This window comes from Kitasatospora sp. NPDC057542, assembly GCF_042801945.1.
Classification (GTDB): Bacteria; Actinomycetota; Actinomycetes; order Streptomycetales; family Streptomycetaceae; genus Kitasatospora.
This window is the reverse complement of record NZ_JBHVFE010000015.1, coordinates 1-46,828: the sequence shown is the minus strand read 5'-3', so window position 1 is coordinate 46,828 and position 46,828 is coordinate 1. Positions and strand designations below refer to the sequence as shown.

Annotated in this window: 42 protein-coding genes and 1 other RNA gene; 24 read left to right on the top strand and 19 right to left on the bottom strand. The window is 74.3% G+C overall.

The genetic code is table 11. The features are described 5' to 3' along the window. Positions 1-86: 86 nt before the first annotated feature. Together ACFU7Y_RS04210 and glnA are read right to left on the bottom strand one after the other, a co-directional pair. Entirely contained in the window at positions 87-1,319 is a 1,233-nt protein-coding gene (locus ACFU7Y_RS04210) for a hypothetical protein (protein ID WP_380766412.1), read from the bottom strand. Between the two features lie 153 nt (positions 1,320-1,472). Continuing rightward, entirely contained in the window at positions 1,473-2,834 is a 1,362-nt protein-coding gene (gene glnA, locus ACFU7Y_RS04205; protein WP_224280893.1) for a type I glutamate--ammonia ligase, read from the bottom strand. Positions 2,835-3,009: 175 nt separating this feature from the next. Here glnA and ACFU7Y_RS04200 point away from each other — a divergent pair, with 175 nt between their 5' ends. Next, positions 3,010-4,791, top strand: coding sequence for an NAD+ synthase (locus ACFU7Y_RS04200; protein ID WP_224280894.1), 1,782 nt, complete (start codon positions 3,010-3,012; stop codon positions 4,789-4,791). A gap of 10 nt (positions 4,792-4,801) precedes the next feature. Here the strand turns inward: ACFU7Y_RS04200 and ACFU7Y_RS04195 are convergent, their stop codons facing one another. From ACFU7Y_RS04195 to ACFU7Y_RS04185, 3 genes are all read right to left on the bottom strand, one after another. Then, positions 4,802-5,863 carry an endonuclease/exonuclease/phosphatase family protein gene (locus ACFU7Y_RS04195; protein WP_224280895.1) on the bottom strand — a complete coding sequence of 354 codons (1,062 nt, stop codon included), beginning with the start codon at positions 5,861-5,863 and terminating at the stop codon, positions 4,802-4,804. 146 nt (positions 5,864-6,009) lie between these two features. Then, a complete protein-coding gene (locus ACFU7Y_RS04190) occupies positions 6,010-6,639 on the bottom strand; it encodes a TetR/AcrR family transcriptional regulator (RefSeq protein ID WP_224280896.1) in 630 nt (209 codons plus the stop codon). Between the two features lie 154 nt (positions 6,640-6,793). Beyond that, the gene (locus ACFU7Y_RS04185) at positions 6,794-8,401 is read right to left on the bottom strand and encodes an MFS transporter (protein WP_224280897.1); all 1,608 of its coding nucleotides are present in this window, start codon (positions 8,399-8,401) and stop codon (positions 6,794-6,796) included. A 300-nt stretch (positions 8,402-8,701) separates the two neighbouring features. Here ACFU7Y_RS04185 and panB point away from each other — a divergent pair, with 300 nt between their 5' ends. From panB to ACFU7Y_RS04170, 3 genes are all read left to right on the top strand, one after another. Next, on the top strand, positions 8,702-9,571 hold the full coding sequence (panB, locus tag ACFU7Y_RS04180) for a 3-methyl-2-oxobutanoate hydroxymethyltransferase (protein WP_224280898.1): 870 nt from the start codon (positions 8,702-8,704) through the stop codon (positions 9,569-9,571). A gap of 146 nt (positions 9,572-9,717) precedes the next feature. Continuing rightward, a complete protein-coding gene (locus ACFU7Y_RS04175) occupies positions 9,718-10,746 on the top strand; it encodes an ATP-binding cassette domain-containing protein (RefSeq protein ID WP_224280899.1) in 1,029 nt (342 codons plus the stop codon). After that, on the top strand, positions 10,743-11,573 hold the full coding sequence (locus ACFU7Y_RS04170; RefSeq protein WP_224280900.1) for an ABC transporter permease: 831 nt from the start codon (positions 10,743-10,745) through the stop codon (positions 11,571-11,573). Before ACFU7Y_RS04175 ends, ACFU7Y_RS04170 begins: the two co-directional genes overlap by 4 nt. 142 nt (positions 11,574-11,715) lie before the next feature. Here ACFU7Y_RS04170 and ACFU7Y_RS04165 read toward each other — a convergent pair whose 3' ends face one another. Continuing rightward, positions 11,716-15,081 carry a BTAD domain-containing putative transcriptional regulator gene (locus ACFU7Y_RS04165; RefSeq protein WP_380766410.1) on the bottom strand — a complete coding sequence of 1,122 codons (3,366 nt, stop codon included), beginning with the start codon at positions 15,079-15,081 and terminating at the stop codon, positions 11,716-11,718. A 215-nt stretch (positions 15,082-15,296) separates the two neighbouring features. Here ACFU7Y_RS04165 and ACFU7Y_RS04160 point away from each other — a divergent pair, with 215 nt between their 5' ends. Then, a complete protein-coding gene (locus ACFU7Y_RS04160; RefSeq protein ID WP_224285084.1) occupies positions 15,297-16,112 on the top strand; it encodes a site-2 protease family protein in 816 nt (271 codons plus the stop codon). A 14-nt stretch (positions 16,113-16,126) separates the two neighbouring features. On the opposite strand, the gene ACFU7Y_RS04155 is transcribed toward ACFU7Y_RS04160, so the two are convergent. Beyond that, positions 16,127-16,318 carry a hypothetical protein gene (locus ACFU7Y_RS04155; RefSeq protein WP_224285083.1) on the bottom strand — a complete coding sequence of 64 codons (192 nt, stop codon included), beginning with the start codon at positions 16,316-16,318 and terminating at the stop codon, positions 16,127-16,129. A gap of 112 nt (positions 16,319-16,430) precedes the next feature. Next, positions 16,431-17,123 (bottom strand): NADPH-dependent F420 reductase, encoded by a 693-nt coding sequence (gene npdG / locus ACFU7Y_RS04150; protein WP_380766409.1) that lies wholly within the window; start codon positions 17,121-17,123, stop codon positions 16,431-16,433. A gap of 47 nt (positions 17,124-17,170) precedes the next feature. Here npdG and ACFU7Y_RS04145 point away from each other — a divergent pair, with 47 nt between their 5' ends. Next, the gene (locus ACFU7Y_RS04145) at positions 17,171-17,830 is read left to right on the top strand and encodes a hypothetical protein (RefSeq protein ID WP_380766408.1); all 660 of its coding nucleotides are present in this window, start codon (positions 17,171-17,173) and stop codon (positions 17,828-17,830) included. Positions 17,831-17,924: 94 nt separating this feature from the next. After that, entirely contained in the window at positions 17,925-19,262 is a 1,338-nt protein-coding gene (locus ACFU7Y_RS04140) for an MFS transporter (RefSeq protein WP_380766407.1), read from the top strand. Positions 19,263-19,314: 52 nt separating this feature from the next. Here the strand turns inward: ACFU7Y_RS04140 and ACFU7Y_RS04135 are convergent, their stop codons facing one another. After that, complete coding sequence (locus tag ACFU7Y_RS04135) at positions 19,315-19,542, bottom strand: hypothetical protein (protein WP_224284299.1); 228 nt, start codon at positions 19,540-19,542, stop codon at positions 19,315-19,317. A gap of 112 nt (positions 19,543-19,654) precedes the next feature. Between ACFU7Y_RS04135 and map the strand changes: the two genes are divergently transcribed. Continuing rightward, positions 19,655-20,500, top strand: coding sequence for a type I methionyl aminopeptidase (map, locus tag ACFU7Y_RS04130; RefSeq protein ID WP_380766406.1), 846 nt, complete (start codon positions 19,655-19,657; stop codon positions 20,498-20,500). Between the two features lie 29 nt (positions 20,501-20,529). Here the strand turns inward: map and ACFU7Y_RS04125 are convergent, their stop codons facing one another. Next, positions 20,530-21,222 carry a bifunctional DNA primase/polymerase gene (locus ACFU7Y_RS04125; protein WP_224284297.1) on the bottom strand — a complete coding sequence of 231 codons (693 nt, stop codon included), beginning with the start codon at positions 21,220-21,222 and terminating at the stop codon, positions 20,530-20,532. A gap of 501 nt (positions 21,223-21,723) precedes the next feature. Between ACFU7Y_RS04125 and ACFU7Y_RS04120 the strand changes: the two genes are divergently transcribed. Together ACFU7Y_RS04120 and ACFU7Y_RS04115 are read left to right on the top strand one after the other, a co-directional pair. Further along, complete coding sequence (locus ACFU7Y_RS04120) at positions 21,724-21,954, top strand: hypothetical protein (protein ID WP_224284296.1); 231 nt, start codon at positions 21,724-21,726, stop codon at positions 21,952-21,954. Positions 21,955-22,005: 51 nt separating this feature from the next. Beyond that, a complete protein-coding gene (locus ACFU7Y_RS04115) occupies positions 22,006-22,203 on the top strand; it encodes a hypothetical protein (RefSeq protein WP_380766405.1) in 198 nt (65 codons plus the stop codon). 72 nt (positions 22,204-22,275) lie between these two features. Here ACFU7Y_RS04115 and ACFU7Y_RS04110 read toward each other — a convergent pair whose 3' ends face one another. After that, entirely contained in the window at positions 22,276-22,941 is a 666-nt protein-coding gene (locus ACFU7Y_RS04110; protein WP_380766404.1) for a PadR family transcriptional regulator, read from the bottom strand. A gap of 174 nt (positions 22,942-23,115) precedes the next feature. Here ACFU7Y_RS04110 and ACFU7Y_RS04105 point away from each other — a divergent pair, with 174 nt between their 5' ends. Together ACFU7Y_RS04105 and ACFU7Y_RS04100 are read left to right on the top strand one after the other, a co-directional pair. Further along, positions 23,116-23,514: an ACT domain-containing protein gene (locus tag ACFU7Y_RS04105; protein ID WP_224273954.1), complete on the top strand. Its 399-nt coding sequence runs from the start codon at positions 23,116-23,118 to the stop codon at positions 23,512-23,514. A gap of 125 nt (positions 23,515-23,639) precedes the next feature. Further along, complete coding sequence (locus tag ACFU7Y_RS04100; RefSeq protein ID WP_224273956.1) at positions 23,640-23,897, top strand: Prokaryotic metallothionein; 258 nt, start codon at positions 23,640-23,642, stop codon at positions 23,895-23,897. A gap of 36 nt (positions 23,898-23,933) precedes the next feature. On the opposite strand, the gene rnpB is transcribed toward ACFU7Y_RS04100, so the two are convergent. The 4 genes from rnpB to ACFU7Y_RS04080 all read right to left on the bottom strand — a co-directional run bounded on the left by rnpB (position 23,934) and on the right by ACFU7Y_RS04080 (position 26,713). Next, positions 23,934-24,331: RNase P RNA component class A (gene rnpB, locus ACFU7Y_RS04095), an RNA gene on the bottom strand. 13 nt (positions 24,332-24,344) lie between these two features. Further along, entirely contained in the window at positions 24,345-25,859 is a 1,515-nt protein-coding gene (locus ACFU7Y_RS04090; RefSeq protein ID WP_380766403.1) for an MFS transporter, read from the bottom strand. 144 nt (positions 25,860-26,003) lie between these two features. Further along, positions 26,004-26,375, bottom strand: a complete 372-nt coding sequence (locus tag ACFU7Y_RS04085) for a type II toxin-antitoxin system death-on-curing family toxin (protein WP_224274134.1) — start codon at positions 26,373-26,375, stop codon at positions 26,004-26,006. Then, positions 26,372-26,713 (bottom strand): hypothetical protein, encoded by a 342-nt coding sequence (locus ACFU7Y_RS04080; RefSeq protein WP_224274136.1) that lies wholly within the window; start codon positions 26,711-26,713, stop codon positions 26,372-26,374. Before ACFU7Y_RS04080 ends, ACFU7Y_RS04085 begins: the two co-directional genes overlap by 4 nt. 107 nt (positions 26,714-26,820) lie before the next feature. Between ACFU7Y_RS04080 and ACFU7Y_RS04075 the strand changes: the two genes are divergently transcribed. Then, positions 26,821-27,300, top strand: coding sequence for a DUF3995 domain-containing protein (locus ACFU7Y_RS04075; RefSeq protein ID WP_380766402.1), 480 nt, complete (start codon positions 26,821-26,823; stop codon positions 27,298-27,300). A gap of 43 nt (positions 27,301-27,343) precedes the next feature. Then, positions 27,344-28,129: a peroxide stress protein YaaA gene (yaaA, locus tag ACFU7Y_RS04070; RefSeq protein WP_224283703.1), complete on the top strand. Its 786-nt coding sequence runs from the start codon at positions 27,344-27,346 to the stop codon at positions 28,127-28,129. Positions 28,130-28,150: 21 nt separating this feature from the next. Here the strand turns inward: yaaA and ACFU7Y_RS04065 are convergent, their stop codons facing one another. The 3 genes from ACFU7Y_RS04065 to ACFU7Y_RS04055 are packed head-to-tail and all read right to left on the bottom strand — an operon-like array spanning position 28,151 to position 30,889. After that, the gene (locus ACFU7Y_RS04065; RefSeq protein ID WP_380766401.1) at positions 28,151-29,281 is read right to left on the bottom strand and encodes a bifunctional RNase H/acid phosphatase; all 1,131 of its coding nucleotides are present in this window, start codon (positions 29,279-29,281) and stop codon (positions 28,151-28,153) included. Positions 29,282-29,285: 4 nt separating this feature from the next. Beyond that, positions 29,286-30,029, bottom strand: coding sequence for a zinc ribbon domain-containing protein (locus ACFU7Y_RS04060; RefSeq protein WP_224283705.1), 744 nt, complete (start codon positions 30,027-30,029; stop codon positions 29,286-29,288). A gap of 23 nt (positions 30,030-30,052) precedes the next feature. Next, a complete protein-coding gene (locus ACFU7Y_RS04055; protein ID WP_224283706.1) occupies positions 30,053-30,889 on the bottom strand; it encodes a Nif3-like dinuclear metal center hexameric protein in 837 nt (278 codons plus the stop codon). Positions 30,890-31,488: 599 nt separating this feature from the next. Here ACFU7Y_RS04055 and lanL point away from each other — a divergent pair. From lanL to ACFU7Y_RS04025, 6 genes are all read left to right on the top strand, one after another. Then, entirely contained in the window at positions 31,489-34,401 is a 2,913-nt protein-coding gene (gene lanL / locus ACFU7Y_RS04050; protein WP_380766400.1) for a class IV lanthionine synthetase LanL, read from the top strand. Further along, positions 34,398-36,389 (top strand): alpha/beta hydrolase family protein, encoded by a 1,992-nt coding sequence (locus ACFU7Y_RS04045; RefSeq protein ID WP_380766399.1) that lies wholly within the window; start codon positions 34,398-34,400, stop codon positions 36,387-36,389. The genes lanL and ACFU7Y_RS04045 overlap by 4 nt, the downstream gene beginning before the upstream one ends. A gap of 166 nt (positions 36,390-36,555) precedes the next feature. After that, on the top strand, positions 36,556-36,699 hold the full coding sequence (locus ACFU7Y_RS04040; RefSeq protein ID WP_350630852.1) for a VenA family class IV lanthipeptide: 144 nt from the start codon (positions 36,556-36,558) through the stop codon (positions 36,697-36,699). A 182-nt stretch (positions 36,700-36,881) separates the two neighbouring features. Then, positions 36,882-38,540, top strand: a complete 1,659-nt coding sequence (locus tag ACFU7Y_RS04035; RefSeq protein WP_380766398.1) for an ATP-binding cassette domain-containing protein — start codon at positions 36,882-36,884, stop codon at positions 38,538-38,540. Between the two features lie 386 nt (positions 38,541-38,926). Further along, positions 38,927-40,861 (top strand): ATP-binding cassette domain-containing protein, encoded by a 1,935-nt coding sequence (locus ACFU7Y_RS04030; protein WP_380766413.1) that lies wholly within the window; start codon positions 38,927-38,929, stop codon positions 40,859-40,861. Between the two features lie 166 nt (positions 40,862-41,027). Continuing rightward, positions 41,028-41,201, top strand: a complete 174-nt coding sequence (locus tag ACFU7Y_RS04025; protein WP_224284683.1) for a hypothetical protein — start codon at positions 41,028-41,030, stop codon at positions 41,199-41,201. Between the two features lie 138 nt (positions 41,202-41,339). On the opposite strand, the gene ACFU7Y_RS04020 is transcribed toward ACFU7Y_RS04025, so the two are convergent. Continuing rightward, a complete protein-coding gene (locus ACFU7Y_RS04020) occupies positions 41,340-42,422 on the bottom strand; it encodes an alcohol dehydrogenase catalytic domain-containing protein (RefSeq protein ID WP_380766397.1) in 1,083 nt (360 codons plus the stop codon). Between the two features lie 202 nt (positions 42,423-42,624). On the opposite strand from ACFU7Y_RS04020, the gene ACFU7Y_RS04015 reads away from it, so the two are divergent. The 4 genes from ACFU7Y_RS04015 to ACFU7Y_RS04000 all read left to right on the top strand — a co-directional run bounded on the left by ACFU7Y_RS04015 (position 42,625) and on the right by ACFU7Y_RS04000 (position 46,743). Beyond that, positions 42,625-43,278, top strand: coding sequence for a class I SAM-dependent methyltransferase (locus ACFU7Y_RS04015; protein WP_224284681.1), 654 nt, complete (start codon positions 42,625-42,627; stop codon positions 43,276-43,278). A gap of 130 nt (positions 43,279-43,408) precedes the next feature. After that, entirely contained in the window at positions 43,409-44,620 is a 1,212-nt protein-coding gene (locus ACFU7Y_RS04010; RefSeq protein ID WP_380766396.1) for a hypothetical protein, read from the top strand. A 7-nt stretch (positions 44,621-44,627) separates the two neighbouring features. Continuing rightward, positions 44,628-45,629 carry an N-acetylmuramoyl-L-alanine amidase gene (locus tag ACFU7Y_RS04005; protein ID WP_380766395.1) on the top strand — a complete coding sequence of 334 codons (1,002 nt, stop codon included), beginning with the start codon at positions 44,628-44,630 and terminating at the stop codon, positions 45,627-45,629. A gap of 196 nt (positions 45,630-45,825) precedes the next feature. Then, a complete protein-coding gene (locus ACFU7Y_RS04000; RefSeq protein ID WP_380766394.1) occupies positions 45,826-46,743 on the top strand; it encodes a hypothetical protein in 918 nt (305 codons plus the stop codon). Positions 46,744-46,828 lie beyond the last annotated feature (85 nt).

The following is a 46,828-nucleotide window of genomic DNA, read 5'->3' as shown; positions in this document are numbered from 1 at the left end:
GGTGCGCCGTGCGCGCACCGCCCGTCGGTCACTGAATGCTCCGGCCACCGCCGGTGCTCACCCGGCGCCCTTCGGGCCGGGCCCGGTCATGCGGAGCGTCGGCTGATCCGCATGGCCATCGCGCCCGCCGCGAGGAACGCCGCCGAGAAGCCGAGCAGGGCCGGCGACGCCCCGCTCCCCGTCTCGGCCAGCTCCCCGTGGTGCCGGCTCTTCTGCTCCTCGTGGCCGCCCTGGTGGCTCTGGTGGCCCTTGTGCTCCTCGTGGCCGCTCTGGTGGCCCTGGTGGCCCTTGTGCTCCTCGTGGCCGCCCTGGTGGCCCTTGTGCTCCTCGTGGCCACCCTTGTGGCCCTTGTGCTCCTCGTGGCCCTTGTGCTCCTCGTGACCACCCTTGTGATCCTGGTGGACCGGCTTGTGCGGCTCCTGCTCCACCATGCTGAACTTGGCCTTGTTCACGTTGGTGACGCTGTTGTTCGAGCTGTTGTCGAGGTCGTTCTTGACGGTGTTCTCCACAAGGACCGTCACGTTGACCTGCTGGTCCTGGGTTTGCTGGCCGTTCTGAGCCTGGGCCTGGTCCTGGCTCTGGGCCTGGTCCTGGGCCTGAGCCTGGGCCTGGTCCTGGGCCTGGCTCTCGGGCTTGTGCTCGGGCTTGTTCTCGGGCTTGTGCTCGGGCTTGTTCTCGGGCTTGTGCTCGGGCTTGTGCTCGGGCTTGTGCTCGGGCTTGTGCTCGGGCTCGTTCGACTGGCCGCCGTGGCTCTCGTGCCCCTCGTGCCCACCATGGTCGCCGGGGGGGCAGGGGCATTCGGGGGCGTGGTGGTCCTTGGGGCAGCGCTTGCCGGTGCGGGACGACAGTTCGTCCAGTCCGCCCAGTTCCTTGAGGAACCCGAGCGTCGACGGCCGGGCCGCGGGCCGACCGCGCTCGGAGTCGTCCTCGCCCGGCTGACTCGCCGTCTCGTTCTGCTCGGTTCCTTCCTCGGCCGGCTGAGCTGCCGCGCCCGGCTCGGCGGCGACGGCCGCCTCGGTGCCGACGCCCGCCTCGGTGCCGACGCCCGCCTCGGCGGGGTCGTCCGCCCGGTGGGGCTGACGGGCCGCCAGCTTGGGCGGGAGGACTTCACGATTGCCGAAGGTCCAGGCATGGGTGGCGTTGCCGGTGCCCTCCGCGGCACGGAGGAGCCCGTCGACCCAGTTACCCCGCGCCTCCGCCGATTCGGCGGCTGCGCGGTGGTCGGCGGAGGGCGAGGCGTAGGCCACGGAGCCGGCACCCCACACGAGGGCGGCCGAGGTCAGTCCGGACAAGGCCAGGATGGTGATTCGAGTACGCATGACACTCCAGAATGATCCGCAAAACGGATCTTCTGAATACGCCTCTTCGTCACCCCGCCACGGCTCGCACCGCTGCAGGGTAACCGCATTGGCCCAACGGATTAACGTGCGTGGGGTACACCGCCCACACGGCCCGCACCAGTCGACAAGCCGTCAGAGCACCTGGAGGTTCTTCCGCAACTCGAACGGCGTCACCTCGGAGCGGTACTCCTCCCACTCCTGGCGCTTGTTGCGCAGGAAGAAGTCGAAGACGTGCTCGCCGAGGGTCTCGGCGACGAGTTCACTGCGCTGCATCAGGTCGATGGCCTCGCCGAGGTTCTGCGGCATCGGCTGGATGCCGAGGGCCCGGCGCTCGGAGTCGGACAGCGCCCACACGTCGTCGTCGGCGCCGGGCGGGAGCTCGTAGCCCTCCTCGATGCCCTTCAGGCCGGCCGCGAGGGTGACGGCGTAGGCGAGGTACGGGTTGCAGCCGGTGTCCAGGGAGCGGACCTCGATCCGGGTGGAGCCCTGCTTGCCCGGCTTGTACATCGGCACCCGGATCAGCGCCGAGCGGTTGTTGTGGCCCCAGCAGATGTAGGACGGCGCCTCGCCGCCGGCCCCGGCGGTGCGCTGGGAGCCGCCCCAGATCCGCTTGTAGGAGTTCACCCACTGGTTGGTGACGGCGGCGGTCTCGGCGGCGTGCTTCAGCAGGCCGGCGATGAAGGACCGGCCGACCTTGGACAGCTGGTACTCGGCGCCGGACTCGTGGAAGGCGTTGCGGTCGCCCTCGAACAGCGAGACGTGGGTGTGCATGCCGCTGCCGGGGTGCTCGGAGAACGGCTTGGGCATGAAGCTCGCGTGCACGCCCTGCTCCAGCGCGACCTCCTTCATGACCAGCCGGAAGGTCATGATGTTGTCGGCGGTGGACAGCGCGTCGGCGTAGCGCAGGTCGATCTCCTGCTGGCCGGGGGCGCCCTCGTGGTGCGAGAACTCGACCGAGATGCCCATCGACTCCAGCATGGTGATCGCCTGGCGGCGGAAGTCGTGGCCCACCCCGCGCGGGGTGTGGTCGAAGTAGCCGGACTGGTCGGCGGGGATGGGCGGGGTGCCGTCGCCGGGCAGGTTCTTCAGCAGGAAGAACTCGATCTCGGGGTGGGTGTAGAAGGTGAAGCCCTGCTCGGAGGCCTTCTCCAGGGTGCGCTTGAGCACGAACCGCGGGTCGGCGTAGGAGGGCGAGCCGTCCGGCATCAGGATGTCGCAGAACATCCGGGCGGTGCCCGGGGTCTCCGAGCGCCAGGGCAGGATCTGGAAGGTGGTCGGGTCCGGCTTCGCGATCATGTCGGACTCGTACACGCGGGCGAAGCCCTCGATCGCCGAGCCGTCGAAGCCGATGCCCTCCTCGAAGGCCTGCTCCAGCTCGGCCGGTGCCACCGCGACCGACTTCAGGAACCCGAGCACGTCGGTGAACCACAGCCGGACGAACCGGATGTCACGCTCTTCGAGCGTCCGAAGCACGAACTGCTGCTGCTTGCCCATGGGGACAGTCTCACCTCTGCTCTTTACGCTCGTGTTACGCCCCGGAGGCCCCGGAAAGACCTCGTGAAGCGGTTGCCCCCATCATGGCCGATCCGCACCGGGCACCGCAGTGCCGACCCCCGCCGTCGGGCCCCGCCCAGGACATTGCGTCAGTTAGACGATTAGACTCGGAGGCATGCCCACTCTCCGTCTCGCCCTGAGCCAGATCGACCCCTGGGTCGGTGACCTCGCCCGCAACAGCGATGAGGTGGTGCGCTGGACCAGGCAGGCCGTGGAGGCCGGCGCGCAGCTGGTGGCCTTCCCCGAGATGGCCCTCACCGGGTACCCGGTGGAGGACCTCGCCCTGCGCCGCTCCTTCGTCGAGGGCTCCCGCGGTGCGCTGGTCGAGCTGGCCGGCCGGCTGGCGGCGGACGGGCTGGGCGAGGTCCCGGTGGTGGTCGGCTACCTCGGGCGCTCCGAGCACGCCTCGCCACGTTTCAACCGCCCGGCCGGCTCCCCGCAGAACTGCGCCGCGGTGCTGCACCGGGGCGAGGTGGTGACCCGCTTCGCCAAGCACCACCTGCCCAACTACGGCGTGTTCGACGAGTTCCGCTGGTTCGTCCCGGGCGACCAGCTGCCCGTGCTGCGGGTGCACGGGGTGGACGTCGCACTGGCCATCTGCGAGGACATCTGGCAGGACGGCGGCCGGGTCACCGCCGCCCGCGAGATCGGCGCCGGGCTGCTGCTGGTGGTCAACGGCTCCCCGTACGAGCGGAACAAGGACGACCAGCGGCTGGAGCTGGTGCGGCGCCGGGCGGCCGAGGCGGGCTGCACCCTGGCGTACGTCAACATGGTCGGCGGCCAGGACGAGCTGGTCTTCGACGGCGACTCGATCGTGGTCGGCGCGGACGGCGAGGTCCTGGCCCGCTCCCCGCAGTTCGAGGAGCACCTGCTGGTGCTGGACCTGGACCTGCCGACCGCCGGCCGCGACCACACCGACGGCCTGCTGCTGAGCGACGGGCTGCACCTGGTCCGCACCGAGCTGGACGGCGAGCCGCAGGCCGCGCCCGTCATGGGGGCTCCCCCGGCCGAAGGCCGGGAGAGGCTCACCGCCGAGGTGGCGCCGCGGATCTCGGACGAGGCCGAGATCTGGGCCGCGCTGGTCTCCGGCACCCGGGCCTACGTGACCAAGAACGGCTTCGAGTCGGTGCTGATCGGCCTCTCCGGCGGCATCGACTCGGCGCTGGTGGCCGCGATCGCGGTGGACGCGGTCGGCGCGGCGAACGTGCACTGCGTCTCGATGCCCAGCCGCTACTCCTCCCGGCACTCCCGGGACGACGCGGCCGAGCTGGCCCGCCGCACCGGGCTGCGCTTCCGGACCGTCTCCATCGCCCCGATGTTCGACGCCTACCTGGGGGCCACCGAGCTGACCGGCCTCGCCGAGGAGAACCTCCAGTCCCGGCTGCGCGGCACCCTGCTGATGGCGATCTCCAACCAGGAGGGGCACATCGTGCTCGCGCCCGGCAACAAGAGCGAGCTGGCGGTCGGCTACTCGACCCTGTACGGCGACTCGGTCGGCGCCTACGGGCCCATCAAGGACGTCTACAAGTCGCTGGTCTTCCGGCTGGCCCGCTGGCGCAACGAGGAGGCCGAGCGGCGCGGCGAGGTGCCGCCGATCCCGGAGCACACCATCACCAAGCCGCCGTCCGCCGAGCTGCGGCCGGACCAGGTGGACACCGACTCGCTGCCCGACTACGACCTGCTGGACAGCGTGCTGGCCCGCTACATCGAGGGCGACGAGGGCCGGGACGCGATCGTGGCGGCCGGCTTCGACCCGGCCGTGGTGGACCGGGTGGTCCGGCTGGTCGACACCGCCGAGTACAAGCGGCGCCAGTACCCGCCGGGCCCGAAGATCTCGGTCAAGAACTTCGGCCGGGACCGCCGCCTGCCGATCACCAACCGCTGGCGGCGCGGCTGAAGCGCACGGCCTAGCGGACCGGCTGGTACCGGTAGGTGGCGGCCACCGGAAGGTGGTCGCTGCCGTCCCGCGGCAGGGTGCGGGAGTCCAGCGGGTCCAGCCCGCCCTTGCTCATGATCTGGTCGATCCGGGCCATCGGGAAGGCGGCCGGCCAGCTGAAGCCGAAGCCGTCACCGGCGGCGCCCTGGGCCGAGCGCATCTGCGAGGTGACCGGCGCGAGGCTGCGGTCGTTCATGGTGCCGTTGAGGTCGCCGAGCAGCAGGACCTTCTTCAGCGGCTCGGCCTGGATCGCGTCACCCAGCGCCTGCGCGCTGACGTCCCGCTGGTTGACGGTGAAGCCGCCCTCGGCCTTCAGCCGCACCGAGGGCAGGTGCGCCACGTACACCGCGACCGGGCCCTGCGGGGTGCCGACCTGGGCGCGGAAGGCCCTGGTCCAGCCCATCCTCAGGTCCACCGGGGAGACGTCACTGATCGGGTACTTCGACCAGAGCCCGACGGTGCCCTGCACCTCGTGGTACGGGTAGGCGCCGGCCAGCCCGGTCTCGTACGAGCGCAACGGCTTGCCGGCCAGCTCCTGCAGGGCGACGATCTGGGCGCCGGAGTCCACCAGGGTACGGATGGTGCCGGGCACGTCGGTGTTGGCGGCGGCGACGTTGTGGCTGACCACCGTCCAGTCGCCCGGGCCGCCCCGCTTGTCGCTCAGCAGGCCGCCGAACAGGTTGACCCAGAGCACGACGGGCAGCAGCAGGGCGAGCAGCGCGGTGGCGGAGCGGCGCAGCAGCGCGGGCACCAGCAGCACCGGGACGGCCAGGCCCAGCCAGGGCAGGAAGGTCTCCAGCAGGCTGCCGAGGTTGCCGACCCGGTTGGGCACCTCGGCATGGAAGGCGAACAGCACGGCCGTGAGCACGGCGAGCGCGGCGATCACCAGGCCGCGCCGCCAGGTACTGCTGCCGCGGGTGTCCCGGCCCCAGTGGCGCAGGCCGATGAAGCCGACGCGACGCGGCGCGGGGGCCGGGTCGTCGGCGCCGCTCCCGGGGGCCACGATCCGATCGGTCCTGTCCGCCTGCGCCATCAAGTGGCTCCCGTCGCTCGTGCCGCCGCCGGTCCGGTGCCGGTTTGACCGGATACCCGGCTCAGCCTATGCCGGGACAGACGTCGGCCCCCCGGAGCGGGTTCCGGCGTGGCCCGGTTTGGTGAGCGAGGCCACGTTCGGCCGGATCAGCGGGGCGCGAGTCCTTCGAGCACGGAGTCGACCAGCTTGCGGGCCAGGTCCGGGTCCTCCAGGTCGGAGTCGTCCCACAGGATGCTGCGGTAGAGGATCGGCCCCATCAGCAGGTCGTTGAGCAGGTCCAGGTCGAGGTCGTCACGGATCACGCCCTCGGCGACGGCCTGGCGGATCAGGCCGAGCCCGACCGCCCGGCGCGGCTTGATCACCCGCTCCCGGTAGGCGGTGTACAGCTCGGGCAGGGTCTGCATCTGGCCCATGGCGGCCTTGAGCACCCAGCGGGTGCGCTTGGCCAGGCCGCGCCGGCGGACGTGGTCCACCAGTGCGATCAGGTCGGCCCGGGCGCCGGCGCCGGTGGGCTCCGGCAGTGGCTCCTCCAGCCGGCTGACCACGTCGACCAGCAGGGCCTCCTTGTTGGGCCAGCGCCGGTAGATGGTGGCCTTGCCGACGCCGCCGGCGGCGGCGATGCCCTCGATGGTGAGCTCGGACAGCGCGGTGCCGCCGGCCATCAGGTCCTCGACGGCCGTGAAGATGGCCTGCTCGGCGGCCTCACTGCGGGGCCGGCCACGGCGTACCTCCGCGCAGTGCTGCCCGGTGCCGGCGGTCGGCGTGTCCGTCTTCATCCCCGCTGCCTCTCCCTCGCTCTCCCCGGTCGCGCAGGCGCCGTGGCGTGTCCCTCGATGGGTCCGCGGCAGGGGACCTTGCCCCGGACCCGGGCCCTGCCTCCCGGGGCGTACCCGGGGGACAGGGCCATTGTCACTCAGCTGCGGTGCGGCCTCAGGCGTCCGCGGCCGCCGCCTCCCGCTCCTGGCCGCGCTGCTCGGGGACCTGGCCGCCCGGGCCCGCGGGGGCGGCCGAGCGGCGCGGCAGCAGGAACCAGGCGACCGCGGCGCCGATGACCGAGACGCCCACCGAGAGCGAGGCCACCACGTGCATGGCGTGGATGAAGGAGTCCTTCGCGGGGGTGATGAGCGCCTGGCCGCCGGGAAGGCGGTCGGCGATGGCCAGGGTGGCCTCCAGCGACTCGCCGGCCTTGTCGCGCAGCCCCTCGGGCAGGTGGGTCAGGGTGTCGGCCATCCCGTCGCGGTAGACGGTGGAGAGCACCGCGCCGAGCACGGCGACCCCGAGCGAGCCGCCGACCTGGCGGAAGGTGTTGTTGACGGCCGAGCCGGCGCCGGCCTTCTCCCGGGGCAGCGAGGCCATGATCGCGACGGTGACCGGCGGCATGACGTGCGCCATGCCGGCGCCCATCACCAGGCCGAGCACGACCAGCATCCAGATCGGGCTGGTGGCGGTCAGCACGGCGTAGCCGACGAAGCCGAGCGCGACCAGCAGCATGCCGCCGGCGGCGGTGGCGGCGACGCCGAGCCGGTCGACCACCAGCCGGGCCCGCGGGGCGAACAGCAGCTGGGCGGCGGCCATCGGCAGCATCAGCAGGCCGGCCTGGAGTGCACTGTAGCCACGCACGCTCTGGATGTAGAAGACGCCGAAGAAGGAGACGCCCATCAGCGCGAAGAAGATCACGCCGACGACCACCACGGAGGCGCTGAACACCTTGTCGCGGAACCAGGTGACGTCCAGCGCGGGGAACGGCGTGCGGCGCTCGAACCAGACGAAGGCGGCCAGCGCGACGACGCCGACCAGGGTCGGCGCCCAGGCTTCGACCACGGTGAAGTCGGCCAGCTCGCCGCCCTTGATGATGCCGTAGATCAGCGCGACCAGCCCGACGATCGACAGCAGCACGCCGACCGGGTCCATCCGGCCCGGGTTGGGGTCCTTGGACTCGGGGACCAGGATCACCATCGCGATCACCGCGACGACCACGATCGGGACGTTGACCAGGAAGACCGAGCCCCACCAGAAGTGCTCGATCAGCAGACCGCCGGTGATCGGGCCGATGGCGATGGCCAGGCCGACGGCGCCGGCCCAGATCCCGATCGCCTTGGGCTGCTCGGAGCGCTCGAAGACGTTCATGATGATCGCCAGCGTGGCGGGCATCGCGAGCGCGCCGCCGACGCCCATCAGGGCGCGGTAGCCGATGAGTTCACCGGGCGAGGCGGCCAGCGCGGACAGCAGCGAGGCGACGCCGAAGACCGCCATGCCGGCCAGCAGCGCGCGCTTGCGGCCGAACCGGTCGCCGAGCAGGCCGGAGGTGAAGAGCAGGCCGGCGAAGACCAGGGTGTAGGAGTTGATCGACCATTCCAGGTCGCTCTGGGTGGCCCCGAGGCCGACCGGCGCGGGGGTCGCGATGGTCTTCATCGCGACGTTGAGGATCGAGTTGTCGAGCACGACGACGAGCAGGGCGAGCAGCAGGGTGCCGAGGATCGCCCAGCGCCGGCGGTGGATGGCTTCCGGCACGCGAGGTGGCGCGGCTGCGGTGGTCATTGGTCTTCCCGTCCGTGTTGGCGTTGCACTGGCGGGCATTCCGAGCCGCATACGTCTCGCAACCCCCCGCGCCAGAGTAGCGGCCCATACGATACGAGACGAATCCGTTTCGTAAAGAGAAGGCAAATTCGGAGGCCTCCCGCGCACCCCGGCGCGGGCGGCCCGCCCGCCCGGTGTGCGGCGGATCCCACCGGGACGCACGCACCCCTCTTTGCGCGCGCGCCGGGGCGTGCAAGCATGGAGGGAATCCGGGGACGCCGCACGGCGCCACGAGACGACAACCCTTCAGGAGTCCGTTCGATGAACGCTTCTTCGCCTTCGCCTGCCCAGAACCAGGCGTCGACCACCACCCTCTACGGCGGGGTCACCAACCGCCGGGTCACCGTCCGCGACCTCGCCGCCGCCAAGCAGCGCGGCGAGAAGTGGTCGATGCTCACCGCCTACGACGCCCTCACCGCGGGCGTGTTCGACGAGGCCGGCATCCCGGTGCTGCTGGTCGGCGACTCGGCGGGCAACTGCCACCTCGGCTACGAGACCACCGTCCCGGTGACCATGGATCAGATGGTGATGCTCTCCGCCGCCGTCGTCCGCGGCACCAAGCGGGCCATGATCGTCGCCGACCTGCCGTTCGGCTCGTACCAGGAGTCCCCCGCCCAGGCCATGCACAACGCGGCCCGGCTGATGAAGGAGGCCGGGGTCGGCGCGGTCAAGCTGGAGGGCGGGGAGCGCAGCGCCCGCTCGATCGAGCTGCTGGTCGAGGCCGGCGTCCCGGTGATGGCCCACATCGGCCTCACCCCGCAGTCCGTGCACGCCCTCGGCGGCTACCCGGTCCAGGGCCGCGGCGACGAGGCGGCGCACCAGCTGCTGCGCGACGCCAAGGCCGTCCAGCAGTCGGGGGCCTTCGCGGTGGTGCTGGAGGCCGTCCCGGCCGAGCTGGCCGCCCAGGTCACCGAGCAGCTGGCGATCCCGACCGTCGGCATCGGCGGCGGACCGGACACCGACGCCCAGGTGCTGGTCTGGACCGACATGGCCGGCATGACGGCCGGCCGGGTGCCGAAGTTCGTCAAGCAGTACGCGGACCTGCGGACCGTCCTCGGCGACGCCGCCCGGGCGTACGCGCAGGACGTGCGCACCGGCGCCTTCCCGGCGGCGGAGCACAGCTTCCACTGACGCTCCCCCTCGCGGCCCCGCTCCCTCGCCGGAAGCGGGGCCGCTGTCGTTCCCGGCGCGACCGATGACAGCCGCGTGACAGCGGGCCGACAGCGCGCCGCCCGGGCCGACAGGGAGTTGACGGCCGGGGCGGACAGCCTGGAGGCATGACACGAATCGCGACGGCCCCGAACGACCGGGGAACCACCTCCGGGAACGCCGTGGAGGTGCACGGCATCGTCAAGCACTACGGCAGCACCAAGGCCCTCGACGGGGTCGACCTCACCGTCGAGGAGGGCACCGTCCTCGCCCTGCTCGGCCCCAACGGCGCGGGCAAGACCACCCTGGTGCGCGTCCTGTCCACCCTGATCAAGCCGGACGCCGGCACCGCGTTCGTCGGCGGCTACGACGTGCTGCGCCAGCCCAAGCAGCTGCGCCGCACGATCGGCCTCACCGGCCAGTACGCCTCCGTGGACGAGCTGCTCTCCGGGTACGAGAACCTCTACCTCATCGGCCGGCTGCTGGACCTCCCCCGCCGGGAGGCCAAGGCCCGGGCCGCCGAGCTGCTGGAGCGCTTCTCCCTCACCGAGGCCGCCAAGCGGCCCGCCAAGACCTACTCCGGCGGCATGCGCCGTCGCCTCGACCTGGCCGCCAGCATGATCGGCCGCCCCCGGGTGCTCTACCTGGACGAGCCCACCACCGGCCTGGACCCGCGCACCCGCAACGAGGTCTGGGACGAGGTGCAGCGGATGGTCGCCGAGGGCAGCACCGTCCTGCTGACCACCCAGTACATGGAGGAGGCGGAGCAGCTCGCGAACGAGGTGACCGTCATCGACCGCGGCAAGGTGATCGCCAACGGCGCCGTCTCCGAGCTCAAGGCCAGGGTCGGCGGCCAGACCCTCCAGGTCCGCCCGGCCCACCCGGCCGAGCTGCCCGAGATGGCCCGCTGCCTGCGCGAGAACGGCGTCCTCAACGCCACCGTCTCGCACGACGACGGCCTGCTCGCGGTGCCGATCACCGGCGAGGAGCACCTGACCGCCGTCATCTCGGTGCTCGGCACCCGCGGCTTCGCGATCGCCGGCATCGACACCAAGGTCCCCAGCCTGGACGAGGTCTTCCTCGCCATCACCGGCAAGCCCACCGCGGACGCGGCCACCGCCCCCGCCCCCAGCCTCGCCAAGGAGCCCGTCGCATGACCACCGCCACGCTCACCCCCGCCCGGGTGAAGGACACCCGGGCCGAGGACACCCGGATCGGCCTGGCCGGCACCCTGCGCCACGTCGGCGCGCTGACCCGGCGCAACCTGATGCGGATCAAGGCCGACCCGGAGTCGATGTTCGACGCCGTACTGATGCCGATCGTCTTCACCGTGCTGTTCGTCTACGTCTTCGGCGGCGCCATCTTCGCCGGCAACCAGGACGAGTACAAGCAGTTCATGATCCCCGGTCTGCTCGGGCAGACCGGCATGACCCTGGCGCTGGCCGTCGGCACCGGCCTGAACAGCGACTTCCAGACCGGGGTGATGGACCGTTTCCGCACCCTGCCGATCGGCCGGGCCTCGGTGCTGCTGTCCAAGATCGTGGCGGAGACCCTGCGGGCGCTGCTCTCCTCCGCGATCCTGCTGACCTTCGCGTTCATCCTCGGCTTCGAGCTGAAGACCGGTGTGCCGGAGCTGCTGGCCGCGGTCGGCCTGTCGCTGGTGTTCGGCATGTCGATCGTCTGGATCTCGATGTTGCTCGGCATGTCGATGAAGAGCGCCCAGGCGGTGCAGGGCGTCTCCATGCTGGTCCTGATGCCGATGCAGTTCGGCAGCTCGATCTTCGCACCGACCGACACCATGCCGGGCTGGCTGCAGGCCTTCACCAAGGTCAACCCGCTGTCCGCGCTGGCCGACGCCTCCCGCTCCCTGCTCAACGGCCAGGGGGCGGTGGCCCACCCGGTGATGATCGTGCTGATCTGGTCGGCCGCCGCCACCGCGGTCTTCGCCCCGCTGGCGGTCGCCCGGTTCCGCAAGCGGACCTGACCCCCGCGACCACCGCCGGCCCCGTCGGGGAAGGGCCGGCGGACGGGACGGCCGGCCGTCCGGGACAGGCGCCGGCCGCAGTACGGGCCCGTGCGGGCGGTGACCAGGGGACGGGCACCGGCCGCACGGGCCCACGCGCGGTCTAGCCGATCAGCCCCTCCAGCAGTTCGAAGGCCTGCTCCTGGGTCATCCCGGCCCCGTCGGCCCGGGCCTCCTCGTACCCGGCATCCCCCATCAGCTCCCGCAGGACGGCCTCCGAACGCGCGCGCTCGACCCGGTCCAGGTAGCCGCCCTTGGGGCCGTGCAGCCCACCGTGCGCGCCGGTCAGCGCGGCCGCCACCCGGGCCCGCTCCAGGTCGCCGTCGTGCTGGGCGAAGGCGCACAGCACCGCCGTCACCGCCGGCACCACCAGGACCGTCATGTGTTCGAAGAAGCCGCTCGCGGCCGTCACCGCCCGCAGCTGCCGCCAGCCGTCGCGCAGCAGCTCGAACCCCGCCTCCGGGTCCCCGGCCCGGGCGGTGATCCAGCCGCGGGAACTCAGCAGCATCCCGGTCACCAGGCTCGGCGCGAAACCCCCGACCCGGACCGTGTCCAGCTCGTCCAGCTCGGCCAGCGCCCGCTCGAACTCGCCGCGCTGGGCGTGGATGCCGCAGAGCGTCAGGTGGCCGAACATCAGTGCCCCGGTGGTGGACTGGTTGAGCCCCGGGGTGTCGATCGAGGCCAGCGCCTCGCGGATGACCCGCTCGCCGCGGTCCATGTCGTGCTCCAGCAGGGCGCTGCCCAGGTTCACCCGCAGGATCGGCACCTCCTGCGGCGCCCCCAGCTCCTCGACCAGCTCGATCGCCCGCGCGTACGCCTCGGCGGCGGCCGCGGACTCGCCCCGGTTGGCCAGCGACTCGCCGTGCGCGGACAGCGCCTGGGAGATCCCCCAGAGGTTGCCCGACTGCTCGAACAGCTCCAGCGAGCGCTCGCCGTCCAGGATGCTCTGCTCCTCGCCGCTCGGCCAGTCGTTCATCATCCTGGCCCGCACCTGGAGGATGAACGCCAGGTCGCTCACCCCGCCGTGCTGTTCGCAGCCGCGCACGGCGTCGTCGATCAGGTCCTTCATCTCCTCCAGGCGACCGGACAGGAAGGCCCCGAACACCCGCATCAGCGCCGGGAAGCGGTAGGCCTGCGGCAGATCCGGGGTGTAGACGCCCATCAGCCGCTGGGCGACCTCGATCGCCTCCGGGTCGCCGAGGACGTCCAGGTTGCCCTCGAACAGCCCGATCAGCCGGAACATCGCGAGCAGCCGGCGGGCCTCCTCGACCACCCCGGCGGACAGCGGCAGCTCGTACGCGAACACGCTGCGCTCCAGCGGCACCGGCCGCGGGGCGTCCGGGCCGAACGGGTCCGGGCCGAGCGCGGCGACCGCGTTGTACCAGGAGCGCGCCTCCATGCTGTAGCCGCGCAGCGACCAGTACCAGCTCATGCCGAGGGCGAGGAGCAGCGCCTGTTCCTCGTCCCGCAGGTCGATCGCCCGACGCAACGCGATCCGGATGTTGTCCTGCTCGCGCTCCAGCACCGTCAGCCAGTGCAGCTGCCGGGGGCCGTGGATCTGGCCGTCGGCGACGGAGAGCATGGTGCGGAAGTGCGCGAGGTGACGGGCCTCGGTGGCGGCGCGCTCGGCGGCGGCCCCGGCGAGACGCTCGGCCGCGTACTCGTGGATGGTCTCCAGCATCCGGTAGCGCGGCAGGCTGGCCCCGTCCAGGTCCGCCACCAGCAGGGACTTGTCGACCAGGGACAGCAGCAGGTCGGCGACCTCGCCGGGGGCCACCTCGACGCCGTCGGCGCAGACCGCCTCGGCGTCCTCCAGCTGCCAGCCGCCCGCGAACACCGACAGCCGGCGCAGCACCGCCCGCTCCCGCTTGCCCAGCAGGTCCCAGCTCCAGTCGACCACCGCGCGCAGGGTCTGCTGGCGCGGCAGCAGGGTGCGGCTGCCCGCGGTGAGCAGTGAGAACCGGCCGTCCAGCCGGTCGGCTATCTGGCGCGCCGTCATCACCCGCAGCCGGGCGGCGGCCAGCTCGATGGCCAGCGGCAGCCCGTCCAGCCGGCGGCAGATCTCGGCGCAGGCCTCCGGGTCGCTCTGCGGGTCGAAGCCGGGACGGGCGGCGGCGGCGCGCTCGGCGAACAGCCGCAGCGCCACCGGGTCGGGCAGCGGCTCCACCGGCAGCACCGTCTCCCCGGGCACGCCCAGCGGTTCACGGCTGGTGGCGAGCACGGTCAGCCCGGGGCACTCGGCGAGCAGGACGTCGGCGAGGTCGGCGGCGGCCTGGATCAGGTGCTCGCAGTTGTCCAGGACGAGCAGCATCCGACGGTGGCCGCAGTGCTCGACCAGCCGGCGCACCGGGTTCTCGGCCCGCTTGTCGATCACCTCGGCGACCATGCTGGTGCTGTGCAGCACGATCTCGCGCAGGCCGAGCGCCGAGACCACGGCGGCGGGCACCGCCTCCGGGCTCTCCAGCGGGGCGAGTTCGGCCACCCAGACGCCGTCCGGCCAGCCACCGGCGGACTGCTCGGCGCGGCCGGCCTCCGTCGAGAGGCTGGTCTTGCCGGAGCCGCCGGGGCCGGTCAGGGTGACCAGCCGACGGTCCGCCAGCATGCCGCGCAGCGCGGCGAGATCCTCCTCCCGGCCGACGAAGCTGGTCAGCCGGCCGCGCAGATTGCCACCGGAGCGCGGGAGTTGGGGCGCGGCAGCGGGTGCGAGCGCGGGGGCCGGGGCGCGGACGGGCTCCGGCGTCGGCGCCTCGTGAGCGTCCGGTGCGAGCAACTCGGCGTACAGGGAGCGGAGTCCGCGGCCCGGGTCGACGCCGAGCTCCTCGGCCAGCGCGCGCCTGGTCCGTTCGTAGTGGCGCAGCGCCTCGGCCGTCCGCCCGCTCTCGTGCAGCGCCCGGATCATCAGCAGCTGCAACGGCTCGTCCAGCGGCTGCCCGCCGCACAGCTCGGCCAGCTCGGCGACCAGCTCGGCGGCCCGGCCGAGGCCGAGGTCGGCGGTGATCCGGTGGCGGCGGGCCTCCTCCCGCTGGGCGTCCAGCCGGGCGGCCGGGCCGGTGCGGTCCGGCAGGTCGGCCAGCGCGGGGCCGCGCCACAGCGCCAGGGCGGCGGCCAGCTTCCCGGCGGCGAGCGCGTGGTCCCCTGCGTCGAGGGCACGGCGGCCCTCGCCGGTCAGCCGCTGGAAGTCGGCGAGGTCGGTGGCCGGGCCGGTCAGCCAGTACCCGGCCGGGCCGGAGCCGACCTCGTCCCGGCCGATGGTGCGGCGCAGCCGGCCGACCAGGGTCTGGAGCGCGGCGGAGGAGTCCTGCGGCGGCTCTGCCTCCCACACCTCGTCCACCAGCACGTCGGCCGGCACCGGCCGGCCCTGCCGCAGGGCCAGGGCGGTGAGCAGGGCCCGCAGCCGGGCGCCGCCGATCGGCACCGGGGTGCCGTCGTCGTGGTGGGCCGTCGTCGTCCCGAGAATGCCGTAGTGCACCGGACCATTCTGGTCGATCGGCGGGGCAAGGGCCGCACAATTGTGCAGGGCCGTCCCGGCCCCGGTGCGTGGGGGTGGAACGCCGCGTGGGGCGGAACGCCGGCGCACGCCCGGACGTTCACCCGGAGCGGCTTGTCCGGTCACCGGCCCACCCGGCATGATCGACCCCGGCCCACGCCCGCCCCTCTTCCCCCTGCCCACGGAGCACCCACACCATGACCTTCGCCGCCACGCCGCGCTCCCGCAGCGAGGACCGCCGGATCAGCCCGGTGTTCTGGGTGCTGCTCGCCGTCCTCGGCACCTCCGGCTGGGCGGTGTACCAGGGCTACGGCAACACCTCGTTCGGGGTGTTCCTGTTCGTGGTCGCGGGCTGGATGGTCTCGCTCTGCCTGCACGAGTACGCCCACGCGCGCACCGCGCTGCACGGCGGCGACATCACCGTCGGCGCCAAGGGCTACCTCACGCTCAACCCGCTGAAGTACGCCAACGTGCTGCTCAGCTTCGTGCTGCCGATCGTCTTCGTGATCCTCGGCGGCATCGGCCTGCCCGGCGGCTCGGTCTGGATCGAGCGGAACCGGATCCAGGGCCGGCTCAAGCACAGCCTGATCTCGGCGGCCGGCCCGCTGGTCAACCTGCTCATCGCGGCGGCGCTGCTGATCCCGATCGGCGCGGGCTGGCTGGACGACCCGACCGTGCACGCGTTCTGGAACGGCTACGAGCTGATCATCTCGCCGTTCTCCGGGGCGCTGGGATTCCTCGGCTTCCTCCAGCTGAGCGCGGCGGTGCTGAACCTGCTGCCGGTGCCCGGGCTGGACGGCTACGGGATCGTCGAGCCGTGGCTGTCGTACAAGACCCGGCGCGCGATCGAGCCGTTCGCGCCGTACGGGATGCTCGCCGTGTTCGCGCTGCTGTGGCAGCCCCAGGTGAACCAGTTCTTCTTCGGCATCGTCCACGGCCTGATGAACCTGTTCGGCGTGGACCAGGACTACGCGACGCTCGGCCGGTACCTGTTCACCTTCTGGAAGAACTAGCCCTTCCGGAAGCCTCAGCCCTGCTCGGCCGCGGCGGCGGCCTCGGCGAGCTTCGCGCTGCGGCGGTTCATCCACAGCACGTTGCTGGCCACACCGGCCAGCGGGAGCCAGATCAGGCCCAGCCAGAGGCCCTGGGTCAGCGAGAAGACGGCGGCGACCAGCGCGAGGACGACGACGATCAGGGCGAGCAGGGACGTGCGGGGCATGGCGGCGGACTCCTGGGACCGGGTACGGGCGGCCGGGGTTCGGCCGGAACCCATTGTCGCCGACCTCACCTCCGGAGCAGGTCCGGGGTGAGGTCGACACGGCGTCCGATGGTCAGACGTCGGTGATCCGCAGGCCCGCGTGGGCCTTGTAGCGGCGGTTGACCGAGATCAGGTTGGCGACCAGCGCCTCCACCTGGTGGGCGTTGCGCAGCCGGCCCGCGAAGATGCCGCGCATCCCGGGGATGCGGGCGGCCAGGCCCCGGACGACGTCGATGGCGTCCCGGTCGTCGCCGAGCACCATGACGTCGGTGTCGATGGTCTCCACCGACTCGTCCTGGAGCAGGACCGCCGAGAGGTGGTGGAACGCGGCGGTGACCCGGGAGTCCGGCAGCAGCGCGGCGGCCTGCTCGGCGGCACTGCCCTCCTCCGGCTTCAGCGCGTACGCGCCCTGCTTGTCGAAGCCCAGCGGGTTGACGCAGTCGACGACGATCTTGCCCGCGAGCTCCTCGCGCAGCGCGGTCAGGGTGGCGGCGTGGCCGTCCCAGGGCACCGCGATGATCACCACGTCGCTCTCCCGGGCGACGGTGGCGTTGTCGGCGCCGCGCACGCCGAGGCCCAGCCCGGCCGCCGCGGCCTCGGCCCGGGCGGCGTCACGGGAGCCGATGATCACCTGCTGGCCGGCCTTGGCCAGCCGCAGGGCCAGGCCCCGCCCCTGGTCGCCGGTGCCGCCGAGGACACCGACCACCAGCTGCGAGACGTCCGGCGCCTCGTGGGCCGGGTTCGTCACTGAATCGAGGGAAGTCATGGGCCGATCCTGCCAAATCCCCGGCCCGGCGGGACATCCTGGCCCGCATGGACGCGGTGAGAGTTTCGGCACTCCGGGAACGGCTGGCGGGAACGGGCTGGCTGGAGGCGATCGGCGGCTTCGCCGGATCGCTGCGCCGCTCCGTGGAACGGCGCGGGGCGAGCGGGCTGCTGCTGGTCGGCACCGAGGGGTACGAGCCCTGGCACCTGGCCGCCCATCTGGACGACGAGGCCGCCTGGTCGGACGTCCCCCGGCTGGCGCCCACCCTGGTGCGGCACCGCCCGCCGGCCGACGCCCCCGCCCACCTGACGCACGACCTGCGGCGGCTGACCGAGGCCGGGCGCGGCGCCACCGTGCTGGTGGTGGCCCCGGAGGCGGCCGGGGCCCCGCTGCTGGAGCGGGTGCACGACGCCCGGCGGCACGGCGCGACCGTGCTCGCGCTGGACGGCGGCGCCCCGGCCTCGGCCGGTGGGCCGGGTGATCCCGGCGGCCTCGGTGGCTCCGGCGACATCGGCGACCTCGGCGACCTCCGTGAGCTCGCGCACGAGCGGCTGGCCGTCGGCACCACCGCCGGGGAGCCCTTCGACCTCGCCCAGCACCTGGTCAGCGCCGCCGCCGGGCAGCGGGCCGGCCGCCGCTCCGTCCGGGACCGGCTCGCCGAACTCGCCGGGCGGCTGACCTCGCCGCCCGCGATCAGCCGCTGGTAGCCGGGGCCGGCCCCCGGGTTCGCCGGACGGTCGGTTCGCCGGCGGTCGAAAACCCTTTGCGGAGGCGGCGAGCGCCGTCCGAGGATGACGGTTCGTGAACGTCGACGAACCCCCGCATCCCCCCGTGCCCGGTCGCGCCCGGACGCTGCTGCGCTCGCTGACGCCCGACCTGTCCCCCTGGCGCGCCTCGCGGGACTTCCGCTACCTGTGGACCTCCGGCTGCGTCACCAGCTTCGGCGGCTTCCTGACCCTCATCGCCGTGCCGATGCAGATCAAGGAGCTCACCGGGTCCTCCTTCGCGGTCGGCCTGATCGGCGCCGTCGAACTCGTGCCGCTGATCGTCTTCGGCCTGTGGGGCGGTGCCCTCGCCGACGCCCTGGACCGCCGGAAGCTGGTGCTGCGGGCGGAGGTCGCGCTCGGCCTGCTGGCCGGGCTGCTGCTGCTCAACGCCCTGCTGCCGGACCCGCTGCTCTGGCCGATCTACCTGGTCGCCGCGCTGGTCGCGGCCGCCGACGGCATCCAGCGCCCGGCACTGGACTCGCTCCTCCCCCGGCTCGTCCCGCACCAGCACCTGACCGCCGCGTTCGCCCTCAAGTCGCTGTACCACAACGCCGCTTCGGTGGCCGGCCCGGCGCTGGCCGGCGTCGTGGTGGCCTTCGCCGGGGTGCAGACCGCGTACGCGCTGGACGTCCTCTCCTTCGCCGTCTCGCTGCTGCTGCTCGTCCGGATCAAGGCCGTGCCGCCGCTCACCGGCGCCGAGCGGCCGTCCCTCCGGGCGGTGCTCACCGGCGTCCGCTACGCGTGGAGCCGCAAGGACCTGCTCGGCACCTACGCGATCGACCTCTGCGCCATGCTGTTCGCCTACCCGGTGGCCGTCTTCCCGTTCCTGGCCTCGGAGTTGGGGGCGGACTGGGCACTCGGCCCGATGTACGCGGCCTCGGCCCTGGGCGCCCTGCTGGTCGGCGCGACCAGCGGCTGGACCTCCCGCATCCACCGGCACGGGCGGCTGCTGGTGGTCGCCGCCGTCGGCTGGGGCGCGGCGATGGCGCTCGCCGGACTGACCGAGCACATCTGGCTGGTGCTGCTCGGCCTGGCGCTGGCCGGCGGCGCCGACGAGATCAGCGGGCTCGCCCGCTCGACCATGTGGAACCAGTCCATCCCGGACGAGCTGCGCGGCCGGATGGCCGGCGTCGAACTGCTCAGCTACTCCGTCGGCCCGCAGCTCGGCCAGGTCCGGGCCGGCACCATGGCCGGACTGGTCGGCGTGCGGGCCGCCGTCTGGGCCGGTGGCGCCGCCTGCGTCGTCGCCGTGCTCGCCGTCGCCGCCGCCCTGCCGAAGCTGCTCGCCTACGACGACCGCACCGACCCGCACGCCGCCGCCGTCCGCGCCGAGCACGAACGCTCCGAACGGGAGGCCGCCCCGGCGGCGTGACGGAACCGGGCGGCCCCGGTGTTCCGGTCGCGTCGACCGCGCCGGCCGGGGGCTACTCGCCCTTCTCCTCGGGCTGGTCGCTCCAGCGCGGGTCGTTGCGCCATTCCCGGTTGCGCTCGTCCGCGATCCGCAGCGCCTGGGCGGCCTCGTCGGGGGTGGCGTACGGTCCCAGGCGGTCCTTCGCCGGGCACTCCGGGCCCTCTTCCACCTTGTTGTGCTTGATGCAGTAGAACCACTCGCCGGGCTTGCCGGTCGGCTTGCGGTTGAATCCGAGGGGCATGGCGCTCTCCCGTTCAGAAGGCCAGAAGGATGGGTCGGTACCGATCATTCCCCGCCCCGGGCGGGGCCGCACACCACCCGGGGCGGTGGGGCCCGGCGACTAGACTCGCGGCATGGCTCTCGTACCCGGCATCCAGTCCCCCACCCGCAAGGTCCCGGCGCACATCGCGCGCCCCGAATACGTCGGCAAGCCCGCGCCGACGCCGTACACCGGGCCCGAGGTGCAGACCGCCGAGACGATCGAGAAGATGCGGATCGCGGGCGGGATCGCCGCCCGGGCGATGGAGGAGGCGACCAAGCTGATCGCCCCCGGCGTCACCACCGACGCGCTGGACGCCGTCGCCCACGAGTACATGTGCGACCACGGCGCCTACCCGTCCGACCTCGGCTACCGGGGCTTCCCCAAGTCCGTCTGCACCTCGATCAACGAGGTGATCTGCCACGGCATCCCGGACTCGACCGTGCTCCAGGACGGCGACATCGTCAACATCGACGCCACCGCGTACATCCACGGGGTGCACGGCGACCTCAACGCCACCTACCTGGTCGGCGACGTGGACGAGGAGTCCCGGCTGCTGGTCGAGCGCACCCGGGAGTCCCTCAACCGGGCGATCAAGGCGGTCAAGCCGGGTCGTCAGATCAACGTCATCGGGCGGGTCATCGAGTCCTACGCCAAGCGCTTCGACTACGGCGTGGTGCGGGACTTCACCGGACACGGCATCAACACGTCGTTCCACTCCGGCCTGATCATCCCGCACTACGACAGCGAGCGGGCCACCGAGGTGATCAAGCCGGGCATGACCTTCACCATCGAGCCGATGCTGACCCTCGGCACGTACGACTACGAGATCTGGGCGGACGGCTGGACGGTCGTCACCAAGGACCGCAAGCGCACCGCCCAGTTCGAGCACACCCTCGTGGTCACGGCGGACGGCGCGGAGATCCTCACCCTGCCGTAACGCCGCGGCGCCGTGCCGCCCGGGCGTCGTCAGCCGATCAGCCACTGCTCCTCGGCGACGGCGCCCACCTCGGTGCAGGCGTCGGTGAGCACGTCCAGGACGCGCAGCGGGTCGGGCAGCGGCTGCTCGGGCCCGCGCAGCCACTGCACCCGGGAGCCGTCCGGCAGCGCGGCCGGCGGCAGCAGGGTGTACGAGCCGCGGCAGTGCCAGCGCAGCCCGGGGTGCTCGGACATGGTGTCCGGGGTGGAGTCGAGCGCGCTCGGCCACCACTCGTCCTCGTCCTGCGGGGTACCGCGGGTGGCGGTGAAGAACAGGTAGCGGTCCTCGCCGACGGCGGCGACCGGTCCGTCGACGCCCAGCGCGGTCAGCCGCTCCAGCGCCAGCCGTCCGGCCTCCGCCGGGACGTCCAGCACGTCGTGCACCCGGCCGGTGGCGGTGATGAAGTTGGCCTGCGGGTCCCGGGCGAGCCAGCGGGAGAGCTGCTCGGGATCGGTGGTGGCCTGGGTCTGCCAGGCGAAGGAGACCGGGTGCTGGGCGGGGGCCGGACAGGCCACCCGGTCACAGGAACACCGGTAGCCGGCCGGGTGGGCGGCGGGCGCGAGCGGGAATCCGGCGCGCACCGCGCCGAGCAGCTGATCGAGTCCGGCCGGGCCGTCCGCGCCCCCCGCCCGCTGACGATCACGCTTCTGCCACCAGGTCGTCCACCTGCTGCCGGCTTCCATCGGGCCCCTTCCGCGCAACTGCCGTGCCTGGTGCGACACAGCGTTCGACGTTCCACTCCGACGCAACGCACGGCGCCCCCGGCTGCTTCCCGGGGTGCTCGGCCCTGACGTCCGCGCCCTGCCGGCCGCTGCCCGGGGTCACCGGACGGCCGACGCCCGGGTCACGGTACGCAGTCACGGCAGCACGCTGTCCGCGCCAAATCGGCCGGAGGGCGCGCGAATTCGCGCCTCGCCCGGCCCGTACGGGGCCCGCTGACCCGGGTGAACCCCGAGGGCGTAACAGGAAGGATAAGGGTGCGGAGGGCCTTCGGATGACCGGGGGCGGTGCCTCTCCGGTCACACTCGCGGTGATGCCCACGGGCGCACCCCGGGCACACTCCCGGCACGCCACCCTCACGAGGCCTCCCGCCCGCCCTCCCGTCCCGGAGCCCCCGGTCGCCCCGGTTCCCCCTCCCGCACGGGCCGGTCCGCGGTCACCCGCGGAGGTGAGACCCTGGAGGGATGAAGAGCGCGGACACCGAATTCGTCGGCGGCCCCCTGGACGGCAGGATCCTCCCCATCCCGCTGGGGCCGATACTCGGCGTGCCCAAGAAGTACAAGGTCCCGGTCCCCGCGCACGGCGAGGCCCCCGCGCGCACACTGGTGTACGTCCGGAGCAAGCAGGTTCGGGGCCTGAGCTGGTTCTGGCGCTACGAGTACGACGAGGCGGCCACCGCCCGCGCCTCCGGCTGACGGGCCGCACGCCTCGTCGTCGCCCTTCGTTCGCCTCCCGGGGAGGTCGGCATGGCGAGGACGGCACGGCACCCGAGGAACCGCTCGCGGGCGGTCGGGCACCACAACCGGCAGGTCGCCGGCGTCACCGGGGTGCTGCTCCTGGTGGTGTGCCTCTACAGCGTGGCCATCGAACCGAACGCCTGGCTCTGGTTCGGCTGGGCGGTGCTGCTGCTGGTGTGCGTGGCGCTGTTCGTGGTCCGGCCGTGAGGCCCTCCCCCGGGCCGCCCGGGCAGCAGTACCGCCCGTCCCGTTCCCCCACGGACTCTCTCCCCGGGGCTGTCAGTCATCCTCGGCGAGGATGAGGTACAGCTTCTTCCGGGCCTCGGTCAGCACCGCCAGACCCTTGGTGCGCTGCGCCTCGGTGCCGGTGGCCATGACCTGGCGGATCGCCTGGTCGACGGCGGCGAGTGCCTGGCCGACCTCCTGGACGGCCTCCCAGTCGACCTCCCGGCCGGCCTCCGCCCACGGCTCGGCCGGCCCGGCGTCGGCCTCGGCCCGGCCCGCCTCGGTGAGCGACACCAGCCGCTTGCCGCCGACCTCCTCCGCGGTGATCAGGCCCTCCTCCTCCAGCAGCTGGAGGTTGGGGTAGATCGACCCCGGGCTGGGCCGCCAGGCCCCGCCGGTCCGCTCGGTGATCTCGGCGATCATCTCGTAGCCGTGCATCGGCCGCTCCTTGAGCAACGCCAGCAGCGAGGCCCGGACGTCACCGCGCCGGGCCCGCCCGCCGCGCCGCGCGTGCGGACCACCGCGCCGGCCACCGTGCCCACCGAAGCCGTGGCCGTACGGGCCGCCCATCGGCCGGCCGGGGCCGCCACCACCGAACGGCGGGCCGAAGCCGCCGAACGCCTCCCGGCCCTCGACGCCCTCACCGGGCATCCCCCGGAACTCCGGGCCCGGGCCGCGGCGTCGACCGCCGCCGCGCGGGCCCTCCCAACGGAAACTCATTCCTTGACGTTCTGAGCGCATCACGCCCACCTCCTCGGATCTCCGAGTCGAACGAGCCAGTCGAGTCACTGTCTCGATAGTTCGACGATATATCGGCGACTGTCGCTCGTCAACGGATTCCGACACGCCCGCGGAGCACGCCGCATCCCCCGTCCAGCCGCTACGGTGGCGGGCATGGCCGCAGAACGAGACCTTGCGACGCTGCTGCGCGGAATGAGCCCGCAGCTCAACCCGGGGCGGTACGTCTACTGCACGCTCCCCGCGCGGGTGCCCGCCGGCATGCGGCCGGTGGTGACCGTCGCCGAGCCCGAGGGGGTGACGATGGTGGTCGCCCAGGAGGAGGCGGACGCGCTCGGGCTGCGCTACGAGTACGTGGCGGCCTGGATCACCCTGCGGATCCACTCGGCGCTGGAGGCCGTCGGGCTGACGGCCGCCGTGTCCGGCCGGCTCGCCGAGGAGGGCATCAGCTGCAACGTGGTGGCCGGCTTCCACCACGACCACCTGTTCGTCGCCGCCGACGACGCCGACCGCGCCGTCCGCGCCCTGGAGGACCTCGCCGCCCGCTCCGCCTGAGGCCGCCCCGTCCGCTCTCCTCCGCCCGACAGTCCCCCCCGGGTGGCCGTGGCCGACCGGCCCTTCGACACTGGGAAACGAGCCACCCCGCCCCGGGGCGGCCCCACCGGAAGGAGACGGCCGCCATGGCCATCTGCGTCACCTGCGGCAACGACTACTGGCTGGCCTTCGAGATCAAGACGGTCACCGGCGACACCTACACCTTCGACAGCTTCGAGTGCGCGATGGAGAAGCTCGCCCCGCGCTGCGAGCACTGCAACGTCCGCATCGTCGGCCACGGCGTCGAAGTGGCGGGCATGTTCTTCTGCTGCGCCAACTGCGCCCGCGTCAACGGCGGCCTCGGCGACCAGATCCGCGACGCCGTCGGCGCCCGCCCCGCCTGACGGGGCCCCGCGCCGGACGGCGGGAAGGAAAGGGGGCGGAAGAGTCGGCCTGTACGCCGGGTTCTGTCTCCCGGGTTGCTTGCGCGGCCCGGGGAGGCGGCCATCCATCTAGGGCTGCCGTTGCCGACAGCCTCGTGCGGTCCACCCGCGGACTCGGGCGAGCAGCCTTCAAACGTCCGCGCACGGCGCCCGAGGGCACCGATCTTGACCTTGCTCCAGGTGGGGTTTACCTAGCCGGCCGGGTCACCCCGGTCGCTGGTGGTCTCTTACACCACCGTTTCACCCTTACCCACCACGAAAAGCGGTGGGCGGTCTGTTTTCTGTGGCACTGTCCCGCGGGTCACCCCGGGTGGGCGTTACCCACCACCCTGCTCTGTGGAGCCCGGACGTTCCTCGGCGGGTCTGGGACCCGTCGCGACCGCCCGGCCGGCTCTTCCGCCGTAGTGGTCATCGTAGCCGCTCGGGCGGCGCCTCCCGTACACCGGACCGGACGGCCGGCGGCTCGGAGCCGAGGCGGGCGGCCACCCGGGCGGCCGTCGTGCTCGCCCAGGCGGTGGTGGTGACCAGGCCGAGCGCGAGGACGGCACCGCCGAGACCGACCAGGATCCACCAGCCGGCGTGGCTGGCCGGGGCGAAACCGGTCGCGACCGGGCCGACCACGGCCGAGGTGACGACCGTGCCGATCACCGCCACGCCCAGCGACTGGCCGACCTGCCGGCTGGTCGAGGCGACCGCGGCCGCCACGCCCGCCTGGGTGCGCGGCATGCCGGCGACGGCGGCGTTGGTGATCGGCGCGTTCACCATGCCGAAGCCGAAGCCGAACAGCGCGTACGCGACCAGCAGCAGGGCCGGCGGGGAGTCGGCGGTGAGCCGGGTGAGCAGCAGTCCGCTCGCGGCGAGGCCGAGCCCGGCCGCGACCAGCGGCAGGCGCGGGCCCCGGCTGCCGACGATCCGTCCGGACAGCGGCGCGCAGACCAGCATCATCCCTGCCATCGGCAGCGTCCACAGGCCGGCCTCGACCGGGCCGTAGTGGCGGACCTCCTGGAGGTAGAGGGTGTTGAGGAAGAGGAAGCCGCCGAGCGCGGCGAAGGCGCAGACCGCGGTGACGGTCGCGCCGGTGAACGGCGCGCTGGCGAAGAACCGCGGGTCCACCAGCGGCTCGGCCACCCGGCGTTCCCAGAGCGGGAAGGCGATCAGCGCGGCCAGGGCGGTCGCGGCCAGGGTGAGGATCAGCGGGGAGGTCCAGCCGTTGGCCGGGCCCTCGATGATCGCGGCGGTGCCGCAGCCGAGCAGCACGATCATCAGAAGCTGGCCCACCGGGTCCAGTCGGCGCGGCCGGGGCGCGCGGGACTCCGGGACGTAGCGGGCGGTCAGCGCGATGGCGGCGAGCGCCACCGGGACGTTGATCAGGAAGATCGACGGCCAGCCCGCACCGTCCACCAGGAAGCCGCCGAGCAGCGGGCCGAGCGCCATCGAGATGCCGACCACGCCGCCCCAGACGCCGATCGCCCGGGCGCGTTCCCTCGGGTCGATGAAGGTGTTGGTGATGATCGACATCGCCACCGGGTTGAGCATCGAGCCGCCCACCGCCTGGAGCGCCCGGAACGCCACCAGCCAGCCCAGGCTCGGCGCCTGGCTGCACAGCAGGGAGCCGAGCGCGAAGCAGACCAGGCCGGTCTGGAAGACCCGGCGGCGGCCGAAGCGGTCGGCCACCGAGCCGAACAGCATCAGCAGCGAGGCCAGCACCAGGGTGTAGGCGTCGATGATCCACTGCAGCCCGGACGGTGGGGCGCCCAGGTCCCGCTGGATCGACGGCAGGGCGATGTTCACCACGGTGTTGTCGAGGCCGACGATGAACAGGCTCAGGCAGCAGATCGCCAGGACGAGCAGGCGGTGGCGGCGCCCGAGCGCGGGCCCGGGGGCGGGCGCGGGCACGGCGGCGCGGGACTGGAGGTCGGGCACGGATCGATCCTCCCACCGCGGGGCGGGACCGGGCAGGTGGGCGGTGCGTCCGGGTGGCGGAGCGGGACCGGACGGGGACGGACGGGGACCGAACGGGGACCGAACGGGGCCGGACGGGGACCGAACGGGGGCCCGGACGGAGGCTCAACGCCCCAACAGGGACCTCAGGTCCTTGGCGGCGAGGGCGATCGTGTCGTCGTAGCCCCCGGTGGCGAGCCGGAGCATGAACGCCACGGCGTCGTCCGGGTGCGGGTCGGTGTACGGCTCGCCGTTGTAGTCCAGGAACAGCAACATCGCCTCGAAGGCGGTGCGCTTGTTGCGGTCGACCAGGGGGTGGTTGCGGGCCAGGCTCTGGCCGAGGGCGGCCGCCTTGGACCAGAGGTCCGGGTAGGCGTCGTCGCCGAACAGGCTCGCCTGCGGGCGGGCGATCGCCGACAGCAGGCCGCCGAGGTCGCGGACGTTCTCCGGCCCGCCGGCGAGGTAGGTGACGTCGTCCAGGTCCAGGTACTCGGTCACAGGTCCTTGAGCCTCTCCAGCGTCTCGGCGTTGGCGGTGCGGATGCGGGCCACCATGGCCGCCCGGCGTTCGGCCCTGCTCTGCTGACCGGTCTGCTCGGTGAGCGACTTGGGGACGTCGGACTGACGGACCTCGAAGGCGACTTCGGCGGTGTCCGCGCCGTCCGGCGCCCCGGTCACCCTGACCCGCCCGGCCATCACCGCCTCGGCCGCGGCTCGCACCGCGAACTCCAGCGCCTGCCGGGTCTCCGCCGGCAGCCCGGCGGGCAGGCGCACGGGCAGGGACTCCTCCACGGCGTCGCCGTCGCCGGGCACCAGGTCCAGGGGTCGCATGGTCATCGTGTTCACTCTCCTCGCCGCTCACCGTAGTGGTGAACGGCGCAGCGGCCCACCGAATTGCCGCGGCCTCCGGGGCGCGGTGTAAGCACTCGTACGGTGGGGAGCGGGTGACCGTTGACGAAGGGAGTTCGTGGGCGATGGGCGGGATCAGGGCGACCGGGGCGGCGGTGTCGGCGGCGCTGGCCGCGGTGGGGGCGCTGCACGCGGTGTGGGCGGTGACGCCGTGGCCGCTGCGGACACCGGAGGAGTTCGCGGACACCGTGGTGGGGGCGGGCGAGGGGGTGCCCCCGGCGGCGGCGTGCGTCGCGGTGGCGGGGCTGCTGGGGGCGGCCGCGTACCTGGTGGGGGCGGAGGCCGGGGTGCTGCCGGCGGTGGGGCCGCGGAGCTTGCGGCGGGCCGGGGTGCGGACGGTGGCCGGGGTGCTGCTGGCGCGCGGGCTCGGCGGGCCGGTGCTGTTCGGACGGGTGAGTGAGCGATCGGACCGGTTCCGGCGGCTGAACGTGCGGTACTACTCGCCGCTCTGTGCGGCGTTGGGGGCCGGGGCGGCCGTGGTCGCGGGGGCGGGGGTCGGGCGACGGCCGCAGTAGGGTTGCCGGGTTCGTCCGCCACGAAGTGTTGAAGGAGTCCGCTGTGCTGGTGTTGTTGCCGCCCTCGGAGGGCAAGGCCGCATCCGGGGACGGCTCGCCGGTCGCGCTGGACCGGCTGTCGCTGCCCGGGCTGACGGCGGCCCGCGGGGCGGTGCTGGAGGCACTGGTCGGGCTCTGCCGGGGCGACGAGGACACCGCCGCCGAGGTGCTCGGCCTCTCCCCCGGCCTGCGCGGCGAGATCGCCAAGAACGCCGGACTGCCGACGGCCGGTGCCCGCCCGGCGGGCGAGGTGTACACCGGGGTGCTGTTCGACAACCTCGGCCTGGCCACCCTGGACGTCGCCGCGTACGACCGGGCCGCGCGCTCGCTGCTGGTCTTCTCCGGCCTCTGGGGTGCCGTGCGGATCTCCGACCGGATTCCGTCCTACCGCTGCTCGATGGGCGTGAAGCTCCCGGAGCTGGGGGCGCTCGGGGCGTACTGGCGGAGCGCGATGGCCGACGTGCTCCCCGAGGCGGCGGACGGGCTGGTGCTCGACCTGCGCAGCTCCGCCTACGCGGCGGCCTGGAAGCCGGCCGGCGAGGTGGCCTCCCGGACCGCCACCGTCCGGGTGCTCCAGGAGCGCGACGGCAAGCGCAGCGTGGTCAGCCACTTCAACAAGGCGACCAAGGGCCGGATCGTCCGGGACCTGCTGCTCGCCGGCGCCGAGCCGAAGACGCCGGGCGAGCTGATGGACGCGCTGCTGGAGCTGGGCCACCGGGTGGAGCTCGCCGCGGAGGGCACGGCCCGCAAGCCGTGGCAGCTGGACGTGGTGGTCACCGAGGTGCACTGAGCACCCCGGTGACGGACGTCCCTACCGCAGGTGCGAGGTGTCGTTGAGCAGCCGCAGCGAGGCGTTGCCGTCCGTGTAGTACTGGACGGCGCAGATCGAGGCGGCGGACAGCTCCATCCGGTACATCGAGTCCGGCGGGGCGCCCAGCGCCAGCCGGACCAGGGTCTTGATCGGGCTGACGTGCGAAACCACCAGCACGGTCTTCCCCGCGTACCGGGCGAGGATCTTGTCCCGGGCGACGCCGGCCCGGTGGGTGAGCGTGGCGAAGCTCTCGTCGCTGCCGGTCGGCCTGGCCTTGGCGGAGCCGAGCCAGGCGGTCAGGTCGTCCGGGTACCGCTCCCGCACTTCGGCGAAGGTCAGGCCCTCCCAGTCGCCGAAGTCGACCTCGCGCAGCCCGTCCTCGTACCGGACCTCCAGACCGAGCCGGGCGGCGACGGCCTCGGCGGTCTGCCGGGTGCGGCGCATCGGGGAGGCGACGACCGCCTGGACGCTGCCGCGCGCGGCCAACGCCTCGGCGGCCCGCTCGGCCTGCCAGCGGCCCTTGTCGGAGAGCTCCGGGTCGCTGCCGCCGCTGCCGGAGAAGCGCTTCTCCGGGGTGAGCGGGGTCTCGCCGTGGCGCAGCAGGACGAAGGTGGTCGGGGTGCCGAGGTCGGCCGGGGCGGCCCAGCCGGCCTTGGGGGCGGCGGTCTCCAGCGGGGGTTCCGCCACGGCCCGTGAAGCCCTGGGCTCCCACTGGCGCCCGGCCTTGCCGGCGTCCATCGCCTCGTTGGCCAGCCGGTCGGCGTCCTTGTTCCGCTCGCGCGGGATCCAGGTGTACGTGACCCGGCTGCGCGGGTAGAGGGTGCGCGCCTCGGCGGCCAGCGGCTGCATGTCCGGGTGCTTGATCTTCCAGCGCCCGGACATCTGCTCGACGACCAGCTTGGAGTCCATCCGGACGTCCACCGAGGCGTCCTGGTCCAGCTCGCGGGCCGCCCTGAGCCCGGCGATCAGGCCCTTGTACTCGGCCACGTTGTTGGTGGCGTGGCCGATGAACTCGGCGGCCTCGGCGACGATCTGCCCGGTGTCCCCGTCGCGGACCACCGCGCCGTAGCCGGCCGGCCCCGGGTTGCCCCGGGACCCGCCGTCAGCCTCGACGATGAAGCGCGCCGTCACCGGCTCAGACGCCCGAGTCGGAGGTGCGGACCAGGATCCGCGAGCAGTTCTCGCAGCGGACCACCTTGTCGGCCGGCTCGGCCTTGATGGCGTTCAGCTCGGTGATCGAGAACTCGGTGCGGCAGCCCTCGCAGCGGCGCTGGTAGAGGCGGGCCGCACCGACGCCGCCCTGGGTGTCGCGCAGCTTGGTGTAGAGCTTCAGCAGGTCCGCCGGGATGACGGCGGCGACGGTCTCGCGGTCGCGCTTGACCTTCCCCGCCTCCTCGTCGATCTCGGCGAAGGCGGCGTCGCGGCGGCCCTCGGCCTCGGTGAGGACGACGGTGGAGTGCTCCAGGCGGGCGGACAGCTCCTCGACCCGGGTGATGGCGCTCTCCTGGCGCTCCATGATCTCCAGCACGACCTCCTCCAGGTCGCCCTGGCGCTTGGCGAGCGAGCCGATCTCGTGCTGGAGGTTCTCCAGGTCCTTCGGCGAGGTGATCGCGCCGGAGTCCAGGCGCTGCTGGTTGCGGGCGGCACGGGCGCGGACCTGCTCGACGTCCTGCTCGGCCTTGGTCAGCTCGCGGGCGGTGTCGCCCTTCTGGGCCTCGGCGGCGACGACGAGGTCCTTGAGCGCGGTGTGGTCTGCGGTGACCTTCTCGATCTCGGCGTGCTCGGGCAGGCTCCGGCGCCGGTGGGCCAGCTGGTCGAGCTTCGAGTCGATGGCCTGGAGGTCGAGCAGGCGGATCTGGTCGGCGGGCGCGGCGTTCAAGCGGAGAGCTCCTGTGAATCGGGTCAGGCGGTGAAGGACATGGGGGCGTGTGCGGTCCACGGGTCGGTGACCCGGTGGGAGACCTTGGTCTCCACGGCCCAGCCGCGCTTGTCGGCGGCGGCCAGCAGGGCCCGCTCGGCCAGGGTGAGCCAGGGCCACTCGGTGGCCCAGTGGGCGGCGTCGAGCAGCGCGACGGGCGCCGCCTCGGCGGCCTCGGAGGCCGGGTGGTGACGCAGGTCGGCGGTCAGGTAGGCGTCCACGCCGGCCGACCGGACGTCGGCGAAGAGGCTGTCGCCCGAGCCGCCGCACACCGCGACCCGGCTGACCAGCCGGTCCGGGTCGCCGGAGACGCGGACGCCGGCGGCGGTGGCGGGCAGGCCCCGGGCTACCTGGGCGGCGAAGGCGGAGAGGGCCAGCGGGGGTTCCAGCAGGCCGATCCGGCCGGTGCCGCGGCGGCCCAGCGGGTCGGTCGGGTCCGGCACCAGCGGGCCGGTCACCCGCAGGCCCACCGCCTCGGCGAGCGCGTCCGAGACGCCGGGGTCGGCGTGGTCGGCGTTGGTGTGGGCGACGTGCAGGGCGATGCCGTTGGTGATCAGCGTGTGCACCACCCGGCCCTTGAAGGTGGTGGCGGCGACGCTGGTGGTGCCGCGCAGGTAGAGGGGGTGGTGGGTGACGACGAGGTCGGCGCCCCACTCCACGGCCTCGTCGACGACCGCCTGGACGGGGTCGACGGCGAACAGCACGCGGTTGACCTCGGCCTGAGGGTCTCCGCAGACCAGGCCGACGGCGTCCCAGGACTCCGCCCACTGCGGCGGGTAGACCTCTTCGAGCGCGGTGATGACGTCGGACAGTTTCGGCACCTGTCGAGACTACCGTGCGCGCGGGGGCGGTCGGGCCTCGGCCGTTCGGGTCCGGGCCGGGCGCGGGGTGGGCGCGGGGTGGGCGGCGCGGGGGACGACGTTCGAATCGCTTGCCGCCTGCTCGTTGCCGGACCGCTCCGGGTGTTCGGACGGGGGTGCCGGGGGCGTACGGATGCGCGTCAACCTGCGGCCGGACGGGAGTCAACCCGCGGTGGGGGCGCTCGAACCGCCCCGCGCGGACCGTGCACACCGGTGCGCCGGGTTCCCACTGCTCACATCAGTGCGCTCGTACGAATTCGAAACCGTCGCTGGATCACCCTTAAGAGTGAAGTGACCGGCTCTGCGTTGAGCTGCCGGTTTTCTCGAAACTAACTTCAGTCCTGCGAACGGGAGTTGCCCCGGCAGCAGCCCCTACCGGGGACGCCGAGGAAGGGCACTCCGCCGGAGCGGGCCGCGGGCCCGCCGGACCGCACGGTCCGCGCTCCCGCCCCTCTCGGGGCGGCACACAAGAGGGAACCGATCAGGCCGGGCCGTACGCCCCGGTGCCACGAGCAGTGGGCACCCGGGGCGGCGGCCGCGACGAAGGGATGTGGTGGCGAATGGGGGCGGGCACATCGCTGCGCACGGCCGGGGACAGGGGATCGGTGGAGCGCGGACCGGGCACGGCGGGCTCGTGGCCGGAGACGACGCGGGCGGCACTGGCCGGTGCCGGAGGCCGGGGAGGCCGCGGGGACTGGGACGTCACCGTCGGTGGCTTCTGGTGCACGGCCAGGCCGTCCGCGTCCCCGCCGCTGCCGGAGCAGGGGTGGAAGCTCCATGTGAGCGCGGCCTCGGCGGCGGGCGAGGCGGTGCTCTCGGCAGTGGTCCGGGTGCTCGCCGAAGACCCGTGCAGCTTCAAGTTCGCCGCCGCGCAGGAGCGCCTGAGCGAGCTCAACTCCCGCAACAGCGACCGTGGTTCGGCAGGCAAGTTCATCACCGTCTACCCGGCCGACGACGCGCAGTTCCAGCGGCTGGCGGCCGAGCTCGACCGGGCCACCGCCGGGCTGCCGGGGCCGGTGGTGCTCTCCGACCGGCCGTACCGGGCCGGGAGCCGTGTGCACTACCGGTACGGCGCGTTCGCGCTGCCGGCGGAGCTGGGCAACGACGGGGAGTACCGCTCGGTGCTGCGCGGGCCGGGCGGGGAGCGGGCCGAGGACGTGCGCGGGGGTTCGTACCGGGCGCCGGGGTGGGTGCGGGACCCGTTCGCCCCCGCCCCCTCGGCCGGCGCGGGTACGGACTCGGGTACGGCTTCGGGCCGGCGCCGGGGCGGGGTGCTGCTGGCCGGGCGGTACGCGGTGACCGCCGCCGTCCGGCACGGCGCGAAGGGCGGGGTGTTCCTCGGCCGGGAGGCGTCGAGCGGCGCCGAGGTCGTGGTCAAGCAGGCCCGGGCACACATGGAGGTGGACCGGGCCGGCACCGATGCCCGCGACGCGCTGCGGCACGAGGCCGCGCTGCTCGCCCGGCTGGCGGGGCAGGGACTGGCGCCGCGCGCCATCGAACTGATCGAGCAGGAGGACTCCGTCTTCCTGGTGCAGGAACGAATCGCCGGGCAGCCCTTGGGCAGCTGGGTGGCCGCCCGCCTGCGGCGCGACGGAAGCCCCGACGTCGACTGGGCCGAGGCCGGGCCGGTGGCGCACGGCCTGCTCGACCTGGTCGAGCGGGTGCACGCCCAGGGGCTGGTGCTGCGCGACCTCTCCCCCGGCAACGTCATGGTCCGCCCGGACGGCACGCTGCGGCTGGTCGACCTCGAACTCGCCACCCGGACCGGACACCTCGCGGGCTCGGCCGGCACCCCCGGCTACCGCGCCCCCGAGCACGGGCCCGGCCGACTCGCCGCCGCCCGCAGCAGCGTCGCCGACCCGGCCGTCGACCTCTACGCCCTCGGCGGGCTGCTCTTCCTCCTGGCCACCGGCCACGACCCGCTGCTGCCGGAGGACCTCCCGCAGGCCCGCCCGGTCACCGAACGCCTCGGCCGCTGGCTCGCCCTCGCGGCCCGCACCGGCGGGACGGCGCGGCGGCTGGCGCCGGTGGTCCTCGGACTGCGCGCCGAGGACCCGCAACAGCGGTGGGGGACGGCCCGGGTACGGGCGGCACTGCGCGAGGGCGACCCGGACACGGACGGCGCCGGGACCACCGCCGTCACTCCGCTGTGGCATACCCCCGCCCGCCAGGGAGCGGCCCCGGGCGCCGCCCCGTCCCTCGACCGCGTCCTGCACGACGGCCTGCGCCACCTCACCGCCACCGCCACGCCCGGGCACCGGGACCGGCTGTGGCCGGTGGTGCCCGCCGGGGAGCGGACCGACCCGTGCAATGTGCAGCACGGCGCCGCCGGGGTGCTGGCCGTACTGGCCCGGGCCATGGCGGCCGACGGGCTGCCGGAACAGGTACGGGCGGAGGCCGCGGCGACGGCCCGGACCGCCGCGGACTGGATCGAGCGGCGCGCCGCCGCCGAACCGGTGGTGCTGCCCGGACTGCACTTCGGACGGTCCGGGACGGCCTGGGCCCTGCTGGACGCCGCCCGCGCCCTGGGCGACGAAGCGCTGGCCGGCCGCGCCGCCGGGCTCGCCCGCCGGATCCCCGTCGAGTGGCCCAACCCCGACGTGTGCCATGGCGCGGCCGGCTCCGGTTTCACCCAACTCCGCTTCGCAGACGACGAGTTCGACGGACCGGAGTTCCTCGACCGGGCCGCCCGGTGCGCCCGCACCCTGCTCGCCGCCGCACGCCGCGAACCGTACGGGACGGTCTGGCCGGTGCCCGCCGACTTCGACTCCGCGCTCGCCGGGATCACCCACCTCGGCTTCGCCCACGGCGCGGCCGGCGTGGGCGCCTTCCTCCTCGCCGCCGCCGGGGCGACCGGCGACCGGGCCCTGCTCGCCGGGGCCGCCGAGGCCGGGCGGACGCTCGCCGCCACCGCACGGTGGGCCGGTGAGAGCGACACCGCCTGGTGGCCGCAGAGCGCGAGCGATCCGGAGCACATTCGGCTCTCCCACTGGTGCAGCGGATCCTCCGGCGCGGGCAGCTTCCTGCTGCGGCTCGCCCGTGTCACCGGCGACACCGACACCCTCGACCTCGCCCGCGCCGCCGGACGCGCCGTACTGGCGGCCCGCTGGCACGGCGGGGCGAGCGCCTGCCACGGACTGGCCGGCGACGGCGAGTACCTGCTGGACCTCGCCGAGACCACCGGAGAGCCCGAATTCCGAACGGGTGCCGAGGAGTTGGCCCAGCTGATCGCCGCCCGAGCGGCCGTGCGCGACGGCCTCCGGGTGCTCCCGGACGAGACCGGCACCGGCTGCGCCGCCGGCTACGGCACCGGCACGGCAGGCCCGTTGGCCTTCCTGCTGCGGCTGCGCCACGGCGGGCCCCGGCTCTGGCTGGACCCGGCGCCACCGACCGAACGCCGGCTCCCGTCCGACGCCGCGGGCCCGTCCGGCAGCGCGGGCCGGTCCGGCACCACCGGGGTGAGCGGAGCATGAACGTGGCCACCCGGACCTTGACCCAGGCCCTGCGCCGGCTGAGCTTCACCTTCGCCGCCGACGGCAGCCACGCCGCCTGCCTCGCCTCCTGCGCCGACAGCGGCTGGTACGTGGAGAGTTGGCGACTGCCGCAGGACGGCGGGCCGGCGACGCCGACCGCACTGCCGCTGCCCGGCAATCGCTCGGAGAGCCTGCGCTCACAGCTGGTCGCACTGCCCGACGGCTCGGTGCTGACCTGCCGGCACGACGGCGATCGGCACGACCTCGTCCGCCTCTCGTCCGGCGAGAACGGCACCCTGGAACAACAGTCGGGCTCACTGCGGATGGCCGGACTGCGGCTGCTGCCGTTCCCGGCGCAGGCCGGGGCCGGCCCGCGGACACCGGTGGCGGTCGCGCTCGGCAGCGACACCCGCCCGGCGACCACCGCCTGGCTGGTGCGCACGGACGGCAGCGAGCCCGAACAGGTCGCCGAGATCCCGGGGTTGCACGGCGGCGGCACCTGGCTGGACCGCACGGGCACGCTGCTCGCGCTGGACCGGGTGAACGCGGGCCTGGTCCGCAGCGTGGTGCTCGACCTGCGCAACGGCCGCACCACCCCACTGCTGGAGATCGGCCCGCACAGCAACGACCGCCTGGTGCTGTTCGACCCGGACAGCCGGTTCGCGATGGTGCGCAGCGACGCGCCCGGCACCGACCGGCTCGGCTGGGGCGTCCTCGACACCGGCGAGCCGCTGCGGTTCCCGGAATGCCTGCACGTCGCGGGTATGTTCCTGCGACCGGTCGCACTGCGGACGGCGGCCGACGGCCCCCGGGTCGCGGTGCAGATCGACCACGGCGCGGGTTCGGCGCTCGCGCTGTGGCGGCCCTCGGCCGGGCGGCTGGACCCGCTACCGGTGCCACCCGGGCGGCTCGGCGCGGTCGGGCACTGGAGCGAGTCGGGGCTGCGGCTGCCGTACTCCTCGCCCGACCACCCGGCGGCGCTGGCCACCCTGGACGTGGACGCACTGCTGACGCACGGTCCCCTCCCGGCCGCCTCCGGCCCGATGCCGCTGCCGCTGCAACTCGCGCCGCTGGCCTCGGGGCTGCCCGGCCCGTGGCGGGACACCGTACTGCCCTGGCAGCCCGGCGGGGTGCGCCCGGTGAAGACCGCGCCGCCCGGCTGGCGGCTGGACGGCAGCACCCCGCCCGGGGACGGTGGCCGCTGGCATCCCGCGCAGAGCCTTGAACTCGCGGGCCCGGCAGGACCGTTGGAGGCCGTGGTGTACGGCGGGGACTCCTGGCTGAGCAGCCCGCACCTGGTGCTGGCACTGCACGGCGGCCCGGCCGACGCCTGGCGGCTGGAGTTCGATCCGGCGCTGCAGCGGATGGCCGCCGAGGGTCTCGCCGTCGTCGCGCCGAACCAGCGCGGCTCCACCGGCTACGGCGTGGCGCACGCACTGGCCATCCGGGGCGCCTGGGGCGGGCCCGACCTGGACGACGTCCTGTACCTGCTGGACGGCATCGCGGGCCAGCGTGCCGCCCTCGGCCTGGAACCGCCGGCCCTCTTCGGGGTCAGCTACGGCGCCTTCCTGGCGCTCCTGGCGGCCGCACACGCGCCGGCCGAGCAGGTCGCCCGCTGCGCGGTGGTCGCACCGTTCCTGTCCGGCGCCCGACTCCTCGCCGAAGCGGCGCCCCCCGTACGGGCGTTGACCACCCGCCTGGGCGGCGGCGAACCGATCGCCGACACCCGCGGACCGCGCGACGTGCTGCAACTGGCGCACCGGCTGAGCGCGCCACTGCTGGTCGTGCACGGAAACCGGGACGAGGTCGTACCGGTGAGCCAGTCCCGGTCACTGCGGCACGAGCTGCTGCGGATCGGCCGGGTCGAGGGCGAGGACTTCCGGTACGTCGAGGCGGCCGGCTCCGGGCACGAGGTGCTCGCCGACGAGGGCGCCGCCGTGCTGCACGAACTGCTGGCCGCGTTCCTGCGGACCGGCCGTCCGGGCTGATCCGCCGCCCGCACTTCACGGTTCACAGACTCCCGGGCCCGCTGAGGCCCGGGGCATCAGCCCCGGTGCGGTGGATGGAGGCCGCCCGGGGTGCGACACCTGACGCCCGCACGCAGATCGCGGCGGGCGGATACCTCAACGGGTACCTCAAGGGGAGGAAACAATCATGGAGAACATGGTGGACTTCGAGACCGACCTCGCGGCGCTCCAGGACCTGCCGGAGACCGAGTCGGTCGAGCTGACCGGCCACGGCAACGGCTGTCAGTACACCTGCCTCATCCTGACCTGCCTGCTCTTCACCGTCAGCTGACCAGGCGACCGAGCCGTGGGCTCGGGCGTCGGCTGACCAGGCGGTAGCCACCGGATGCCGTCCCTGCCTGTCCGGACAGGCAGGGACGGCACCGGCCTTCCCGGGCACGGTCCCGGGCCGCCCGAACTCTTGGAACCCCTGGAACAATCAGAACTATCGGGACTATCCGACGGGAGCTTCAGTTGCCCCGCCGCGCCACCGGCCGGCCCCTCGCGCTGGGCATCGCCCTGCCGGTCGAGGCCGCCACCACCCTCGCCCTGCCCGGCGTGCTCGCCGGGGCCGTCGACGCCGCCCTCGGCCGGAGCTCCGGTCCCGGCGCCTTCCTGCTGCTCGCCCTCCTCCTGGGCGCGGCCGCCGCCGCCAACGCCACCGCCGCGGCGGCCGGACCGGCCTGCGCCGCCGAGGCCACCGCCGCCCTGCGCGGACGCCTGGTGCGCCACCTGCTCGCCCTCGGGCCCGGCGGCCGGCTGCGCGGCGGGCCGCCGCCCGGCGACCTCGCCGCCCGGCTGCTCGGCTCGGCCGCGGACGCGGGCGGGCGGCTGCCCGCCGTCCTCGGCACCGCCACCGCGCTGCTCACCTCGGTGGGCGCTGTCGTCGGGCTGGCGGTGCTGTCGCCGTGGCTGGCGCTCGCCTTCTTCGCGGGCGTGGTGCCCGGAGTGCTGGTGATCCGTCTCTTCCTGCGGCAGGCCGGGCCGGTGTTCGCCCGCTACCAGGAGGTCCAGGCCTCGATGGCCGCGCTGCTGAGCGGCGCCCTCGGCGGGCTGCGCAGCATCCACGCGGCCGGCGCCGAACAGCACGAGGCCGCACGGGTACTGGCGCCGCTTCCGGAGCTGTCGGCGGCCGGGCACGCGCTGTGGGCGGCGCAGCGGCGCACCGCCTGGCAGGCGACCCTGCTGATCGCCCTGGTCGAGGTCACGGTGCTCACCACCGCCGGCGCGCTGCTCGCGAAGGGCGCCCTCGCCCCCGGTGCGCTCGCCGCGGCGGCCGGCTGGGCGGCGCTGGGCGCGGGGCTGTTCGAGCAGGTCGAGGCGCTGGTCGGGGTCGCCCACGCGGGCGCCGGGCAGGCCCGGGTGGACGAGCTGCTGGCGCTCCCCGCCGCGCCCTGCGGCACGGCCGGGCTTCCGCCGGGCGGGCCGGGGGAGGTCTCGTTCCGGGGCGTGGTGGTGCGCGACGGCGACCGGGTGCTGCTCGGCCCGCTCGACCTCACCGTCCCCGGCGGCCGTACGGTCGCGCTGGTCGGCCGCTCCGGCTCCGGGAAGTCCCTGCTGGCCGCACTGCCGGGGCGGCTGCGCGACGCCGACGAGGGCACCGTGCTGATCGACGGCGTCCCGGTGGTCGCTCTGGCACCGTCCGAGCTGCGGCACGCGGTCGGCTACGCCTTCGCCCGGCCCGAACTGGTCGGCCGTACGGTCCGCGAGGCGCTGGCGGGCGCCGGCCCGGCCGAGGCGGCGGCGGCCCGCGCGGACGGCTTCCTGCGCCGGCTGCCACACGGCTGGGACACCCCGCTGGACGAACTCCGTCTCTCCGGCGGCGAGTTGCAGCGCCTCGGGCTCGCCCGGCTGCTGGCCCGGCCCACCCGGGTGGTCGTCCTGGACGACGCCACCTCGGGCCTGGACCTCGCCACCGAGTACCAGGTCACCGAAGCCCTCGACCACGCCACCCACGGCCGCACCCGCCTGGTGATCGCCCACCGCGCCACCATCGCCGCCCGCGCCGACCTGGTCGCCTGGCTGGACGCCGGCCTCCTCCGCGCCCTCGCCCCGCACGACACCCTGCTCGCCCACCCCGACTACCGCGCCACCCTCGCGGACACGGCCCTCCAGGCGACGGCCGCCGGGTGACGGCCCCCACAGAAAGCCGGCCGGCCCGACTTCTCGCGCCGCGGCCGAGAGACGAGCCCCACGCACAGCGAGCCCGCACAGGAAGTCGACGGGCCCGACTTCTCGCGCAACGCCCGAGCCCGCCCACAGCCGAGAGACAGGCCACCGTGCAGTCCACGCCACCACGCAACCCCCTCACCCCACCCGGCCGCGCGAAAAGTCGACGGCATCGACCTCTCACGCCACCAGCCCCACACCGGCACCACCGCGCACGCGGTCCGGCGCCGGGGCCGCGCCTACACGCCCGCGCGGGAAGTCGGCCCGGCCGACTTCTCGCGTTCGGCGTTTCGCCCGGGTGGGAGTTGCTGTTGCGGCAGTTGGCGGTCACGCGGCGGCCGTTGGTGCGGATGCTCCTGTGGTCCGGGGTGGAGGCGCTACCGCCGTTGGTGTCCGGGCTGTTCGTCTCGGCCGCTGTCGACCAGGGCTTCCTGATCGGGCGGCCCGGGGTCGGGGTGGCCTGGTTGGGCGGGTTCGGCGCGGCCATGGCCGTCCGGGCGTACGCGACGCGGGCCGGGTTCCCGTACCTGGCGGGGGTGGTGGAGCCCCTGCGGGACGCCCTGGTCGAGCGGGTGGTCCGCAGTGCGCTCGCCCGGCCGTCGGCCGATCCGGCCGAGGTCGCCAGGCTCACCGAGCAGGTGGAGTCCGCACGGCAGTTGACCGCCACCCTGCTCCGCACGCTGCGCGGGGTGGGGGTCACGCTGGTCGCCGCCCTGATCGGGCTGGCGCTGCTCGCACCTGCCGTACTGCCGCTGGTCGTGCTGCCGCTGCTGGCCGCCGGGCTGCTGTTCGCGCGGCTGCTGCGCCCGATGGTGACCCGCAGGCGGGCGGTGGTCCTGGCCGAGGAGCGGCTGGCCGCCGAGGCCGGGCGGGCGCTGCACGGGTTGCGCGACGTCCAGGCCGGCGGCACCGGGGAGGAGGTCGCCCGCGCGCTGACCGAGGCCGCCCAGGCGAGCGCCGCCGCCTCCCGCGCCCTGGGCCGCGCCTCGGCCCTGCGTGCACTGGTGGTGGCGCTCGGCGGGCGCCTGCCGGTCCTGGCCGTCGTCGCGGCGGCGCCCTGGCTGCTCGCCCACCACACCCTGACGCCGGGCGAGCTGCTCGGCGTCGCCACCTACCTCGTCCAGCAGTTGGACCCGGCTGTCAGGACTCTGGCCGGTACGGTCGGCGGCTGGCTGCTCAACCTGGCCGTCATCCTCGACCGCCTGGCCACGACCACCGGGCACGCCCGATCCGCCACGTGGGCTGGTACCGACACCCCGAACAGCAGCGGCACATCCGACCGAACCGAGGGCGCAGAGCCCACAGCCGGCCGACACCGGGCAGTCGGCGGCGCGGGCGGGCCGGGTCGGGTGCCCGAGGCTCGGACTCCGGAGCCGCCGCCGGGTGGTCCGTACGCGTCCGGGCGCAGGGCGGCGGCCGGGGGCGCAGGCCATGTGATTCACGCTCCCACTGGTCGACACCGAGCAGTCGGCGGCGCGGGCGAGCCGGAGCAGGCGCCCGGCCCTCGGGCGCCGGAACCGCTGCCGGCCGGGGGCGGAGCGGGTCACGCCCGCCCCGCCCCCGGGATACGGCTGGTGGGGGTTCGGTACGGGCACGGTGGCGGTGCCGTGCCGGTGTTGGACGGGTTCGATGCCGATGTCGGGGCCGGGGAGCACGTGGCGATCGTGGGGCCCAGCGGCGCGGGGAAGTCGACGCTGGCGGGGTTGCTCGCGGGGGTGCTGGTGCCGACGGCGGGGCGGGTGACGGTCGGTGGTGCGCCGCCCGGGCGGGCCCGCCTGGTGGCGCTGGTGCCGCAGGAGGCGTACGTGTTCCCGGGCACGGTCCGCGAGAACCTCACCTGGCCCACCGGGCACGCCCCCGACGCCCGCCTCGCCCGCGCCGTGGCCCTGCTGGGCGCGGAGCGGCTGGTGGCCCGCTTGGGCGGCCTGGACGCCGTACTAGGCGATCCGGGTGAACTCTCCGCAGGTGAGCGCCAGTTGTTGGCTTTGGTACGGACCTACCTCTCCCCTGCCCCGGTCGTAGTGCTGGACGAGGCGACCTGCCGACTGGACGCCACCGCGGAGGAGCGGGTCGAGCGGGCCTTCGCGGCCCGCCCGGGGACCCTGGTGGTCGTTGCGCACCGCATCAGTTCCGCGTTGCGGGCGGACCGGGTGCTGCTGCTGGACGGCGGGCGCGGGCTGCTGGCCCGGCACGGCGATCTCCAGGTGCTGTCCCCGCTCTACCGCGAGCTGGTCGGCCACTGGCTCGGTTCCGGGCCCCGGACCAGCACGGGACTCGCGTCGTGATCTCGATAGGATCTCGTCCGTCCCGGCCGTTATGGTGGCCGGGGCACGGGCCGCGATCACCGGCTACTGGCGCGTACCGAGCGCCCGATCGGGGACCCGACCGTGCGCCACCGGCGCCGGCCGGGCGCCGATGACCTGCACCCTCCGCACGGAAAAGACGATTCTCATGTCCGACACCCTCACCGACACCACCGGACCCGCGGTTACCGGGACCGACGCCGACGAGAAGACGGCCAAGGACACCGTGTCGCACGGCCGCCACCGCGGTGGCTCCGCCGCCGACGACAGCCCGGAGACCGACCCGCACGGCCGCCACCGCGCGGCCGGTGCGCAGGGCTGACCGCACCAGCATCAGGGCAGCACGCAGCAGCACCTCGGACGAGGGCCCGCCGGGAGGGCACGGACTCCCCCGGCGGGCCCTCGCTTCTTCCCGCGGTCCGCTCCCGGGCCACCCTCGGCCCGTCGCCGCGACCGGGCCTCAGCCCATCGTCACGACCGTCCGCAGCGCCTCGCCACTGCGCATCTGCGCGATCGCCTCGTTGACGTCCGCGAGCCCCACCCGGTGGGTGACCATGCCGTCGAGGTCGATCCGCCCGGCCCGCCAGAGGTCCACGACCAGCCCGATGGTGCGCGCCACGGTCGCCCCGCCGTAGAGCGAGGGCAGCAGGCGCTTCTCGTTGAAGAACAGCTCGCCCATGGTGAAGTGCGCGAGGTCGTCCTGCGCGCCCGCGCCGATGACCACCACCGCGCCGCCACGCCGGGCGGCCTCGTAGCCGGCCCGGACGGTGGCCGCGCGGCCGACCGCCTCGAAGACGTAGTCGAAGCCGCCGCCGGGCAGCGTCTTGGCCACCGCCCTCAGGTCCTCGGGCGCGATCGCCTCGGTGGCACCGAAGGCCAGGGCGCGCTCGCGGCGCGAGGCCACCGGGTCGACGACGGTGATCCGGCCGGCGCCGCAGACCCGGGCGCCCTGCACGGTGGCTACGCCGACCCCGCCCGCCCCGATCACCGCGACACAGGCGCCGGGCTCGACCCGGGCGGTGTTCACCGCGGCGCCGATGCCCGTGGTCACCCCGCAGCCGATCAGGGCCGCGGCCTCGTACGGGAGGTCGGCGGGCACCTTGATGACGGCGTTCGCCGTGACCACGACCTCCTCGGCGAAGGCCCCGGTGCCGTAGAAGCCGGAGGCGCTCAGCTCGCCCTCGGCGATCCGGAATCCCGGGGTGCCGAGGCTGCGCAGGCTGGCGATGCACAGGTGGCCGCGGTCCTGTCGGCAGTGGTCGCAGCGGCCGCACGGGGCCATCCAGCAGAGCACCACGCGGTCGCCGGCGGCGAGGCCGGTGACGCCCTCGCCGACCTCCACCACGTCCCCGGCACCCTCGTGCCCGGGGACGAACGGCGCGGGCTGCGGCAGCACGCCGCTCATCGCGGAGAGGTCCGAGTGGCAGAGGCTGGCGGCGCGCATCCGCACCCGTACGGTGCCCGGCCCGAAGCCCACGGCCGTCACGTCCTCGCGGACGTCGAGGACCTCCTGGCCGGTCTTGTGCAGGACGGCTGCGCGCATGGTGCTGCTCCCGGGGTGCCTGGTGTGCCTCGGATCGACGGTCGCGCCGATTCTGGCACGACATCTACACGGACATCCCCCGCTCTACCGGATGCCCCGGACGGCCCCGGCCCGCACCGCACGCCCCGGCGCCACCGCCCCCGCTACCGTCGAGTAGGGTCCGTGCACGTCCGCCCGCGTCCCGACCCCGAGGAGCTCCCCCATGTCCGACCTGCTGCTGAGCGCCGAGCCGGCGCCCGAGGTGCTGGCGGCGTTCGAGGGGGCCACCGGGTTCATGCCGGTGGACGAGGGGCTCGCGCTGTACGCGGCGGCGGTGGCGGCGGCGCGGAGCACCGGGCTGCCGGTGCTGGAGATCGGCACCTACTGCGGCCGCTCGGCGGTCCTGCTCGCGGCGGCGGCCCGGGAGGCCGGGACGGTCGCGCTGACCGTCGACCACCACCGCGGCTCGGAGGAGCAGCAGCCCGGCTGGGAGTACCACGACCCGACCCTGGTCGACCCCGAGGTCGGGCTGATGGACACCCTGCCGCGGTTCCGCCGCACCCTGCACGCCGCCGGGCTGGAGGAGCACGTGGTGGCGCTGGTCGGCCGCTCGCCGCGGATCGCCGCGCTGTGGGGGCGCCCGCTGGGGCTGGTGTTCATCGACGGCGGGCACACCGACGAGCACGCGACCGGCGACTACGAAGGCTGGGTGCCGCACCTGGCGCCGGCGGGCCTGCTGGTGGTGCACGATGTCTTCCCGGACCCGGCGGACGGCGGCCAGGCCCCGTACCGGGTGTACCTGCGGGCGCTGGCCGAGGGCTTCGAGGAGGTCTCGGTGACCGGCTCCCTGCGCATCCTGCGCCGCACCGCCCGGTAGCCCGTTCGATCCCCCGGCCCCGCGCCGATGCTCTAACGTCGTGCTGGGGCTGTCGGGCGGGGGTTCGAACGGTACGGTGGCCGCGCAGCACCAGGCAGAGCATCGGCGGACGGTGGGGGCCAGCAGCGACATGACGGACCAGCAGAACAGCGCTCCGGCGGTCTGGGACCCCACCGCGCGCGGCGGCGCCGGCGGCTGGGTGCGCGGCCCGCAGCGCCCGGCCGATCCGCAGCCCGCCCCCGCCGCACCCCAGCCGCCCGCCGCGCCCCAGCCGCCCGCGACGCCGCAGTCCGCCGCCCACCCCGGCCCGGTGGCCCCGCCGCCCGCGCCCGGCGCCGTCGGCGACCAGGGCCCGCCGCTGGGCGCCCGCCCGTACCTGGCCGCCCCGCCCGGCTACGACCCGCCGACCGCCCGGCTGTTCCCCGGCGCCACCCCGCCGCCCCCGGCCGCCCCGCCCACGGCCTCGCCGTTCCCCTCCCACGCGGGCCCGCAGCCGCCGGCACCGCAGCAGGCCCCCGGCCACGACTACCTCCTGCAGCCGCCCGCCGCGCCCCCGCAGCCCCCGTACGGCACCCAGCCCGACTACCCGACCGGCCACGGGGACGACGAGGACCGGCCGGCCAACCGCAAGGCCCCGCTGCTGATCGGCTTCGCACTGCTCCTGGTGCTGGCGATCGGCGGCGGTCTGCTGTTCGCCGTCCGCAGCGGCGGCGACAAGGACGGCCAGGCCGCGCCCGCCCCGGCTTCGGCGCCGGCGACCGGCTCGAACAACCTGCCGCCCGTCCCCGCACCCACGGGTACGGACGGCGCGCCGAGCGCCGCCGCGAGCGCGTCCGGCTCGCCCGCCGGCACGCCGTCCCCGACCGCGACCGGCCCCGGTCCGGGCGCCAAGGCCCAGGCCGAGGCGCTGGACAGCCTGCTCAGCGAGGGCGAGAACGCCAAGGCCCCGATCGGCAGCGCCGTCGCCAAGGTGACCAGCTGCCCGTCGAAGGCCGACATCGAGAGCGCCGCCCAGACCTTCGACAACGGCGCGAGCCAGCGGGCCGCCCTGCTGACCAAGCTCTCCCAGCTGAGTGTCACGGACGTGCCGGGCGGCGCGGACGCGCTGAACTCGCTGAGATCCGCCTGGCAGCTGTCGGCCGACATAGACAAGGCGTACGCGAGCTGGGCGCGCGCCGTCGCCGCCCAGGGCTGTACCGGCCGGGCGCCGGCCACCCCGGACAAGAAGCACGCGGACGAACTCAACCCGCAGGCCACCCAGGCGAAGACGGACTTCATGACCAAGTGGAACCCGATCGCGAAGAACTACGGCCTGACTCCGCGCACCCAGGACAGGATCTGACCGACCAGTGACCGGTTCCACCCCCCGCCCGCCCCGCCGCTCCACCCTGCTGCGCGCCACCACGGCCGCGGCCGTGGCCGTTCCGCTCTGCACGGCGGGCTGGTTCGGCTGGCGGGCCCTCGACCACTCCGGCCCGGCAGGTGCCGCGGCGGCCCCTGCCGTGGCCACGGCAGCCACCACGACCCCGGCCCCCGAGCAGCCGAGCCCCGCCGACACCGCGGCCGCGACGCCCCTCACCCCTCCGGTCGAGCCGCCGCCCACCACCCCTGCGACCGAAACCCCGACACCGCCCCCGCCCGCGCCCGCCGACGCCGCCACCAGCCTGGCCGGCCGCACCGTCCTGCTCGACCCCGGCCACAACCCCGGCAACTCCGCCCACACCGCCGAGATCAACCGTCAGGTGGACATCGGCAACACCCGCAAGGAGTGCGACACCACCGGGACCGAGACCAACGCCGGCTACACCGAGGCCGAGTACACCCTGGACGTCTCCCGCCGGGCCCGCGCCATCCTGGCCGCCCAGGGTGCCAGGGTGGTGCTGGTGCAGGACGGCGACCGCCCGTGGGGCCCGTGCATCGACGAACGCGCCCGCGCGGGCGCCGACGCGCACGCCGACGTCGCGGTCTCGGTGCACGGGGACGGCGGCCCGGCGAGCGGAAGCGGATTCCACGTGATCATGCCCGCCCGGGTGGTGGCCGGGAAGGCGGACAACACGGCGATCGTCGCCCCCTCGCACCGGCTCGGCCTCCTGCTGCGCGAGCGGTTCCACGCCGCGACCGGTGAGCCGTACGCGGACTACATCGCCAGGGACGGCCTGGACACCCGCTCCGACCTGGGCGGCCTCAACCTCTCCACGGTCCCCAAGGTGTTCATCGAGTGCGGTAACATGCGCAACTCGACGGACGCGAAGCGGATGACGGACCCTCAGTGGCGCCAGCAGGCGGCCCAGGGGATCGCCGACGCGCTGACCGCGTTCCTGACGACCCAAGAGAAGACCGAAGAGCGGTAAGGAAGTTGGGTCGCGCATCGGCGGAGGACGACACTCTGCCCGGACCGCGCGGTTTGCAACGACTTCGCCCCATTCCCGGTCCCGCCGTGCACCGGCAGGACGGTTGGGCCTAGGCTTCTGGTCCGTTCGGGAGTTTCGGCCGGTCAGCCCGACCGCACGAACCACCGTCCACGACACGTCAACGAGGGGAACGTTAGTGAATCTGCGCGCTCTCACCAGGGGAGACGCCGCCGTCGCAGGCGCGGCCGTCCTGCTCTTCATCGCCTCCTTCCTGCCCTACTGGACCGTGGACTGCTCCGGCAGCCGGTACTGCCCCTCGTCGCAGAACGCGTGGAGCACGGACCTGTTCCCCATCCTGCCCTCGATCTACCTCCTCGGCATCGCCGCAGCGGTGCTGATCCTGGTGCAGCGCTTCCAGGGGGCGGCCGCGGCCAACCGTCAGGTGCTCGGCCTGCGGCTGGACCAGTGGGGCATCGGCTTCGCCGTCTCGGCGCTGTGGACCTCGGTCTGGGCGCTCGGCGGCGGCACCTCCAGCACCATCGTCAGCCACGGCTTCGGCGCCTGGCTCGGCTTCATCTCGCTGATCGTGCTGGCCGGCGCGGCAGCCGCGAGCCCCCTGGTGCCCGCGCTGAAGGCCCCGCTGGTCTCCGACCGCCCGGCGGCCGTCCCCGGCCAGTACGGCTACCCGGTTCCGGGCCAGCCCGGCCACCCGGGTGCGCCCGGCCAGCCCGGTCAGTACGGCTACCCGGCCCAGGGCCACGACCCGGCGTTCGGCGGCCAGGGCGGCTACGGCTACCCGGGTGCCGGCCAGCCCCAGCCCGGCCAGCCGACCCCGGCCGCCCAGCCGCACGACGCCGCCCCGGCCCCGCAGCCGACCCCGGCCGCGCAGCCGCAGGCGACCGCCCCGGCGGCGGACTTCCAGCCGTTCTGGTTCGCCGTCCCGGCCCCGCGCCAGCTGGCTCCGAAGGACAACCCGGCCGGCGCCCCGGTCGGCGAGGTCGTGCCGGGCACCTGGTACCTGGCCGTCGAGCAGCGCGGCACCGCGCTGGTCGCCCAGCTGCCGGACGGCAACCAGGGCGTGCTGGCCGACACCACCGGCATCCAGCGCGGCTGACACCCCCGGAGCACACCGACGTCGGGCACGCACCCGCCCTCGGACGCACATGCAAAAGGGGCGGGACCGGATCTCCGGTCCCGCC

Bases quoted from the DNA above. Each gene is read 5' to 3' on its own strand.
- ACFU7Y_RS04210 (WP_380766412.1), bottom strand. From the start codon at position 1,319: ATGCGTACTCGAATCACCATCCTGGCCTTGTCCGGACTGACCTCGGCC.
- glnA (WP_224280893.1), bottom strand. From the start codon at position 2,834: ATGGGCAAGCAGCAGCAGTTCGTGCTTCGGACGCTCGAAGAGCGTGAC.
- ACFU7Y_RS04200 (WP_224280894.1), top strand. From the start codon at position 3,010: ATGCCCACTCTCCGTCTCGCCCTGAGCCAGATCGACCCCTGGGTCGGT.
- ACFU7Y_RS04195 (WP_224280895.1), bottom strand. From the start codon at position 5,863: ATGGCGCAGGCGGACAGGACCGATCGGATCGTGGCCCCCGGGAGCGGC.
- ACFU7Y_RS04190 (WP_224280896.1), bottom strand. From the start codon at position 6,639: ATGAAGACGGACACGCCGACCGCCGGCACCGGGCAGCACTGCGCGGAG.
- ACFU7Y_RS04185 (WP_224280897.1), bottom strand. From the start codon at position 8,401: ATGACCACCGCAGCCGCGCCACCTCGCGTGCCGGAAGCCATCCACCGC.
- panB (WP_224280898.1), top strand. From the start codon at position 8,702: ATGAACGCTTCTTCGCCTTCGCCTGCCCAGAACCAGGCGTCGACCACC.
- ACFU7Y_RS04175 (WP_224280899.1), top strand. From the start codon at position 9,718: ATGACACGAATCGCGACGGCCCCGAACGACCGGGGAACCACCTCCGGG.
- ACFU7Y_RS04170 (WP_224280900.1), top strand. From the start codon at position 10,743: ATGACCACCGCCACGCTCACCCCCGCCCGGGTGAAGGACACCCGGGCC.
- ACFU7Y_RS04160 (WP_224285084.1), top strand. From the start codon at position 15,297: ATGACCTTCGCCGCCACGCCGCGCTCCCGCAGCGAGGACCGCCGGATC.
- ACFU7Y_RS04155 (WP_224285083.1), bottom strand. From the start codon at position 16,318: ATGCCCCGCACGTCCCTGCTCGCCCTGATCGTCGTCGTCCTCGCGCTG.
- npdG (WP_380766409.1), bottom strand. From the start codon at position 17,123: ATGACTTCCCTCGATTCAGTGACGAACCCGGCCCACGAGGCGCCGGAC.
- ACFU7Y_RS04145 (WP_380766408.1), top strand. From the start codon at position 17,171: ATGGACGCGGTGAGAGTTTCGGCACTCCGGGAACGGCTGGCGGGAACG.
- ACFU7Y_RS04135 (WP_224284299.1), bottom strand. From the start codon at position 19,542: ATGCCCCTCGGATTCAACCGCAAGCCGACCGGCAAGCCCGGCGAGTGG.
- map (WP_380766406.1), top strand. From the start codon at position 19,655: ATGGCTCTCGTACCCGGCATCCAGTCCCCCACCCGCAAGGTCCCGGCG.
- ACFU7Y_RS04125 (WP_224284297.1), bottom strand. From the start codon at position 21,222: ATGGAAGCCGGCAGCAGGTGGACGACCTGGTGGCAGAAGCGTGATCGT.
- ACFU7Y_RS04120 (WP_224284296.1), top strand. From the start codon at position 21,724: ATGAAGAGCGCGGACACCGAATTCGTCGGCGGCCCCCTGGACGGCAGG.
- ACFU7Y_RS04115 (WP_380766405.1), top strand. From the start codon at position 22,006: ATGGCGAGGACGGCACGGCACCCGAGGAACCGCTCGCGGGCGGTCGGG.
- ACFU7Y_RS04110 (WP_380766404.1), bottom strand. From the start codon at position 22,941: ATGAGTTTCCGTTGGGAGGGCCCGCGCGGCGGCGGTCGACGCCGCGGC.
- ACFU7Y_RS04105 (WP_224273954.1), top strand. From the start codon at position 23,116: ATGGCCGCAGAACGAGACCTTGCGACGCTGCTGCGCGGAATGAGCCCG.
- ACFU7Y_RS04100 (WP_224273956.1), top strand. From the start codon at position 23,640: ATGGCCATCTGCGTCACCTGCGGCAACGACTACTGGCTGGCCTTCGAG.
- ACFU7Y_RS04080 (WP_224274136.1), bottom strand. From the start codon at position 26,713: ATGACCATGCGACCCCTGGACCTGGTGCCCGGCGACGGCGACGCCGTG.
- lanL (WP_380766400.1), top strand. From the start codon at position 31,489: ATGGGGGCGGGCACATCGCTGCGCACGGCCGGGGACAGGGGATCGGTG.
- ACFU7Y_RS04045 (WP_380766399.1), top strand. From the start codon at position 34,398: ATGAACGTGGCCACCCGGACCTTGACCCAGGCCCTGCGCCGGCTGAGC.
- ACFU7Y_RS04040 (WP_350630852.1), top strand. From the start codon at position 36,556: ATGGAGAACATGGTGGACTTCGAGACCGACCTCGCGGCGCTCCAGGAC.
- ACFU7Y_RS04030 (WP_380766413.1), top strand. From the start codon at position 38,927: ATGCTCCTGTGGTCCGGGGTGGAGGCGCTACCGCCGTTGGTGTCCGGG.
- ACFU7Y_RS04025 (WP_224284683.1), top strand. From the start codon at position 41,028: ATGTCCGACACCCTCACCGACACCACCGGACCCGCGGTTACCGGGACC.
- ACFU7Y_RS04020 (WP_380766397.1), bottom strand. From the start codon at position 42,422: ATGCGCGCAGCCGTCCTGCACAAGACCGGCCAGGAGGTCCTCGACGTC.
- ACFU7Y_RS04015 (WP_224284681.1), top strand. From the start codon at position 42,625: ATGTCCGACCTGCTGCTGAGCGCCGAGCCGGCGCCCGAGGTGCTGGCG.
- ACFU7Y_RS04010 (WP_380766396.1), top strand. From the start codon at position 43,409: ATGACGGACCAGCAGAACAGCGCTCCGGCGGTCTGGGACCCCACCGCG.